This window comes from Caenispirillum bisanense (assembly GCF_039523075.1).
Lineage (GTDB): Bacteria > Pseudomonadota > Alphaproteobacteria > Rhodospirillales > Rhodospirillaceae > Caenispirillum > Caenispirillum bisanense.
In genome coordinates this window covers 1-54,509 of the sequence record NZ_BAAAEP010000010.1, presented here as the reverse complement: position 1 = coordinate 54,509, position 54,509 = coordinate 1, and the positions used below count along the sequence as shown (strand labels likewise).

The following is a 54,509-nucleotide window of genomic DNA, read 5'->3' as shown; positions in this document are numbered from 1 at the left end:
CGCGGCCCGGTCCGCCGCGCCCCTGACCGCCGGCAAATGCGCCGGGCGGAGCGGTTGCCAGTCGCCCGGCGGCGTGCTAGCCCTGTGCCCGAACCCAAGACCCAGGGAGTGTTCCGATGACCGAAGGTAACGGCGCCAACGGCGCCAACGGTGCCCAGTCCGCTCAGCCGCAGGAAGGCCGCATCGGCCTTGCCATCGCCGGCCAGTACATCAAGGACATGTCCTTCGAGGTGCCGGGCGCGCCGGAAATCTTCAGCCAGATGCAGAAGGCGCCGGAGATTCCCATCGCCGTCGACGTGCGCGTGCGCCAGCTGGGCGGCAACCACTTCGAGGTCACCCTGCACTTCGACATCAAGGCCAACGTCGACGGCAAGCCGGGCTTCGTGATGGAACTGGTCTACGGCGCGGTGGTGCAGGCGACGGCGCCGCAGGAACACCTGCAGCCGCTGCTGATGATCGAGGCGCCGCGCCTGATGTTCCCGTTCTGCCGCAACATCATCGCCGACATCACCCGCGACGGCGGCTTCCCGCCGCTGATGCTGCAGCCGATCGACTTCGTGCAGCTGTACCGCGAGCGCGTCCAGGCCGCCCAGCAGCAGGGTTGAGTTTTTTTGTCCCTCAGGCGCCGGGCGCGCGCTCGTCGCGCGCTTGGCTCCCGCGGCATAAGCCGCGCGGCGCGGTCGCGCCGGCCAGCTTGCAGGGCAAGCTGGGGGATGGCCCCGGGAAGGGCGACGGGCATAGGAAAACCGGCGGTGGGGGAAGCCTCGCCGCCGGTTTTTTGCTCAGCGGCCGGCGCGCAGCAGGGCGGTGGCTTCGGCGATGGCGGTCGGGGTGTCGGGGGTGAAGCCCAGGTGGTCGTCCTCGCGGAAGCCCAGTTCGGCCAGCACCTGCCGCGGCTGCGGCTGCACGTTCGACAGGATGACGCGGGTGCCGTGCCCGCGGCAGCGGTGCAGGAACTCCTGCAGGGCGTGGCCGCCGGTGGCGTCGATCAGCGGCACCAGGCGCATGCGCAGGATGAACACCCGCGGCGGCCGCCGCAGCTTGTCGAGCACGTCCCCCAGCTTGGCGGCGGCGCCGAAGAAGAACGGGCCGGAGATCTGGTAGACCTCGATCCCCTCCGGCAGCGGCTCGTAGTCCGGCGTGCGCGGGCGGGTGAAGTCGTCCTCGTCGTCGTCGATGAGGTGGGTGTGGGTCTGCACCTCCACCGCGTTGGCCATGCGGTGCATGAACAGCATGGCCGCCAGCACCACGCCGACCTCGATGGCGACGGTCAGGTCGACCATCACCGTCAGCCCGAAGGTCAGCAGCAGCACCACCCGGTCGCCCATGGGCGCCTTCATGAGGTGGCGGACGTGCTTCACCTCGCTCATGTTCCAGGCCACGATCACGAGCACGGCGGCGAGGCTCGCCAGCGGCACGAAGGCGGCCAGCGGCGCCAGCGCCAGCACGAACACCAGCAGGAACACCGCATGGGCCATGCCGGCCACCGGCGTGCGGGCGCCGGAGCGGACGTTGGTGGCGGTGCGGGCGATGGCGCCGGTGGCGGGCATGCCGCCGAACAGGGCGGAGCCGATGTTGGCCACCCCCTGCGCCACCAGCTCGCAGTTGGAGCGGTGCTTGCGGCCGGTCATGCCGTCGGCCACCACCGCCGACAGCAGGCTTTCGATGCCGGCCAGGAAGGCGATGGTGAAGGCCGACGGGCTCAGGTCCACCAGCCGCTGCCAGGTGATTTCGGGGAACACCGGCGTCGGCAGGGTGGTCGGGATGCCGCCGAAGCGCGAGCCGATGGTATCCACCGGCAGCCCGACGAGGGCCACCGCCAGCGACCCCGCCACCACGGCGATGAGGAAGATCGGCAGCCCCGGCTTGAGCCGCCGGATGACCAGGATCAGCGCCAGCGACCCGAAGGCGACCGCCATGGTGGCGGCGTCGGCGGTGGGCAGCGCCTGGGCATAGGCGGCCACCTTCGACAGGAAGTCGGCCGGCACCGTGTCCATGGTCAGGCCGAGCAGGTCCTTGATCTGGCTGGTGAAGATGATGACGGCGATGCCGGCGGTGAAGCCTGTCACCACCGGGTAGGGCACGTACTTGATGTACGTCCCGATGCGGCCGTAGCCCAGCACCACCAGCATGGCGCCGGCCATGAGGGTGGCGAGCACGAGGCCGTCATAGCCGTGCTCGGCGATGACGTTGAACACCACCACCACGAAGGCGCCGGTCGGGCCGCCGATCTGGTAGCGGCTGCCGCCCAGGGCGGAGATCAGGAAGCCGGCGACGATAGCGGTCACCAGCCCCTTGTCGGGCGTGGTGCCGGAGGCGATGGCCAGCGCCATGGCCAGCGGCAGGGCGACGATGGCGACGGTCAGGCCGGCGATCAGGTCGGCGCGCAGATCGCCGAAGCCGTAGCCCTGGCGCAGGGCCGTAATCAGCTTGGGCACGAACAGATGCCACTCGCGCCGCGGCGCCGCCGCATCCGGGGACGGTGAGGAAGCCAGGGACCGATCGGGCATGCCGGGGAGCCACCGAGGGAGGCGCGGACGGCCGAACCTGCGCCCGCTCGACGGAAAGCTTACGCACCCGCCGGCTTTCGGCGCAAGGCGCTATCCCAAAGGATGATCCGCGGCGGCCCCGGCGCCGCCCCGTCAGCCGGCCGCTGCGTCTTCGCCGGTGCGCAGCAGAAGGTCGTTTATGAGGTCCTGCGCCATGCTCCAGGCCACGGCGCAGCCGCTGCGGTCGCCGAGGCAGGTGCGCAGGGCATAGGCCAGCGCCGCCACGGTCAGCCGGTCGCGGTCGCTGAGGTGGTAGGCGTGACTCGGCGCGAAGAACAGCGGCACCAGCAGGGCCGCCGCCTCGTCATCGTCGGTGGTGGCGCCGACGAGGGTCAGCGCCTCGCGCAACACACTCTCGACGGCGCGGGTTCGCCAGCGGGCCAGGGGCGAGGGCGGAGGACCGGCGGGCGGCAGGGGGTGGGGAGTCATGGGGCGGTCCTCGATCAGCAGATGGGCACAGCGCAGCAACCGCCATGCCAGCCGGCCGCCGCCCGACTCTGCTGCAATCCCCGGCCCTTGGATGGTGAGCAGGAAGGCCGATTCCGCAAGCCGCGGTGCAAAACGCGAAACCGCCGGCGCCCGAGGCAGCCGGCGGTTGCGTCACTGGCACGGCTGCCACCGGCCGGACGGACCGACCTCAGCGGTGACAGGCGCAGGATCGGGACGTGTCGCCCAAGGCGACGACGGATGGAGTTATTCGCCGACGACGCGCAGGAACACCCGTTCCTCGCGCGCTTCGTCCAGTCTCGCCAGGCTGAGGGCGAAGTCCTCGCGGCTTGCCACGTATTCGGCGACAGCCTCGCGCAGGCAGTCCTCGACCGACTGGCCGGCGTCGCGCGCCAGGTCGGACAGGCGGCACATGAGCGCCGCGCCCAGGGTGTCAGAAAACTTCGTCTCGCTCACCACCGCCGCTCCTCAGTCGGTGAAGTCGTTGAAAAAGCTTTCCCTCGTGCGACTCGCCGGTCTTTGGTCCCCGTGCCGGCTTGCGTCTGAGGTGGGAACTCTACATTCTCTGCCACCAATCGCAAACCCCAACTACACCCTATGGTCAAGCCAACCTACTGCCGAAGGCGCAGGACGTGAGGATTACCAACGAGTCGGTTCCCCCCGCTGCGGAGGGCGTGTCGTCTGTCGACAGGCCCCGCGACTCGGGAGGATTGCGAGTCACCCTGGAGGACCGGCTGCCCACCAGCAGTGCCGGCAGCCGCGACTCGGCGCCGGTGCGCCGCCGCACCGGCAAGAAGAAGGAGCCCGTCGCCGCCCGCCCCGCCGCTGCCAAGCCGCGACCGGTGGCGGCGGAGCCTGCCCGCCCGCGACGGCCGCGCCCCGCCGCCGTCGAGCCGGCCGCCGATGACGGCGGCTCCGGCAACGGTGGTGGTGGCGGTGGCAACGGCGGCCGCGGGCCGCGTCGCAACGACGGCCGGCGCGGCAGCGGCCCGCGCCGCCGGCGGCGGTCGTGGGGCTGGGCGCTGGTACGGTGGACGCTGACCCTCGGCGTCTGGGGCATCGTCGCCGGCCTCGCGGTGCTGGCGTGGTTCGCCTACGACCTGCCGCGGGTGGACGACGTCGACGTCATCACCCGCCGCCCCGGCGTCACCGTGGTGGCCGCCGACGGCACCCAACTGGCGAGCTTCGGCGATGTCTACGGCGCCGTGGTGACCGTCCACGACGTGCCGCCCTATCTGGCCCAGGCCATCCTGGCGACCGAGGACCGGCGCTTCTACGGCCACTTCGGCCTCGACGTCATCGGCCTGGCGCGTGCGGCGGTGGTCAACTACCGCGCCGGGCGGGTGGTGCAGGGCGGGTCCACCATCACCCAGCAGGTGGCCAAGAACCTGTTCCTCACCCACGACCGCACGGTGAAGCGCAAGGTGCAGGAAGTGCTGCTGGCGCTGTGGCTGGAGCAGCGGTTCACCAAGGACCAGATCCTCACCATCTACCTCAACCGCGTCTACCTGGGGGCCGGCGTCTATGGCATGGAGGCGGCGGCGCAGCGCTACTTCGGCGTCTCCGCCCGCAACGTCAGCCTGTGGCAGGCGGCCATCCTGGGCGGGCTGATGAAGGCGCCCAGCCGCTACAACCCCGTCGCCAACCCCGACCTGGCGGCGGGCCGGGCGCGCGAGGTGCTCAACAACATGGTGGTGGCCGGCTGGCTGCAGCCGGACCAGGCCCAGCAGGCGGCCCAGGGGCTGGCGGTGGACGGGCTGCGGCGCGGCTCGCCGGGGCGCCACTTCGCCGACTGGGTGATGGACAGCCTGGACGGCTACATCGGCAAGGTCGACAAGGACCTGACCGTCGTCACCACCCTCGACCCCAAGGTGCAGGCGGTGGCCGAGGCCGCCGTCGCCGAGGCGCTGGCCCAGGAAGGGGCGGAGCTGAAGGTCACCCAGGCCGCCGCCGTGGTGCTGGCGCCCGATGGCGGCGTGCGGGCCATGGTCGGCGGCCGCGACTACGGCTCCAGCCAGTTCAACCGCGCCGTCCAGGCCCTGCGGCAGCCGGGTAGCGCCTTCAAGCCCTTCGTCTTCGCCGCCGCCCTGGAACTCGGCCTGACGCCGGAGCAGCTGATCACCGACGGGCCGATCACCGTCGGCACCTGGAGCCCCGCCAACTTCAACGGCCGCTTCCTCGGCCCCATCACCCTGACGGAGGCCATGGCGCGCTCCACCAACACGGTGGCGGTGCGGCTGGCGCAGCAGGCGGGGGTGGAGCGGGTGCGCCGCGCCGCCACCCGCTTCGGCATCACCACCACCATCGCCAAGGATCTGTCCATCGCCCTCGGCACGGCGGAAACCTCGCTGCTCGACCTGACGGGCGCCTATGTGCCCTTCGCCAACGGCGGCTGGGGGGTGGTGCCGCACGGCATTGCCGAGATCCGCACCCGCGACGGCGAGGTCATCTATCGCCGCAGCGGCGGCGGCACCGGCCGGGTGGCGGAGCCGACGGTGGTCAGCGACATGAACCGCATGCTGCGGGCGGTGATCGCCTCGCCGGCCGGCACCGGCACCGCCGCCCGCATCGCCGGCCGCGATGTCGCCGGCAAGACCGGCACCAGCCAGAACAACCGCGATGCCTGGTTCATCGGCTACAGCGCCAATGCCGTCGCCGGGGTGTGGATGGGCAACGACAGCGGCAGCCCCACCGCCAACGTCACCGGCGGCGGCCTGCCGGCGCGTACCTGGAAGCGCATCATGGAGGCGGCGGAAGCCCCCTACGCCCCCCGCCCCCTGCCCTGAGGCCCGGCCGCCTCGGCGGTGGCGGCGGCCTCGACGGGGGCGGCGGAGGCCGGGGCGGCGGCAGCGAGGTCCAGCGGGTAGTCGGCCTCGGCGGTATAGACCGGCCCGGTCCGTCCCAGCTCGCTGGAGAACAGGGTGAACCGCTCCACCCGGAACGGCGGGGCGCGGAACAGGTTATGGTGGGCGATGAAGTCCTGCACCTTGTGCAGCGGCGCCTGCTTCACCGACGCCAGGGTGACGTGGGGCTGGAACTTGCGCCGCTCCGGCTCCATCCCGGCGCTGACCACGGCGCGCTCCACCTTGTCGCGCAGGTGCAGCAGGGCGGGTTCCTTGTCCACCCCCGCCCACAGGGTATGGGCGCGGCTGCCGGCCTCGAACGAGCCGAGCCCGGCCACCGACAGCGGGAAGGCCGGCGCCCGCACCTCGGTCAGGGCGTCGTGGATGTCGTCGCACTGGTCCTCGTCCACCTCGCCGATGAAGCGCAGGGTGATGTGGTAGTTCTCGGGCGGGGTCCAGCGGGCGTTGGGGATGCCGCCGGTCAGCCGCTGCAGGGCGTCGCACAGGTCGGGCGGCAGGTCGAGACCGACGAAGAGGCGGATCATGGGAGCGTCCTTTTCCGGTCTGCAGGCCGGCGGCGGCGGTGATCCCTACAGGAACAGCGTCAGCACGCCGGAATGGGAATAGAGCCGATTATGGCTGATCTCGCCGCTGCCGAAAAAGCCGGTCAGCGGAACCGGGCCCAACTCTTCCGCAATAAGCCGGGCTTCGCGCGGGAACGCGCCGAACAGGGTACCGCCGCGCCCCTGGCAGCCGACATAAACGCCGCCGCGCGGCTGGCGGCCTCGCAGCCGGTCCTTCAGCCGCCGCAGCATCAGGCGCATGTCTTCCTCCACCGTGTCGGCATCGCGGCGCACGAAGCGCAGGCGGTCGCCAGCCCGCAGGATGGAGCCGGTGGCGATCCAGCCGGCCTTGGGGTCGATGGCGACCAGCGGCAGCACCGTGAAGTCGCCGCGGTCCGACCCCTCCACCGGCACGCCCACCCCCACCACGCCGGCCAGCCGGTGCAGCGCCTCGCGCGTGCGGGCGCCGGTCTCGCGGCACAGCAGGTCGAGCGGGCGGGCGCCGTCCAGCCGGGCCACGGCGGTACGGGCGGCCTCGGTCACCGTGTGCCAGGGGCCGAGCGGCCGGCAGCCCTGGCTCACCCCCACCACCGCCGGCACATGGCCGCTGAACAGCACGCCGGACAGGCCGCCGCGGGTGGGCAGCCCGGCCACCTGCAGCGGGGCGGAGGCATCGGCGGCATCGGCGGTCAGGCCGCCGACCAGGAAGCCCTCGGTCTGGTCCACCAGATCGTGGATGACGAAGGGCAGCGCGGCGTTTTCCGGGTCGCCGTGGACAAGGCCGAGCACCGGCGCCACCGGGCCGACCCAGTCCATCACCTCCTCGTCCAGGCTGTCGCCGTCGCGCATAAGGGTGGGCAGCAGCCGCCAGTCGTCGGCCGGCAGGTCGGCGATCATCACCGACAGGGCGGGGCCATCGTGTTCCTCCTCGCCGCAGCCGATGACGCCGGAGCCGACGGCGCCGACCCAGTGCTCGACGCCGGTGAACTCCCGCAGCACGGTCAGGATCACGCCGATGTCCCCGGCCAGCGGCCGGGTGGCGTAGAGGAAGCCCGGCCCGCGTCCTGCCGCCGCCGTCTCCTGCGGCAGGCGCGACAGGCAGTCGGCGATGCACGACCGCCAGTCGCTGCCGCGCCCGAGCGCGTGATGGAACCGCTCCCCCGTCATGCCTCCGCAGCCTCAGCCGCTTGTCTGGCGGGCCCGTTCGACCAGGGCCTCGACGTGCGGCAGGATGTTGTCGACCATAACCTGCACCCCTTCGGCATTGGGGTGCAACCCGTCCGATAGCAGATAGCGGTCCTGCAACGCCACCCCTTCCAGAAAGAAGGGATAAAGCGGCACGTCGAACCGCTCCGCCAGCCGGGGGTAGAGGCCGTCGAAGGCGGCGATGTATTCCGGGCCCAGGTTGCGCGGCGCATACATTCCCGCCAGCAGGGTCGGGATGTTGCGGTCGGCCAGGGATTGCAGGATGGCGGCCAGGTTTTCCTCCGCCTTCTGCGGCGGCAGGCCGCGCAGGGCGTCGTTGGCGCCCAGCTCGACGATCACCGCGTCCGGCGCCTCGCCGTCCAGCAGCCAGCCGAGCCGCGCCAGCCCGCCGGCGGTGGTGTCGCCGGAGACGCCGGCATTCACCACCCGCACCGCATGGCCGCGGTCGCGCAGGGCGGCTTCCAGGCGCACCGGGAAGGCATCGCCCGGCGGCAGGTTGTAGCCGGCGGTCAGGCTGTCGCCCAACGCCAGGATCTTCACGGTTTCGGCATCGGCGGCCTGGGCGCGGGCACCGTCGTTGACAACGGCGAACACGAGGCCAAATGTGCAGAGGGCTCGCAGCAGTGGGAATCGCATGACAAGAACTTCTCCGGCTTCTTCTACGGTTCAGACGGCGTCGTCTCAGCCCCCCTCCCGTTCCACCAACGCGCCGACCATCGATATGCGGTCCGTTCAGGTGACCTTGGAGGGGCCGGCCGGTCCGGTCAACATCCTGCGCGGGCTCGACCTGACGGTTTTCGCCGGCGAGGCGGTGGGCGTCGTCGGCCCGTCGGGCAGCGGCAAGTCGACCATGATGATGGTGATTGCCGGGCTGGAAAGGGCAACCTCGGGCCAGGTGATGGTCGCCGGCCACGACCTGTCGGCGCTGGGCGAGGACAAGCTGGCGCTGTTCCGCCGCGACCAGCTGGGCATCGTGTTCCAGGGCTTCCACCTGGTGCCGACCATGACGGCGCTGGAGAACGTGGCGGTGCCGATGGAATTCGCCGGCCGCAAGGACGCCTTCGAACGCGCCGCCGAGCAGCTGGAGGCGGTGGGCCTCGGCCACCGGCTCGACCACTACCCCGGCCAGCTGTCGGGCGGCGAGCAGCAGCGCGTGGCGCTGGCCCGCGCCTTCGCCGTGCGGCCGCGGGTGCTGCTGGCCGACGAGCCGACCGGCAACCTGGACCAGGACACCGGCGCCCACATCATGGACCTGCTGTTCGACATGGCGAAGCGCCACGGCGCCACCCTGCTGCTGATCACCCACGATCCCCGCCTCGCCGGCCGCTGCGACCGCGTGGTGTCGCTGCGGGACGGCCGCATCGCCGAGGCCCGCGCCGCATGACCACCGACAGCCTCACCGCCGCGAAGGGCCTGCCCGGCAACGCCTACAAGACCGACCACGCCCGCCGCTACGACGATACCATCCGCCGCGTCATCCCCGGCTACGACGCCCTGCACTCCATGACCGGCGTGCTGCTGCGCGATGCCATCCCCGACGACGGCCGCATCCTGGTGGTCGGTGCCGGCACCGGCGCCGAACTGCTGGCCTTGGGCGAGATGGGGCCGCAGTGGCGCTTCACCGCCTGCGACCCGGCGCCGGACATGCTGGCGGTGGCGCGCGAGCGGCTGGCCGGCCATCCGGTGGAGGCCCGCGCCGCCCTGCACGCCTGCATCACCGACGACCTGCCGGCCGGGGAGACCGCCTTCGACGCCGCCACCTGCCTGCTGGTCATGCACTTCCTGCCCGACGACGGCAGCAAGCTCGCCCTGCTGAAGAGCATCGCCGCCCGCCTGAAGCCGGGGGCGCCGCTCATCCTCGCCGACATGCACGAAGACCCGGCCAGCGAGCGCTGGCAGCGCATCCTGCGGGCCTGGGCCGGCTGGCAGAAGACCAACGGCATCGACCCGGTGATGGTTGAGCGCGGCCTGGAGCACGTGCGCCGCAGCGTCCACTTCGTGCCGCGCGCCCGGATGGAGGCGCTGTTCGACGAAGCCGGGTTCGAGCCGTCCATGGACTTCTGGCACGCCTTTCAGTTCGGCGCCTTCCTCACCCGCCGCAAGGCGGAGGCGGCGGCATGAGCGAGGCCACCGCCGGCCGCTCCGCTTCGACCGTCCGCGCCCCGCGCCGCTTCACCGCCCTGCCGGTGGCGTGGCGCTTCGCCCTGCGCGAGCTGCGCGGCGGGCTCAAGGGCTTCCGCATCTTCCTCGCCTGTCTGGCGCTGGGCGTCGCCGCCATCGCCGCCGCCGGCTCCATGAACCGGGCGGTGCAGACGGGGCTGGAGCAGGACGCCCGCATCCTGCTGGGCGGTGACCTGGAAATCGACATCAACTACCGCCCGCCGACGGCCGAACAGCTGGCGGTGATGGAAAGCTTCGGCCGCGTCTCCCGCAGCATCGAGATGCGCGCCATGGGCCGCACCGCCGACGACGGCACGCTGGTGCAGCTGAAGGCGGTGGACGACGCCTATCCGCTTTACGGCGCCCTTGAGCTGGCGCCCGACCGGCCGCTGATGGACACGGTGGCGGAGCGCGACGGCCGCCACGGCGTCGCCGTCGACCCGGCGCTGCTGGTGCGGCTCGATCTGGCGGTGGGCGACGTGCTGCGCCTCGGCGGCATCGACTATGAGATCCGCGCCACCATCGCCCGCGAGCCCGACCGCGCCAACACCCTGTTCGCCTTCGGCCCGCGGGTGATGCTGTCGATCCCGGGGCTGGAGGCCTCCGGCCTCATCCAGCCCGGCGCCCTGGTGGAGTACGAAACCCGCATCGCCACCGACCGCGCCGCCGCCCTGCGCCAGACCCTGGAGCAGCGCTTCCCCGACGCCGGCTGGCAGATCCGCGGGCTCGACCGGGCGGCGCCGGGGCTGGAGCGGTTCCTCGGCAACATCACCCTGTTCCTCACCCTGGTCGGGCTGACCGCCCTGCTGGTGGGCGGCATCGGCGTCGCCAATGCGGTGAAGGCCTTCCTCGACACCCGCATCAACACCATCGCCACCCTGAAGTGCCTGGGGGCGAGCGCCGAGCGCATCTTCCACATCTACCTCATCCAGATCAGCCTGATCGCCGCCCTCGGCATCGTCCTCGGGCTGGCGCTGGGCGGCGCGGTGCCGTTCCTGGCCGCCGGCTTCCTGCGCGACCTGCTGCCGGTGGAGGCGCGCACTGCCCTGTATGCCGGGCCGCTGCTGCAGGCGGCCGGCTTCGGCATCCTCACCGCCCTGGTGTTCGCCCTGTGGCCGCTCAGCCGCGCCCGCCGGGTGCTGGCCGCCGCCCTGTTCCGCACCGTCGTGGCGGTGCCGCGCGGCCGCCCCCACGGCGCCGACCTGGCGGCGCTGCTGGTGCTGGCGGCGGCCTTGGCGGCGCTGACGGTGGTGACGGCGGAAAACCGCGGGCTGGCGGCGTGGTTCGTGGTCGGCTCGGTGGTGACGCTCGGCCTGTTCCGGCTGGCGGCGAGCGGCGTACAGGCGCTGGCCCGGCAGCGGGCGCCGGGCTCGCGCGGCCGCCCCGGCCTGCGGCTGGCGCTCGCCAACCTGCACCGGCCGGGGGCGCCCACCGCCTCGGTCGTGCTGTCCCTCGGCCTCGGGCTGACGGTGCTGGTGGCGGTGGCGCAGATCGAGAGCAACCTGACCCGGCAGATCAACGAAAGCCTGCCGCAGGAAGCGCCGTCGTTCTTCTTCATCGACATCCAGCCCGACCAGATGGAGCCCTTCCGCCGGGTGGTGGAGGGGGTGGAGGGCGCCCGCATCCTGCAAAGCGCCGACATGATCCGCGGCAGCATCGTGCGCCTGAGGGGCGAGCCGGTGAACGAGGCCAGCGTCGACCCCGAAGTGCGCTGGGCGGTGCGCGGCGACCGCGGCCTCAGCAGCGCCGACCGGCCGCCTGCCAACGCCCGCATCGTCGCCGGCCAGTGGTGGCCGGAGGGGTACGACGGCCCGCCGCAGCTCAGCCTCGCCCGCACCATCGCGCAGGGGCTGGGCGTCGGCATCGGCGACACGGTGACGCTGAACGTGCTCGGCCGCGAGATCACCGGCACCATCGCCAACCTGCGCGACGTCGACTGGGGCACGCTGGAGATGAACTTCAGCTTCATCCTGTCGGAGAACACCCTGCGCGGGGCGCCGCGGTCGTTCATCGCCACCGTCGAGGCCCGCGGCGAGGTTGCCGACCGGCTGGAGCGGGCGGTGGCGGCGCAGCTGCCCAACGTGTCCGGCATCCGCGTCGATCAGGCGCTGGAGGCGGTGAACACGGTGATGGGCGCCGCCGGCAACGCGGTGCGGGCGGTGGCGGCGGTGACCCTGCTGGCCGGCGCCCTGGTGCTGGCCGGCGCCATCGCCGCCGGCCACCGCCGCCGCGTCTACGACGCCGTGGTGCTGAAGGTGCTGGGGGCGACCCGCCGCGACGTGCTGCGCGCCTTCCTGATCGAATACGGCATCCTCGGCGCCGCCACCGGCGTCATCGCCGTCGCCGTCGGATCGGTGGTGGGCTGGGCGGTGCTGACCTTCGTCATGCGCGGCGCCACCTGGGCCTGGGCGCCCGGCATGGCGGCCGGCACGGTGGTGCTGTGCATCGCCATCACCCTGGCGGCCGGCTTTGCCGGCACCTGGCGGGCGCTCAGCGTCAAGGCCGCGCCCCTGCTGCGCAACGAATAGCGGCGGCGGAGGCCAGAGCGCAGACAGCAAAAGGGCCGGCCCCGGATGCGGGGGCCGGCCCTTCCTGCGTCAGGCAGCGGGCGGGACAGGCGGCCTCAGCGGCCCTGGCCTTCCTGCGCCACCAGGGCGGCGCGGTCGCGGGCCATGCGCTGGTCCAAGTCGTTCAGCGCCGCCTGATACTGCTGCTCCACCGCCGACAGGTTGTCGAGGTACTGCTGGCGGGCGACGCCCGGCGACACCCCCTGCTTCAGGGCGGCGGCATAGCGGGAGAAGGCGGCATCGCCGGCATCGCGGTATTCCGCCTCCAGCCGGATCTGTTCCTGGGCGCGGGCCGCTTCCAGCTGGTTGAGCGACTGGATGTTGCGGGCCTGCAACGATTCCAGCGTCGCGGCATCGGGCGGCTGCTGGGCCAGGGCATAGGACACCGGAGCCAGGACGCAGCCGGTCAGCACAAGGGCGACGGTCAGGTCGGCAAGGTGACGGCGCAGGGTCATACTGGTCTTCCTCCCTCGGCGGATGGATCGGGGCGCGGGTGCGCTATGGCGTTACACTGGCTGGCAATTTTGCCGGAAAAAAGGCGCCGCGTCCCGAAAATGGAGGCGGCGCCGTGACCATTTGGTGGCGGGACCACCCCGCCGTCAGTCGGTAAGGTCGTCCCACAGTTCCTTCATGCGCTTGAAGAACCCGCTGCTTTCGGGGCTGGTGTCCTTCTCGCCGCCGGCGGCGGCGAACTCGCGCAGAAGCTCCTGCTGGCGCTTGGTCAGGTTGACCGGGGTCTCCACCGCCACCTGGATGAACATGTCGCCGCGCAGCGGGCTGCGCAGCACGCTCATGCCCTTGCCCTTCAGGCGGAACTGCTGCCCGGTCTGGGTGCCGGCGGGGATGGTGACCTTGGCGCGGGTGCCGTCGATGCTCGGCACCTCGATGGCATCGCCCAGCGCCGCCTGGGTCATGGCGATGGGCACCTTGCACAGGATGTTGGCGCCGTCGCGCTGGAACAGCCGGTGCGGCTTGATGGACAGGAAGATGTACAGGTCGCCCGGCGGCGCCCCGCGCATGCCGGCCTCGCCCTCGCCGGCCAGGCGGATGCGGGTGCCGTCCTCGACGCCGGCGGGGATGGTGACCTCCAGCGTCTTTTCCTTGTGCTTGCGGCCGGTGCCGCCGCAGTCGCCGCAGGGGTCCTTGATCGTCCGCCCCTCGCCGCCGCAGGTGGGGCAGGTGCGTTCGATGGTGAAGAAGCCCTGCTGCGCCCGGATGCGCCCGGCGCCGTGGCAGGTGCCGCAGGTGGAGGCGCCGGACCCGGCCTTGGCGCCGGTGCCCGAGCAGGTCTCGCAGCCGACCGAGGTCGGCACGGTGACCGTCGCCTTCTTGCCCTTGAAGGCGTCCTCCAGGGTGATTTCCATGTCGTAGCGCAGGTCGTGCCCGCGCTGGGCGCCGCCGCCGCCACGTCCGCGCCCGCCCATGGCGGCCCCGAACACCTCGTCGAAGATGTCGGCGAAGCCGCCGCCGAAGGCGGAGGAGAAGTCGAAGCCGCCGGCCCCCGCCCCGCCACCGCCGCCCTCGAAGGCGGCATGGCCGAAGCGGTCGTAGGCGGCGCGCTTCTGATCGTCCTTCAGGACGTCATAGGCTTCGTTCAGTTCCTTGAACCTGGCCTCGGCCGAGGCATCGCCCGGATTGCGGTCCGGGTGATACTGCATGGCCAGCTTGCGATAGGCCTTCTTCAGGTCGTCGGCGCTGGCACCCTTGGAGACGCCGAGAACCTCGTAGTAATCCCGCTTGCTCATCGCCGCTGTTCTGTTTTCTGGAATTTCCGAGGCAAAAGGTCGGACGGGCGGCCCGTGGTCCGGTGCCGCCCGCCGATCAGCGAAGGATTACTTGTGGTCCTTCTTTTCGTCGACCTCTTCGAAGTCGGCGTCGACCACCGTCTCGTCCGTCGACCCGGCGGCACCGGCACCGGCCGCGCCGGCACCCGCGGCACCGGCCGCCCCGGCACCGCCGGCGGCGCCGTCCTGCTGGGCCTTGTAGACCGCCTCGCCGAGCTTCATGGACGACTGCATCAGGGCGTTGGTCAGCTCCTTGATCTTCTCGGCATCGCCGGAGTCGAGGACATCCTTCAGCGCCTGCACGTCACGCTCGACCGCCTGCTTGTCGGCGGCGGGGATCTTGTCGCCGTATTCCTGCAGGTTCTTCTCGGTCTGGTGGATCAGGCTGTCGGCCTGGTTGCGGGCTTCGACCGCGGCGCGACGCTTCTTGTCGGCCTCGGCGTTGGATTCCGCTTCCTTCACCATGCGGTCGATGTCGGCATCGGACAGACCGCCGGAGGCCTGGATGCGGATGACCTGTTCCTTGCCGGTCGCCTTGTCCTTGGCCGAGACGTTGACGATGCCGTTGGCGTCGATGTCGAAGGTGACCTCGATCTGCGGCACGCCGCGCGGCGCCGGCGGAATGCCGACCAGGTCGAACTGACCCAGCAGCTTGTTGTCGGCGGCCATCTCGCGCTCGCCCTGGAAGACGCGGATGGTCACCGCCGTCTGGCCGTCCTCGGCGGTGGAGAAGGTCTGCGACTTGCGGGTCGGGATGGTGGTGTTGCGGTCGATCAGGCGGGTGAACACGCCGCCCAGGGTCTCGATGCCGAGGCTCAGCGGGGTGACGTCGAGCAGCAGCACGTCCTTGACGTCGCCCTTCAGCACGCCGCCCTGAATGGCCGCACCCATGGCGACCACTTCATCGGGGTTGACGCCCTTGTGGGGCTCGCGGCCGAAGAATTCCTTCACCGTCTCCTGCACCTTCGGCATGCGGGTCATGCCGCCGACCAGGATCACCTCGTTGATCTCGCTCGCCTTCAGGCCGGCGTCGGACAGCGCCTTGCGGCACGGCTCGATGGTGCGGCGGACCAGATCCTCGACCAGGGCTTCCAGCTTGGCGCGGGTCAGCTTGATGTTGAGGTGCTTCGGGCCGGACTGGTCGGCGGTGATGAACGGCAGGTTCACTTCCGTCTGCATGGAGCTGGACAGCTCGATCTTCGCCTTTTCCGCAGCTTCCTTCAGGCGCTGCAGGGCGAGGCGATCCGAGCGCAGGTCGATGCCCTGCTCCTTCTTGAACTCGTCGGCCAGGTAGTCGATGACCTTCTGGTCGAAGTCTTCACCGCCGAGGAAGGTGTCGCCGTTGGTGGACTTCACCTCGAACACGCCGTCGCCGATTTCCAGGATCGACACGTCGAAGGTGCCGCCGCCCAGGTCGTAGACGGCGATGATGCCGGTCGCCTTCTTGTCCATGCCGTAGGCAAGGGCGGCGGCGGTCGGCTCGTTGATGATGCGCAGCACTTCAAGGCCGGCGATGCGGCCGGCGTCCTTGGTGGCCTGGCGCTGGCTGTCGTTGAAGTAGGCCGGGACGGTGATGACCGCCTGGGTCACCTTCTCGCCCAGGAAGCTCTCGGCCGTTTCCTTCATCTTCTGCAGGATGACGGCGGAAATCTGGCTCGGCGAATACTTCTTGCCGCGCGACTCGACCCAGGCGTCGCCGTTGTCGCCCTCGACGATCTGGTAGGGGACGAGGCCCTTGTCCTTCTGCGCGGTCGGGTCGCTGTAGCGGCGGCCGATCAGGCGCTTGATGGCGAACAGGGTGTTTTCCGGGTTGGTCACGGCCTGACGCTTGGCCGGCTGCCCGACCAGCTGCTCGCCGGATTCGGTGAAGGCGACCATGGACGGGGTGGTGCGCGCGCCTTCGCTGTTTTCGATGACGCGGACGTCCTTGCCCTCCATCACGGCCACGCACGAGTTCGTGGTGCCGAGGTCGATACCAATCACCTTGCTCATGATGTCACCTCTCGTTGCGGCAGGTCTGGCGCGGCCCTCTTCCGGGAAGGCACCGTCGGAGACCCCCATGGGTTTCACGCGAACAGGAACAGTCCGCACCGAAGGATGCCGATGCGGAACGGCCACGTATATAGGCAAAGGCCCTTCCGGCCGCAACAGTCCCGACCACGGGGGGCGCCATCCTACCGCGGTCGCAGGGTGGCTGGACGGAAGCGATAGCGGCCCCGGCGCCCCTGTGCGGCTCCGCCGGCAGGTGATAGCCTGCCGCCGTTTATCTGCTTCTCTGGGGGACCATCATGAAGCGTAGCCTTGCCGGCCTGCTGGCCGGAGCCACCCTGCTGGCCGCCGCTCCGGCCGTCGCGCAGGACCTGGTGTTCGACCTGCACAACCGGTCCAGCGTCGTGCTGCTGGAACTGTACGTGAGCCCGGCGCACCAGAACACCTGGGGCGCGGACATCCTGGGCGTGGACGTGCTGCGTCCGGGCGAGTCGGCCGCCGTCACCATCGCCGACGGCGAGACCACCTGCGTCTACGACATGGGCTTCAAGGGCGAGAACGGCGAGGAACTGGTCGAGGAAGGCATCGACCTCTGCTCGCTGGGCTCCTACACCCTGCAGTAAGCGCGGTTGGTGGTTCATTTCCCCTGTCGCGTGGCGGTATAAGCTGAGGCAGCCATACTGTCCGCGACGGGGGAGACCGCTCATGATCCGCTATACCCTGCAATGCAGCCAGGGCCATGCCTTCGACCAGTGGTTCGACAACATGGCCGACTACGACGCCCGCCACGCCGACGGCAGCCTCAGCTGCCCGGACTGCGGCGACACCGCCATCAGCAAGGCGCTGATGGCGCCCGCCCTGGGCGCCGCCGCCCGCACCCCGGCCATGCCCGCCCTGCCGCCCTGCGCCGGCGGCGGCTGCGGCGGCGGGGTCTGCCCGGCCATGGCGGACTGATCCGGTGGGCGGCCTGCCCAAGGCGCGCGTCATCCTGCGGCTGGATGCCATCCTGTCGGCGCTGACCGGCCTCGCCCTGCTGGGGCTGGCGCCCTTTCTGGCCGGACCGCAGACCCTGGTGCTGTGGCCGCAGGCGGCCGGCATCCTGCTGCTGGCCCTGGCAGCGGCGCTCGCCACCCCGGCGGCGGCGGGGCCGGCGGCGGCGCGCGTGGTGTGCGGCGCCGGCGCCATCGCCAACCTGGGCACCGCCGCCGTGGTGGTGGGCGCCCTCGGCGGGGCCTCGGCGGCCTCCCTCGGCGGGGCGGCGGCGGCCGGGGCGGCGCTGCTGGCGGTGGTGCGCCTCGCGCTCGGGGTGCTGGAAGCCCTTTACTGGGGGCGCCTGAAGGGAGCGGCGGCACCGCCGGCCTGACCATGCTCGACCACATCTCCGTCACCGTCTCCGACATGGCGCGCGCCACGGCATTCTGGGATGCGGTCATGGCCGCCCTCGGACAGCCTTGCGTCGGCCGCAGCGACGACTGGGCCGGCTATGGCCTGCGCGCCGATGCCGACCACCCGCAGCGCTGCTACATGTCCTTGTTCCTGGCCGCCGGCGGGGTGACCGCCGACCGCCGCCACTGGTGCTTCAAGGCGCCGTCGCGGGCGGCGGTGGACGCCTCCCACCCCGCCGGCGTGGCCCATGGCGGGCGCTGCGACGGGCCGCCGGGGCTGCGGCCGCACTACCACCCCGGCTATTACGCCGCCTTCCTGTGCGACCCCGACGGCAACCGCATCGAAGCGGTGTGGCACGGCGGCTGAGGCCCCGCCGCCTGCCCATTGCCGCCGCGCGCCGCCGCCGCTACAACGGGAGCCATGAGCCAGCCCGATCCCGCCGCCGCCGCCGTCTCCCTGATCCTGCCCGACGAAGCCGCCACCGCACGGCTGGCGCAGGCGCTGGCCGCCGTGGCGCGGGCCGGCGACGTCATCGCCCTGCGCGGCGACCTGGGCGCCGGCAAGACCGCCTTCGCCCGCGCCTTCGTCCGCGCCCGCCTGGGCGATCCGGCGGCCGAGGTGCCGTCGCCCACCTTCACCCTGGTGCAGACCTACGACGACGACGCCTGCGACGCCGGCATGTGGCACTTCGACCTCTACCGCCTGGAAAGGCCGGAGGACGCCCTGGAACTGGACCTGGAAGACGCCTTCGCCGACGGCCTGTGCCTGATCGAGTGGCCGGACCGGCTGGGCGGCTACCTGCCGCGCCGGCGGCTTGACCTCACCCTCACCATCCGGCCGGAGGGCGCGGCGCGCGATGCCGTGCTGACCGGGCCGGCGCACCTTGTGGAGGCCGCGCGCCATGCTTGAGACCCTGACCGAGGCGCGGGCGCCGCAGGTGGCGGAGTTCCTGCACCGCAGCGGCCGGCACGACGCGGCGGTGACGCTGCTGGCGGGCGATGCCTCGTTCCGCAAGTACTTCCGCATCGCCACGCCGTCGCACGGCATCGAAGTGCTGATGGACGCGCCGCCGCCGCAGGAAGACATCCGCCCCTTCGTCCGCATCGCCCGCCACCTCTGCGGCCTCGGCCTGTCGGCGCCGCGCATCCTGGCCGAGGACGAAGCCGCCGGCCTGCTGCTGCTGGAAGACCTGGGCGACGACACCTACACCCGCCTGCTCGCCAAGGGGCAGCCGGGGGAGGCCGACCTCTATGCCCTGGCGGTGGACGTGCTGATCGCCCTGCACCGGGCGGCGGCGCCGGCCGCCGGCGTGCCGCCCTACGACCTGCAGCGGCTGCTGACCGAGGCCAGCCTGCTCACCGACTGGTACGTGCCGGCCACCCAGGGCGACGACGCCCTGACTCACGCCGACCGCGCCGGCTGGCTGGCGGCGTGGCGTGATGCGCTGGCGGCGGTGGACGGCGCGGTGCCCGATGCCCTGGTGCTGCGCGACTTCCATGTCGACAACCTGATGCTGCTGCAGGACCGCGACGGCATCGCCGCCTGCGGCCTGCTGGATTTCCAGGACGCGGTGATCGGGCCGGTGACCTACGACCTCATGAGCCTGCTGGAAGACGCCCGCCGCGACATCGACCCCGCCCTGGTCGCCGCCATGACCGACCGCTACCTCGCCGCCTTCCCGGCCCTCGACCGCGCCGGCTTCGCGGCCAGCATGGCGGTGCTGGGGGCGCAGCGGCACGCCAAGGTGATCGGCATCTTCACCCGCCTGTGCCGGCGCGACGGCAAGCCGCAGTACCTGCGCCACATCCCGCGCGTCTGGCGGCTGTTCGAGCGCAGCCTGAGCCATCCGGCGCTGGCGCCGGTGAAGGCCTGGGTCGACACCCACATCCCGCCGGCCCGCCGCACGGTGCCGCAATGACCGCCGGCCCCGGCTCCCGCCCCGGCTCCCCCGTCGCCGCCGCCATGGTGCTGGCGGCCGGGCTCGGCACCCGCATGCGGCCGATCACCGACCACACGCCCAAGTGCCTGGTGCGGGTGGCGGGGCGGACGCTGCTCGACCGGGCGCTCGACCGGGTGGCGGAGGCCGGCGTCGGCCATGCGGTCGTCAACCTGCACCACCACGCCGATCAGGTGCGCGCCCACCTCGCCGCCCGCACCGCGCCGCCGCCGCTGCGGCTGTCGGACGAGAGCGGGCTCTTGCTGGAAACCGGCGGCGGGCTGAAGAAGGCGCTGCCGCTGCTGGGCGACGGCCCGTTCCTGGCCTGCAACAGCGACGTCATCTGCCTGAACGGCCCCGACGCGCCGGCCTTCCGCCGGCTGGCCGATGCCTGGGACGATGCCGCCATGGACGCCCTGCTGCTGCTGGTGCCGACGCCGCAGGCGCACGGCTACGACGGCCCCGGCGACTTCGCTCTCGACCCCGACGGCCGGCTGCGGCGGCGGGGAGAGGCGGCGGCGGCGCCCTTCGTCTATTCCGGCGCCATGGTCTGCCACCCGCGCCTGTTCGCCGGCGCCCCGGACGGCGCCTTTTCCATGAACCTGCTGTTCGACCGCGCGCTGGCCGCCGGCCGCCTGCACGGGCTGGTGCATGATGGTGCGTGGTATCACGTCGGCACGCCCGCGAGCATCGCCGCCACCGAGCGACTGATGGGGGCAGACAGCCCCGCCCCCGCCCGCTAGACTGCCTGCCGCGGCACGCCTGAGGCGGGAGGGGAAGGGGTTGCGCATCGCCGTTCTGTCCGACATTCACGGCAACCTGCACGCCCTTGATGCCGTGCTGGCCGACCTGCGGCTGCAGGCGCCGGACCTGGTGGTCGACCTGGGCGACAGCCTCTCCGGCCCCCTGCGCCCGGCGGAGACGGCCGACCGGCTGGCGGGGCTCGACCCGGTGGCCATCCGCGGCAATCACGAACGCCAGATGCTCACCCTCGGCATTGACGAGATGAATGCCTCCGACTCCCGCACCTGGCCGCGTCTGGCCTCCCGCCACCGCGAGCGGCTGCGCGCCCTGCCGGCGACGCGGTCGGTGGCGGACGGCGCCGTGCTGCTGTGCCACGGCAGCCCCGACGACGACCTTTGTTATCTGATGGAGGAGATCACCGCCGACGGCACGGTGGTGCCGGCGGCGCCCGCCACCGTGGCGGCGCGGCTGGGTGCGGCGGCCGATCATGCCGTGGTGCTGTGCGGCCATACCCACCTGCCGCGCCAGCTGCGGCTGCCCGACGGCGGGCTGGTGGTGAACCCCGGCAGCGTCGGCCTGCCCGCCTACCGCGACGACCGGCCGCGTCCGCATGTGGTGGAGACCGGCAGCCCGCACGCCCGCTATGCCCTGGTGGAGCAGGACGGCGCCGGCGGCTGGCGGGCTCGCTTCCGCACCATCGCCTACGACTGGCAGCGTTCCGCCGGCGAGGCCCGCGCCGCCGGCCGCCCCGACTGGGCGCACGCCCTCGCCACCGGCCGCGCCCCCGCCGCCTGAGCCTCCTGCCGAGAGCCGTCATGACCGCCGCCGTCGCTGCTGCCGCCACCGTCCGCACCATTGCCCCGCACCGTCCGTTCCTCGACGTGCTGGCGGCCGGCATCCTGGCCGATACCGGCGGCGACCCGCTGGCGCTGGCGGAAGGCACCGTGCTGCTGCCCACCCGCCGCGCCTGCCGGGCCTTGCGCGAGGCGTTCCTGCGGCGGTCCGGCGGGCGGCCGATGCTGCTGCCGCGCCTGCTGACCTTCGGCAATCTGGACGAGGACGAGACCCTGTTCGCCGCTTTCCAGCGCGACGGCTCCGCCCCCGACCTCGACCTGCCGCCGCCCATCGAGCCCATGCAGCGGCTGCTGGCGCTGACCCGGCTGGTGATGGCCATGCCGCTGCCCGGCACCGACGAGAAGACGCCGCCGGAACAGGCCGCCCGGCTGGCGGTGGAACTGGGCCGGCTGCTCGACCAGGTGCAGACCGAGCGGCTGTCGTTCGACGGCCTCGCCACCCTGGTGCCGGAGGAATACGCCGAGCACTGGCAGATCACCCTGCAGTTCCTCACCGTGCTGACCCGCTTCTGGCCGGAGTATCTGGCCGATGCCGGGCGCCTCGACCGGGTGGAGTGGCGCAACCGCCTGCAGCAGATGCAGGGGGAGGCGTGGACGCAGGCGCCGCCCAAGGGCTGGGTCATCGCCGTCGAGACCGCCCGGCCGACGCCCGCCGCCGGTGACCTGCTGGCCTGCATCGCCCGCCTGCCGCGCGGGGCGGTGGTGCTGCCGGGGCTCGACCTCGGCTTGGACGATGCGACGTGGGAGGCGCTGGAACAGAGCCACCCGCAGCACGGCCTCAAGCTGCTGCTGGCGCGCTTCGGCATCGACCGCATGACGGTTACTGAATACCACCCGGAGGTGATGCCCGCCGCCCCGGTGCCGCCCGACCGCCTGCGGCTGGTGTCGGAGGCCATGCGCCCGGCCGCCACCACCGATGCCTGGCGCGACATGGCGCCGCTGGCGCCGCAGGCGGTGGCGGGCGTCACCCGGCTGGATTGCCCGACCCCGCGCGAGGAAGCGACGGCCATCGCCCTGATGATGCGCGAGGCGCTGGCGAGCCCCGACAAGACCGTCATGCTGGTCACCCCCGACCGCGACATTGGCCGCCGCGTGGCGGCGGAGCTGAAGCGGTGGGAGGTGGAGATGGACGACTCCGCCGGCCGCCCCCTGCGCGGCACGCCGCCCGGCGTCTACCTGCGGCTGCTGGCCGATGCGGTGGCTTCCGACCTCGCGCCGCTGCCGCTGCTGGCGCTGCTCAAGCATCCGCTCAGCGGCGGCGGCGAGAGCCTGCGGTGGTTCCGCGACAAGGTGCGGCGGCTGGAACGGCTGGTGCTGCGCGGCCCGCGCCCGGCGCCGGGCATCGCCGGCCTGAAGGCGGTGCTGGTGCAATACGACGGCACGCCGCACGAGGAAACGGCGCAGCGGCTGTCGCGCTGGCTCGACCGGCTGGCCGCCACCCTGCGCCCGTTCACCGACCTGATGGCGGCCGAGGCGGTGGCGGTGCGCGACATCGCCGATGCCCATATGCGGGTGGCCGAAGCCCTGGCCGCCACCGACGAGGAAAGCGGGCCGCAGCGCCTGTGGGCCGGCGCGGCCGGCGCGGCGGCGGCGGAATTGGCGGTGGACCTCGCCAACCACGGCGCCATCCTGCCACCGGTGCGGCCGTCGTCGTGGCCGGCGCTGTTCGAATCGCTGGCGACCGGCGTGCAGGTGCGCCCCGACTACAGCCTGCACCCGCGCCTTGCCATCCTCGGTCTGATCGAAGCCCGCTTCATGCAGGCCGATCTGGTGATCCTCGCCGGCCTGAACGAGGGCACCTGGCCGGAAGACCCCGGCCATGACCCGTGGATGAGCCGCCCCATGCGCGACCGCTTCGGCCTGCCGCGCCCGGAATGGCGCACCGGCCTGTCGGCGCACGACTTCGCCCAGGCCTTCTGCGCGCCGGAAGTGGTCATCACCCGGGCGGAGCGGGTGGAGGGGGCGCCGACGGTGCCGTCGCGCTGGCTGCTGCGGCTGGAGACGGTGATGCGGGCCGGCGGCCTCGACCCCGCCGAATGGCAGGCGCGCGGCCTGCACTGGCTTGACTGGGCCCAGGGCATCGACCGCCCGGCGCGCATCGAGCCGGCACCGCGCCCGGCGCCGCGCCCGCCGGTGGCGGCGCGGCCGCGGCGGCTGTCGGTCACCAAGATCGAGAAGTGGATGCGCGACCCCTACGCCATCTATGCCGAGCACGTCCTGGGCCTGCGCGCCCTCGACCCGCTGGATGCCGACCCCGGCGCCGCCGATTACGGCTCGCTGGTCCACAAGGCGCTGGAAACCTTCATCCTGCGCCACCCCGACGCGCTGCCGGCCGATCCGCTGGAGGCCCTGCTCGCCATCGGCCGCGAGGTGTTTGAGGCGCACATGGCGCAGCCCGGCGTCTGGGCCTTCTGGTGGCCGCGGTTCGAGAGCGTGGCGCGCTGGTTCGTGGCGCAGGAAGCGGCGCGGCGGCCCCACCTCCACACCCCCTTCGTGGAGTGCAAGGGCAGCTTCACCTTCGACGCCCCCGGCGGCCCCTTCACCCTGACCGCCACCGCCGACCGCATCGACCTGCTGCACGACGGCAGTCTGGCGATCCTCGACTACAAGACCGGCATGCCGCCGTCGCCCAAGGAAGTGGCGGCGGGCTATGCCCCGCAGCTGCCGCTGGAAGCGGTGATCGCCGAGCGCGGCGGCTTCGAGGGCGTGCCGGCGCGGCCGGTGTCGGCGCTCACCTACTGGCGGCTGAAGGGCGGCGATGCCGGCGGCGAGGACCGCCCCGCCCACAAGGACAAGACCCCCCACGATCTGGCGGCGGAGGCGCTGGCCGGGCTGCAGGCGCTGGTGCGGGTGTTCGACGATGCCGACACCCCTTACGAGGCGCGGCCGCACCCCGACTTCGCGCCCGCCTACAGCGACTATCTGCATCTCGCCCGCGTCAAGGAATGGGCTTCGGGCGGCGGAGACGGCGAATGACCTTGTCCACCTCCACGCCCCCCTCCACGCCCGCCGCCTTCGACCCGGAAATCCCGCAGCGCCGGGCCGCCCGCGCCGATGCGTCGGTGTGGGTGGGGGCCTCGGCCGGCACCGGCAAGACCAAGGTGCTGACCGACCGCGTGCTGACCCTGCTGCTGGCCGGCACGGCGCCGGACAAGATCCTCTGCCTCACCTTCACCAAGGCGGCGGCGGCGGAGATGTCCACCCGCCTTGCCAACCGGCTGGCGCTGTGGACCACCCTGTCCGACGCCGACCTGACGGCGCAGCTGACCAAGCTGCTCGGCGCCGCTCCGGCGGCCGGGCAGGTGCGGCTGGCGCGACGGCTGTTCGCCCGCGTGCTGGACGTGCCGGGCGGCATGAAGATCCAGACCATCCACAGCTTCTGTCAGGCGCTGCTGCGGCGGTTTCCGCTGGAGGCCGGCGTCGCCCCCCACTTCGAGGTGATGGACGACCGCGATGCCGCCGAGGCCATGGCCGAAGCGCAGGAGTTCGTGCTGTCGCGCGCCCGCGCCGGCGTCGACTGGGAGCTGGCGGAGGCGCTGGCGGCGCTCACCCGGCTGGTCCACGAGATGAAGTTCCCCGACCTGCTGGCCGAACTGGCCACCCAGCGCGGCCGCATCCGCCGCATGCTGGAGCGCCACGGCGGCCTTTCCGGCGCGGTGGCGGCGGTGTGCGGGACGCTGGGCGTGGCGCCGGGGGAACGGCCGGTCGACGTCATCACCCGCGCCTGCGCCGACGACGCCTTCGATGCCGCCGGCCTGCGCCTGTGCATCGCCGCCCTGCAGGCGGGCAGCGCCAAGGATTGCGAGAAGGCCGACGTGATGGCGGCCTTCCTGGCCGGCGACGGCGCGGCGCGGGCGGTGGCCTGGACCGACTGGTGCGGCGTCTTCCTCACCGCCAAGGGCGAGGTGCGCAAGACCCTGGCGACCAAGGCCGCCCTCAAGGCCAACCCCATGGCCGAGGACATCCTGGCGGCGGAGGCGGAACGCCTGTGCGCCCTGGCCGCCCGCATCCGCGCCTGCGCCGTCGCCGCCGCCACGGCGGCGCTGCTGCACATCGCCAGCGCCGTGCTCGGCCGGTACGAAGGGTGGAAGCGGTCGCGCGCCCGCATGGACTACGACGACCTGATCCAGACCGCCCGCCGCCTGCTGGAAGACGAAGGCCGCGCCGCCTGGGTGCTCTACAAGCTGGACGCCGGCCTCGACCACCTGCTGATCGACGAGGCGCAGGACACCAACCCCGACCAGTGGGCGGTGGTCGGCGCCATCACCCGCGAGTTCTTCTCCGGCGTCGGCGCCCGCGAAGGGGTGACGCGGACAGTGTTCGCGGTCGGCGACCGCAAGCAGTCCATCTACAGCTTCCAGGGCGCCGACCCCGATGCCTTCGAGCACATGCGGGCGCTGTTCGCCGACCATGTGCCGGCCGCCGGCGCCACCTGGGACGAGGTGCCGCTGGAGTTCAGCTTCCGCTCCGCCCCGGCGGTGCTGGAGGCGGTGGATGCGGTGTTCACCTCCTCCGCCGCCCAGGACGGCGTCGTGCTGCCCGGCGAGGCGGTGCGCCACATCCCCTTCCGCCGCGGGCAGGGCGGCATGGTGGAGGTATGGCCGCCGGTGCTGCCCACCGATCTGGCCGAGCCGGACGCCTGGAAACCGCCCATCGAGCGCATCACCGGCGACAGCGCCCAGACCCGCCTCGCCCGGCTGGTGGCGCGGCGCATCGACGCCATGGTGCGCGGCGGCGAGCGGCTGGACAGCGCCGACCGCCCCATCCGCCCCGGCGACATCATGGTGCTGGTGCGTCGCCGCGGTCCCTTCGTCGAGGATCTGGTGCGGTCGCTGAAGGAACTGAACGTCGAGGTGGCGGGCGTCGACCGCATGGTGCTGACCGAGCAGATGGCGGTCATGGACCTGATGGCGCTCGGCCAGTTCCTGCTGCTGCCCGACGACGACCTGACGCTCGCCTGCGTGCTGAAGGGGCCGCTCGTCGGCCTGAGCGAGGAGCAGCTGTTCGATCTGGCGCACGGCCGCAAGGGCCGGCTGTGGGCGGCGCTGTCGGAGCGGGCCGGCGCCGACGATGCCTTCGGCCGCGCCTACGACGCCCTGGCCGACCTGCTGCGGCGGGCCGACTTCCTGCGTCCGCACGAGCTTTATGCCCATGTGCTGTCCGGCCCGCTGGAAGGGCGGCGCAAGCTGCTCGGCCGCCTGGGGTGGGAGGCGGAAGACCCCATCGACGAGTTCCTGTCGATGACACTCGCCTTCGAACGCACCCACGCCCCCAGCCTGCAGGGCTTCCTGCACTGGTTCGAGACCGGCGCCACCGAGATCAAGCGCGACCTGGAAAGCGGCGACCGCGACGCCGTGCGGGTGATGACCGTCCACGGCTCCAAGGGCCTGCAGGCGCCCGTGGTGTTCCTGCCCGACTGCATGCAGATGCCGGCCACCGGCCCGACCCTGCTGTGGCACGGCGACGGCGAGGACAAGCTGCTGCTGTGGCCCCCCAACTCCGAGGCGGCGGAGGAGGTCTGCCAGGGCCTCAAGGACGCCGCCAAGCTGGCGCGTGAGCGGGAATACCGCCGCCTGCTCTACGTCGCCATGACGCGGGCGGAGGACCGGCTGATCGTCTGCGGCTGGGAAACCCGCAAGGCCCGTCCCGCCGGCTGCTGGTACGATCTCATCACCGCTGCGGTGAAGCCTCTGGCGACGGAGGCGGAGGACGCCTTCCTGGCCGCCGCCGGCGAAACCGACGGCGCCGCCGTGCTGCGCCTCGTCTCGCCGCAGAAGGCGCCGCCCGACCGCGTCCGCCCGGCCCGCGCCGAGGAAGAGGCGCGCGAGCCGCTGCCCGCCTGGATGCGCGCCGCGCCGGGGGCGGAGCCGCGTCCGCCGCGTCCGCTGGCCCCCTCCGCCCCGGTGCAGGAGGAACCGCCGGTGCGCTCGCCGGTGGGGGCGGAGGCGCAGCGGGAGCGGGTGCGGTTCCAGCGCGGCCGCCTCATCCACCGCCTGCTGCAAAGCCTGCCCGACCTGCCGGAAACGGCCCGACCGGCGGCGGCGGAGCGGTTCCTCGCCCGCCCGGCCTGGGACCTGCCGCCGGAAGACCGCGCCGCCATCGCCGCCGAAACCCTGGCGGTGCTGGAAGAAGCCGATTTCGCGCCGCTGTTCGGCCCCGGCTCGCGGGCGGAGGTGCCCATCGTCGGGCTGGTCGGGCGGCATGTGGTGTCGGGTCAGGTCGACCGGCTGGTGGTCACCGACGACGCCGTGCTGGTGGTCGACTACAAGACCAACCGCCCGCCCCCCACCGCCGTCGCCGACGTGGCCGACGCCTACCTGCGGCAGATGGCCGCGTACAGGGGGGCGCTAAAGGACCTGTACCCCGGCCGGCCGGTGCGCTGTGCTCTGCTCTGGACCGACGGCCCGCGCCTCATGGAGCTGCCGCCGGACCGCCTGGACATGCTGATCGAGGAGATGGCCCGATGACCCGCCGCGACCTGCCCGCCGTGCAGATCCGCGACGCCGAGCCCTTCCACGAAGCCGACTGGCGCGCCCTGTGGGCGGACTACGTCGCCTTCTACAAGGCCGACGTACCGGAACGGGTGACCGCCTACACCTGGAACCGCATCCTCGATCCCGCTTCGCCGGTCAACTGCCTGATGGCGGTGGATACCGCCAGCGAACGGGTGATCGGCTTCGCGGTCACCGTGCTGCACGACGGCACCTGGTCGGAAAAGCCGGTGTGCTACCTGGAAGACCTGTTCGTCGCCCCGGCGGCGCGGGGCAAGGGCGTGGCGCGGCGGCTGATCGAGACGCTGGCCTGCCGTGGCCGCTCGCGCGGGTGGCATCGCCTCTACTGGCAGACCCATGCCGACAACACCGCCGCCCGCGGCCTGTACGACAAGCTGGGGCGGCTGACCAGCTTCGTCCGCTACGACCTCGATCTCTGAGCGGCCCCCGCGCGGGCGGGCGGCACCGGCGGGCGCCATGCTTGACGCCTTTGCCGCCGCTTCCTAGAGTCCATGCGACAAGGGCGGCAGGACCGACGACCTGCTGCACGCAACGAAAGGAAACCCCTTTATGAAGCAGGTCACCGACGACTCGTTCGACGCCGAGGTCCTGAAGTCCTCCACCCCCGTGCTGCTGGACTTCTGGGCCGAATGGTGCGGTCCGTGCCGTCAGATCGCCCCGGCGCTGGAAGAGATCTCGACCGAAATGGGCGAGCGCCTCGTGGTCGCCAAGATCAACATCGACGAGAATCCCATGACGCCGTCCAAGTACGGCGTGCGCGGCATTCCGACCCTGATGGTGTTCAAGGACGGCCAGGTCGCCGCCACCAAGATCGGCGCCCTGCCCAAGAGCAAGCTGGTCGAGTGGGTTGAGTCGGTGATCTGACCGCCCGCGCGGATCGCCTGCACTGACCGAGCCCGACCCCCGCCCGAGACGCTCCGGCGGGGGTCGGTCTGTCGGGAGACGCCGCCTGTCGGGAGATGCCGCCCCATGGCCCTGCGTGTCGAAAGCCTGACCGGCGATGCCGCCCGCGCCCTGTTCGACGATCTGGCGGCGCTGCGCATCGCCGTGTTCCGCGAGTACCCCTATCTCTACGCCGGCAGCCCGGAGTACGAACGGCAGTACCTGGCGCCCTATGCCGCCTCGGCCGGCGGGGTGATCATCGCCGCCTTCGACGGCGCCCGCGTGATCGGCGCCGCCACCGCCCTGCCGCTGACGGACGATACCGACAACGTCGCCGCCCCCTTCCGGGCCGCGGGCATCGACCCGGCGCGGGTGTTCTACCTGGGGGAAAGCGTGCTGCTGCCGGAGTATCGCGGCCGGGGCCTCGGCCATGCCTTCTTCGACGGGCGCGAGGCGCGGGCGCGGGAGCTTGGCTTCGCCATCACCGCCTTCTGCGCCGTCCGGCGGCCGCCCGACCATCCGCGCCGGCCGGCCGACTACCGCCCGCACGATGCCTTCTGGCGCAAGCGCGGCTACGTGCCCCGCCCGGACATGATCGCCACCTTCTCCTGGCAGGACATCGACGAGCCGGCGGAGACGGAAAAGCCCATGGTGATGTGGCTGCGCGGCTGAGCCTCCGCCCTCTGCACCGCCGCGACCGCCTCAAGCGTTATGGCGGCCGGAGTTGGGAGGAGACGACACCATGACCGCACGCCCCGCCGCCCTGCTGCTGCTTGCCGCCCTGCTGGCCGCCGCCGCCGCCCCGCCGTCCGCCGTTGCCGAGGACGAGGCGCCCGACGCCCTGCCGACGGAGGATGCCGCCATCGGCGCCCTCATCGGCCGCACCGTCCACACGGTCGACGGGCAGGAAATCGGCATCCTGTCGGACGTGCTGGCCGACGGCGAAGGCACGCCGCAGGTGGCGGTCATCGACGCCGACAGCTTCTTTGCCGTCGACGGCGGTCAGCTGGGGCTGCCGTGGCGGGAACTGCGCCAGCGCGACGGGCGGCTGGTGGCGCCGCTGGACAGCGCGACGGCCGAACGGGCCCTGGAAGGGGCGCCGGTCAGGTCGCCGACACCTCCCGATAATAGAAGATGAGGTCGAGCGGCGGCGGCGGTGCCGCGCCCTCGCACTGGCTCAGCATGTCGTGGACCTGGCCGCGGTGGTGGGTCTGGTGATTGAAGACGTGCGCCAGCACCACCTGCAACGGCTGCTCGAAGACGTCGCCGGCGAGGTTGGTGTAGCGCAGCGGCTGCATCACCCGGCGGTCGTCCCACGCCTCGGTGACGGCGATGATGTGGGCGTCGAAGTCTTCCCGCGCCGCATACAGGTGCTCCAGGTTGGCGTAGAGCACCTCGTCCAGCCGGCGGGCGCCGTAGTCGACGCCTTCGATACGGCCGAACCAGATGCGGTCGGCCACCAGCAGGTGATTGAGCGTGGCGACGATGGAGCCGAAGAAGCTCGGCCGCTGCCGCACCGCCTCGCCCGTCGGCAGGGCGAGGCAGGCGTCGTAGAGGCGGCGGTTGGCCCAGGCGTTGTAGCGGGCGAACAGGCGGTAGTGATCGGCGATCATGCGTTCTTCCCCTGCACCGGAGCGGCGGCCGGCGCCGGGCGCCCCGGCAGGCGCAGGCGGCCGCGGGTCAGCACCAGCACGTTGCCGGCCAGTACCAGGATCATGCCCGCCACCGCCGCCGCCGGCCAGTGGTATCCCTCCACCAGGGTGGAGAGGCCAAGGGCGATCACCGGGAACAGCACGGTGGCGTAGGAGGCCCGCGCCGGCCCGATGCGGCCGAGCAGCGTCAGGTAGAAGCCGAAGGCCAGCACCGATCCGAACAGGGCGAGGTAGCCGAGCGCCACGGCATACTCCAGCCGCCCGTCCCAGCCCCACGACACGCCGGGCGCCAGGGTGACATAGGCGGCGGTGACGAGGCCGCCGTAGAGCATGCCGTAGGCATTGGTCTGCAGCACCGGCAGGCCGGCCTTCTGGTTGCGCGACGAGATCATCATGCCGCAGCTGGCGGCGACGGTGCCGACCAGCGCCAGCCCGACGCCCAGCGCCGCCTCGCTGTGCAGGTCGACGCCCTGCAGCTCCGGCCAGAACACCAGCGCGATGCCGGCCAGGCCGATGGCGGCGCCCAGCGCCACCCGCCCCTCGATGCGATGGCCGAGGAAGACGGCGCCGAGCAGCAGGTTGAACACGATCACCGACGAGAAGGCGACGGCCAGCAGCCCGCTGGTCACCCACTGCGCCGCCCAGTAGAAGGGGATGTAGTTGAGGCAGAACAGGCCGAGGCCCTGCGCCGCCATGAAGGCGTGCTGGCCGCGGCTGAACCGCATGGGCAGCCGGCGCACGCCGCACCACGCCATCAGCAGCGCCGCCGCCAGCAGGAAGCGCAGCGCCACCGACACCTCGGGCGACACCACCCCGACCTGATACTTGAGCGCGATCCAGGTGGTGCCCCAGATGAGGACGACGGCGGCATAAAGGGCGTGGTTGACCATGGCGGCGGGTTCCGGCGCGGCGGGGATCAGAAGCGGTCGACGTCTCCGCGGCTCAGGCCGATGTCGGCCAGGGCGCGGTCGTCCAGCGCGTGAAGCAGGTGCCGCGTGCGGGCGGCCTCGCGGCGGGCCTCGATGCGGTCGAACAGGGCGATGATACGGCCCTCCAGCCGCTTGCCCAGGGCCATAACCGCAGGTGCGGACGAGGACACGGCGGCGGCGGTCTCGCAGCGCCCGTGGCGCAGCGTAGCGAGGGTGGTCATGACGATGTCTCCTGTACGGGGCGAAGCGGCATCAGCGTCGTCGCCCTGCCTTCATCCCTACGCCTGCCGGCTGCACTGCACAAACGAGAATTCTTGCGCTTCGAATTAGGCGGGCTTATGCGTAGCCCATGCAGAGACTGCCGCCGCTCAACGCCCTGCGGGTTTTCGAGGCCGCCGCCCGCCACCTGTCCTTCACCAAGGCGGCGGAGGAACTGCACGTCACCCAGGCGGCGGTGAGCCAGCAGGTGCGGACGCTGGAGGAGCAGCTGGGCCTGCGCCTGTTCCGCCGCCTCAACCGTGCCTTGCTGCTGACCGACGAGGGCCAGCGCTATGCCGTCGCCATCCGCGGCGCGCTGGAGCAGATCGCCGAGGCGACCGCCCGCCTGCGCCCGGCGGCGGTCGATGACGGCAGCCTGACCGTCTCGGTCATGCCGAGCTTCGCCCACAAGTGGCTGATGCCGCGCCTCGGCCGCTTCCTCGACCGCCACCCGGACATCTCCTTGCGCATCCACACCAGCTTCGACCTGGTCGGCTTCGGCAGCGAGGGCATCCATTGCGCCGTCCGCCACGGCCCCGGCCGCTACGACGGCCTGTTCACCGAGCTTCTGTTCGCCGAGCAGCTGACGCCCGTCTGCGCTCCCGCCATCGCTGCCCGCCTGCGCACCCCCGCCGACCTGCTGCGCGAGGCGCTGCTGCATGACTACGGCACCGACTGGCTGGAATGGCTGGCGGCGGCCGGCGTGACGGAGGCGCCGCCGCCGCGCGGGGTGGAGTTCCTCGACAGCGCCATGGCCATGCAGGCGGCGGTGGACGGGCGCGGCGTGGTGCTCGGCCGCACCGGGCTGATCCGCGACGACCTGGAAAGCGGCCGGCTGGTGGCGCCGTTTCCGCTGCGCACGCCCTATGATTTCGCCCACTGGTTCGTCTGCCCCGAAGGCCACGAGAACCGCCCGACCATCCGCGCCCTGCGCCTGTGGCTGCAGGAGGAAGCGGCCGCCTTCCGCGACGGCACCGAGGCGGCCCCCCTGCGCACCCTGCGCCTGCGGCCGTTCATCGACCCGGCCGGCGGCGGAAAATGAACGCCGTTTCCTCTGGCATCGGGGTGCCGGCGGGCGTATGACCTGCGTCGTTCCGTCTCCAGCGCCCGAGAGGCCGCCCATGTCGCGCATCGCCGCCGCCGCCCTGACCGCCGCCGCCATCCTTGCCGGCACCGCCGCCGCAACCGCCCCGGCCGTGGCGCAGGACTCGCTGACGCGCGGGCAGGTGCGGTCCATGCTGGTGACGGCGCTGCAGCTGGAACTGCTGGCGCGGGAGTGCGACTTCTTCATGACCTCGCCTCAGCGGGTGGCGGTGGCCAAGATCCGCGACACCGCCGCCACCGCCCTGGAGCTGCGCAGCGACGAGGTCGCCAGCCTGCGCGGCGAACTGGACGACCGCCTGCGCCAGCAGCGCGATCAGGTCTGCCTGCAGGACGAGCCGGTGTTCCGCCAGACCCTGGACGCCCTCACCACGCCGCGGTAAGGCCGGCGCCGCCGCGGTGGGCGCCACTGCGTCGTGAGGGAAGATTTTCTCTTGAAATTCAACCCTGGCGACGTACTCTGGCAGCAAAGAAAGCAAGGAGGACGACGCCCGTGGTGAGGCGATCCGCCGAAGGTCCGTGGCTGCTGTGCCAGGACTGCGGCCACCTGTTCCAGGAAAGCCTGTGGTCACGCCTGCTCGGCTGGCGACGCAAGTGCCTCAACTGCGGCAGCCTCCGGGTGATCGAGACGGTCAACTGACGGCAGCGCCGCCTTGGCCGTCGCCTACAGGGCGTCGCGCAGCCGCCGCCACGCCATCGCCAGCACCAGCGCCGGGGTGCGGAACAGGGTTCCGCCGGGGAAGGGGATGGTCGGCAGCCGGCCGATGAGGTCGAAGCGTTCCGCCTGTCCCGCCACCGTTTCCGCCATCAGCCGCCCCGCCAGCGTCGTCAGGCCGACGCCGTGGCCGGAAAACCCCTGGGCATAGAGCACGTTGGGCGCCAGCCGGCCGAAATCGGGCAGGCGGTTGACGGTGATGTCGACATAGCCGCCCCAGGCGTAATCCACCGCCACATCGCTCAGCTGCGGGAAGTAGTGGACCATGGTCCGCCGCATGGCGGCGCCGACGTTGCGCGGGTCGATGCGGGAATAGCTCACCTTGCCGCCGAACAGCATGCGGTGGTCGGCGGAGCGGCGGAAGTAGTTGAGCACGAACAGGATGTCGGCCACCGCCTCGTTGTGGGGGATGAGGCTGGCGGCGCGGTCCTCGCCCAGCGGCTCGGTGGCGATGATGTAGGTGCCGACCGGCATGATGGTGCGGCCGAGGCGGCGCTCCGTCTCCCAGATGTAGGCGTTGCCGGCCAGGATCACCCAGTCGGCCTTCACCCGGCCCTGCGGCGTGACCACCGTCGCCGGCCGGCCTTCCTCCCACCGCACCATGGGCGTCGCCTCGTGGATGACCACGCCGGCCCGTTCCGCCGCCGCCGCCAGCCCGAGGGTGTAGTTGAGCGGGTGGATGTGGCCGCCGCGCGGGTCGTAGAGGCCGCAGATGTAGCGGTCCGACGCCACCCGCCGCCGCACCGCCGCCGCATCCAGGTACTCCAGCCCGCCGTAGCCGTAGCGGCCCCATTCCTCGGCCAGCTCCTCCAGCTCGCGGCAATGGCGCGGCTTGATGCCGACGTGGATGTGGCCGGGCTGGTAGTCGCAGGCGATGGAATGGGCGGCGATGCGCTCCTTCACCGAGTCGATGGCCTCGACGCTCATGTCCCACAGGGTCTTGGCGTCGGACGGGCTGACGTGCCTTTCCACCTTGCTCATGTCGGTGGCATAGCCGGCGATCAGCTGCCCGCCGGACCGGCCGGAGGCACCCCAGCCGAGGCGCTGGCCCTCGATCAGCACCACCCGGTAGCCGCGTTCGGCCAGATGCAGGGCGGCGGCGCAGCCGGTCATGCCGCCGCCGACGACGCAGACGTCCGCCGTCACCTCCCCCGCCAGCGGCGGATGCTCGGGCACCGGCAGGGCCGAGGCGGCGTAATAGGACGGAGCATGGGGCGGCAGCATGGGAAGCCTCTGCGCGGCGGTGCGACTCGGAGTGGAAACGGGGACGACTTCGGTATGCCTGCGACCCCGCCGCTGTCAAGCCAGGTGTAAAACATCGCAGGGCTGAGGCACACGCATCCGACTGCGCCAGTAGGATGATTTTCAACGCCCAGTGCCTTGGAAAATCGCGCCTTCCCGGCCCATTCCGACGGCTTGCGACAAATTCCGGCTTTTCGGCCGGGCGCGGATGTGTTCAAAATAATCACCACAGACGCCCGCTGCCGGCGGGACAGACGTCGCAACCGGCCCGCGTGCCCCTTCTGCCAGGAGCCACCATGACCGCCATGTCGGCCTTCAACCGCACCACCGAGCAGTGGAAGCAGATCGACACTGCCCACCACATGCACCCCTTCACCGACTTCAAGTCGCTGGCTGCCGAAGGGGGCTCGCGGCTGATCGTCAAGGCCGAAGGCCCTTACCTGTGGGACAGCGAGGGCGAGAAGATCCTCGACGGCATGGCCGGGCTGTGGTGCGTCAACGTCGGCTACGGCCGCAAGGAACTGGCCGAGGCCGCCTACCAGCAGATGCTGGACCTGCCCTACTACAACACCTTCTTCAAGACCACCACCATGCCCGCCACCGAACTGGCGCGGAAGCTGGTGGAACTGGCGCCGCCGGGCATGAACCACGTGTTCTTCGCCGGCTCCGGCTCGGAAGCCAACGACACCAACGTCCGCATGGTGCGGCGCTACTGGGCGCTGGAGGGCCAGCCGGAGCGGCAGGTCATCATCGGCCGCAAGAACGGCTATCACGGCTCCACGGTCGCCGCCCTGTCGCTTGGCGGCATGTCGGCCATGCACAGCCAGTCGGGCCTGCTGCCGGGCTTCGCCCATATCGACCCGCCGCACCAGTTCCAGCTCGGTTTCGGCATGGACGAGGACGAGTTCGGCATCACCGCCGCCGGCTGGCTTGAAGACAAGATCAGGGAAATCGGCCCCGACAAGGTGGCCGCCTTCATCGCCGAGCCCATCCAGGGCGCCGGCGGGCTGATCTATCCGCCGCGCACCTACTGGGCCGAGATCCAGCGCATCTGCGACAAGTACGGCATCCTGCTGATCGCCGACGAGGTGATCTGCGGCTTCGGGCGCACCGGCACCTGGTTCGGCTCGTTCACCTTCGACATCAGGCCCGACCTGATGACCATCGCCAAGGGCCTGTCGTCGGGCTACCAGCCCATCGGCGGCGTGCTGGTCGGCGACCGGGTGGCCAATACCCTGATCGAGAAGGGCGGCGAGTTCTATCACGGCTACACCTACTCCGGTCATCCGGTGGCCTGCGCCGTGGCGCTCGCCAACCTGAAGATCCTGGAGGACGAAGGGCTGGTGGACCGCGTCGGCACCGACATCGGCCCCTACTTCCAGCGCCGCCTGCGCGAGCTGTCGGACCACCCCATCGTCGGCGAGGTGCGCGGCATCGGCCTGATCGGCGGCATCGAGCTGATCAAGGACAAGGCCCGCCACGACTTCTTCCCCAACTCCGGCCGGGTCGGCACCATCTGCCGCGACCACAGCTTCCGCAACGGGCTGATCATGCGCGCGGTCTACGATACCATGGTGCTGGCGCCGCCGCTGATCATCACCCACGACCATGTGGACGAGATGATGGGCAAGATCCGCACGGTGCTGGACCTGACGGCGCGCGACGTGGGGGTGATGTAAACTCCCCGCCGCCACACCTACATGAAGATGCAGCCCGGGCCGCACGGCCGGCGGTCCGGGCGCAAAAAACACCATAATCGGCCGGTAGAACAGGACATACGGTAAGGCTCCGCATGCCGCACAAGACGGCAGCACACAACAGGCCACACCGGGAGGACGCTTTGCGAACTGGGAGAACCACGACCTATGCTGAGCACGACCCGCCTGATGGCGGCCGGCGTCTGCCTGGCCGCGCTCACCCTCGCCGGCGCCGGCGGTGCGGGGGCTGAGGAACCCAAGGTCCTCAACGTCTACAACTGGTCGGACTACATCGGCGAAGACACGCTGAAACGGTTCACCGCCGAAACCGGCATCACCGTCCAGTACGACGTCTACGACAGCAACGAGATGCTGGAGGCCAAGCTGTTCTCCGGCTCGTCGGGCTATGACGTGGTGGTGCCGACCTCGCCGTTCATGGCCCGCCAGGTGCAGGCCGGCATCCTGATGCCGCTGGACAAGGCGAAGATCCCCAACTGGGGCAAGCAGGACCCCGACCTGCTGACGGTGCTGCAGAACGCCGACCCCGACAACGCCCACGCCGCCATCTACCTGTGGGGCACCAACGGCCTCGGCTTCAACGTCGACAAGGTGAAGGCGGCACTCGGCGACGACGTGCCGCTCGACAGCTATGACCTGCTGTTCAAGCCGGAATATGCGTCGAAGCTGGCCGGCTGCGGCATCTATGTGTTCGACAGCGCCTTCGAGGTGCTGCCCATCGCCCTCGCCTACCTCGGCCTCGACCCCAATTCGGAGAGCGCCGAGGACTACAAGAAGGCGGAGGAGCTGATGATGTCCATCCGCCCCTACATCCGCAAGTTCCACAGTTCGGAATACATCAACGCCCTGGCCAACGGCGACACCTGCCTGGCGCTCGGCTATTCCGGCGACGTGTTCATCGCCCAGGGCCGGGCGGAGGAAAGCGGCAACGGCGTCACCATCGACTATGTCATCCCCAAGGAAGGCACCGCGGTGTGGTTCGACACCCTGGTGATCCCCAAGGATGCGCCGCACCCCGGCAACGCCCATGCCTTCATCGACTTCATCCTGCGCCCGGACGTCATTGCCGGCGTCTCCAACTACGTCTGGTACGCCAACGGCGTGCCGGACAGCCTGCCGCTGGTGGACGAGGCGGTGCGCACCAACCCGGCCATCAACCCGCCCGACGCCATCATGGACAAGCTTTATGCCGTGAAGCCGGCGTCGCAGGCGCTGGACCGGCTGCGCACCCGCACCTTCGCCCGCATCAAGACGGGGGTGTGAGGCGCGCCGCCGCCGCCGGCTCCGGGGCCGTTCCCAGGCCCCGCGAAGCCGTGTCCGTGCCCTGCAATCATGTCACTTGCGGCGGGTTGGAAATGCTGCAATGACTGCCGGTTGCCAGCCGGCGACGGGGCGTGCCGCCACCCGCCGCCGCTGGCGGTCCAGCACTGTGGAACCGACCGGCCCAGAACCGGTCCAGGACCCGAACCGAGGAGGCTTTTGACGATGCGAGTGTTCACCCGATCCCTCGTCGCCGGTATGGCCGTTGCCACCGGTCTGGCCGGGGGCGCCGTGGCCCAGGAAGCGAAGGTCCTGAACGTCTACAACTGGTCGGACTACATCGCCGAGGACACGATCGCCAACTTCGAGAAGGAAACGGGGATCAAGGTCAACTACGACGTCTACGACAGCAACGAGATGCTGGAGGCCAAGCTGCTGGCCGGCAACTCGGGCTATGACGTCATCATGCCCACCTCCACCTTCCTCGCCCGCTTCGTGAAGGGCAACATCGTCCAGCCGCTGGACAAGTCGAAGATCCCGAACTTCGCCAACCTGGACCCGGGCCTGCTCGCCGGCCTCGCCAACAACGATCCGGGCAACGCCCACGCCGGCATCTACCAGTGGGGCACCAACGGCCTCGGCTACATCCCGGAAAAGGTGACGGCGGCGCTGGGCGCCGATGCGCCGGTCAATTCGTGGGATCTGCTGTTCAAGCCCGAGAACGCCGCCAAGCTGGCCTCCTGCGGCATCTACGTGCTCGACAGCCCGTCGGAAATCTTCCCGATCACCATGGCCTACCTGGGCTATGCGCCCGACACCGAGGACGCCGAGGCCTACAAGAAGGCCGAAGAGCTGTGGGCCGGCATCCGCCCCTACATCACCAAGTTCCACAGCTCGGAATACATCAACGCCCTGGCCAACGGCGATGCCTGCGTCGCCATGGGCTTCTCGGGCGACGTGTTCATCGCCGCCTCGCGCGCCGAGGAAGCGGGCAAGCCCTTCACCGTGGAATACGCCATCCCCAAGGAAGGCACACTGATGTGGTTCGACACGCTGGCCATCCCGGCCGACGCGCCGCACCCGGAAAACGCCCATGCGTTCATCAACTACATCCTCCAGCCGGAGGTGGTGGGCGCCATCACCAACTATGTGTCCTACGCCAACGCCGTGCCGGCGTCGAAGGACGTGGTTGACCCGGAAATCTGGAACAACCCGGCCATCTTCCCGACCGACGAGGTGAAGCAGAAGCTGTTCGTCGACAAGCCGGCCAGCCAGAAGCTGGACCGCCTGCGCACCCGGTCGTGGAACAAGATCAAGACCGGCAAGTAAGGCCCACGAACACGGGGCGCTCCGGCATCGGCCGGGGCGCCCCGTCCGGTTGCAGACCCGAGTTCGAGAGCACAGACACATCATGACGACTTTGGCGGCGGCAACCCGCACCCACACGAAGCCGATCATCGAGATCCAGGACGTGGTCAAGAAGTTCGGCGACTTCACCGCCGTGAACGGCGTCACCCTGACCATCCACCAGGGCGAGCTGTTCTCCCTGCTCGGCGGGTCCGGCTGCGGCAAGAGCACGCTTTTGCGCATGATCGCCGGGTTCGAGGAGCCCACCTCCGGGCGCATCCTGATCGACGGTCAGGACGTGGTGGGCCTGCCGCCCTACGAGCGGCCGGTCAACATGATGTTCCAGTCCTACGCCCTGTTCCCGCACATGACGGTGGAGCAGAACATCGCCTTCGGCCTCAAGCAGGACGGCCTGCCGAAAGCCGAGATCAAGGCGCGGGTGGAGGAAATGCTGCGCATGGTGGAGCTGTCGCGCTTCGCCAAGCGCAAGCCGCACCAGCTGTCCGGCGGTCAGCGCCAGCGCGTGGCGCTAGCCCGCTCGCTCGCCAAGCGGCCGAAGGTGCTGCTGCTGGACGAACCGCTGTCGGCGCTCGACAAGAAGCTGCGCGAGCGCACCCAGCTGGAGCTGGTGGACATCCAGGACAAGCTGGGCGTCACCTTCATCATGGTCACACACGACCAGGAAGAGGCGATGACCATGTCCACCCGCGTCGCCGTCATGGACGCCGGCGAGATCGTGCAGGTGGACCACCCGCACGCCATGTACGAATACCCCAACAGCCGCTTCGTGGCGGAGTTCTTCGGCAGCGTGAACATGTTCGAAGGCACGCTGGTGGAGGACGAGCCCGACTACGTGGTCATCGAAAGCCCCGAAATCCCGAGCCGCATCTACGTCGGCCACGGCATTTCCGGCCGGCAGGGGTCGGTGGTGTGGGTGGCCGTTCGGCCCGAGAAGGTGATGCTGTCCAAGTCGCAGCCGACCCAGCCGGACAACCTCGCCAAGGGCCGGGTGAGCGACATCGTCTATCTCGGCGGCATCTCCACCTACATGGTCACGCTGACCACCGGCAAGGTGGTGCGGGTGACGGTGCCCAACGTCACCCGCCAGGCCGAGGCCGAGATCACCTGGGAAGACGAGGTGTGGATCTACTGGCGCCCCGAAAGCGCCGTGGTGGTGCAGCAATGACCGGCGCGGTGGACGAGGCGGCGCGCCAGGGCACCGGCGACGGCGGCGTGGCCGACGCCGTGCCGCCCACCGCCGGCCACGCCCGCGCCGGCGGCCTCGGCCGCTGGGTGAGCGAGCGCCTGCGTCGCGGCGGCCGCACGCTGGTCATCGGCATCCCCTTCCTGTGGCTGATGCTGTTCTTCCTGCTGCCCTTCGCCATCGTCGCCAAGATCAGCTTCGCCGAATACCAGCTCGGCATTCCGCCCTACACGCCGCTGGTGGAGTGGGTGGACGACACCTACCTGCAGATCACGCTGGCCATCGGCAACTACCAGTTCCTGCTGGAAGACCCGCTCTACATCGAGGCCTACCTCGGCTCGCTGAAGATGGCGGCGGTGTCGACGCTGCTGACGCTGCTGATCGGCTATCCCATGGCCTACGGCATCGCCCGCGCCCAGCCGTCCACCCGCAACGTGCTGCTGCTGCTGGTGATCCTGCCGTTCTGGACGTCGTTCCTGATCCGCGTCTACGCCTGGATCGGCATCCTGAAGAGCAACGGCCTGCTCAACAACTTCCTCATGTGGCTCGGCGTCATCAACGAGCCGCTGCCGCTGCTCTACAACGAGTTCTCGGTCTACCTCGGCATCACCTACAGCTACCTGCCGTTCATGATCCTGCCGCTCTACGCCAACCTGGAGAAGCTGGACCGCACCCTGCTGGAAGCGGCGGCGGACCTTGGCTGCCGGCCGTGGAAGACCTTCCTCACCGTCACCCTGCCGCTGTCCATGCCGGGCATCGTTGCGGGGTCGCTGCTGGTGTTCATCCCGGCGGTGGGCGAGTTCGTCATCCCCGACCTGCTGGGCGGGCCGGAGACGCTGATGATCGGCCGCGTGCTGTGGTCGGAATTCTTCAACAACCGCGACTGGCCGGTGGCCTCCGCCGTCGCCATTGCCATGCTGGTGTTCCTGGTGGTGCCGATCATGATCTTCCAGCACTACCAGGCCAAGGGCGAGAAGAGGTAACGGCCATGAAGAACCGCTCCTTCTTTCTGCTCACCTGCCTCGGCTTCGGCTTCGCCTTCCTGTACGTGCCGATCCTGCTGCTCATCATCTACTCGTTCAACGAGAACCGGCTGGTGACGGTGTGGTCGGGCTTCTCCACCCAGTGGTACGGCGAGCTGCTGCGCGACAAGAACATCCTTGATGCCGCCTGGGTCAGCCTGCGGGTGGCCTTCTTCTCGGCCACCTTCGCCACCGCCCTTGGCACCATCGCCGGCATGGTGATGGCCCGCTTCGGGCGGTTCCGCGGCCGCACCATGTTCTCGGGCATGCTGTCGGCGCCGCTGGTGATGCCGGAAGTCATCACCGGCCTGTCGCTGCTGCTGATGTTCGTGGCGCTGGAAAGCCTGTTCGGCGTGCCGCAGGGGCGCGGCGTATCCACCATCACCATCGCCCACGCCACCTTCACCATGGCCTTCGTGGCGGTGATCGTGCAGTCGCGCCTGTCGCAGATGGACGAAAGCATCGAGGAAGCGGCGCTCGATCTGGGCGCCCGTCCGGCCAAGGTGTTCTTCGCCATCACCCTGCCGATCATCTCGCCGGCCATCATCGCCGGCTGGCTGCTGGCCTTCACCATGTCGCTGGACGACCTGGTGATCGCCTCCTTCACCTCCGGCCCCTCGTCGACCACGCTGCCGATGGTGGTGTTCTCGTCGGTGCGTCTGGGCGTCAGCCCGAAGATCAATGCGCTGGCGACGCTGCTGGTGCTGGTGGCGGCCGTCACCATCCTGATCGCCGCCTACTTCATGCGCCGGCAGGAAAGCATGCGCGCCCGCGAGGCCGCCGCCGCCACCGCCGACGGCTGACCGCCCGCGGCCCCGCCGCCCGTTGCACGGCCGCCGGCGTTCCCCCCCGGCGGGCGGCCCCCCCCCGCCCCCCCCCCCCCCCCCCCCCCGCCGCGTCTTCGGGTCAGCCGACCAGCGGCGCCACCCGCCGCAGGTCGGCGACGAAGGTGGCGTAGCGTTCCTCCCGCCGGGCCGGATCGCGCTCGCGCAGCAGGGCGGAGGGGTGCAGGGTGGCCATCACCTCGGCGCCGCCGTCGCCGAAGGGCATCACCTCGCCGCGCTGCTCGGTCACGCGGAACTGCGGCCCGAGCAGCGCCTGCGCCGCCGTCGCCCCCATGGGCACCACCACCCGCGGCCGCACCGCCGCCAGTTCCTGCCGCAGCCACGGGGCGCAGGCGCGCACCTCGCGGATGCCGGGCTTGCGGTGCAGGCGGCGCTTGCCGCGCGGCTCCCATTTGAAGTGCTTCACCGCATTGGTGACGTAGACGCGGCTGCGGTCGATGCCCGCCTCGGCCAGGGCGCGGTCGAGCAGCTGCCCGGCCGGGCCGACGAAGGGCAGGCCGGCGAGGTCTTCCTGATCGCCCGGCTGCTCCCCCACCATCATCAGCCGCGCCTCCGCCGGGCCGACGCCGAACACCGTGCCGGTGCCGCTTTCGTACAAGGGGCAGCCGCGACAGCCGGCGGCGGCGGCGCGCAGGGTGTCGAGGTCGCGGCGGCCGGCCTCGTCCTCCGGCGGCGGCAGGAAGGGCTCGGCGGTGGGATAGGCGGCTCTGGCGGGCATGGCGGCGGCTCTCCTCGGCTGGCGAGGAAGCAACGCTTGCGGCGGCGGAGGGAGGCGGGAGGTCAGGAAGCGCAATCGCCGCCGGAGGAGGCTCCGGCGGCGACGCATGGGTGCCCTGGCTCACGCTGCCGTCCCACCCGGTCATGGTCCGGGCTGGAATGCTCCCGACGGCTGCCCCGGCCTTGCGGCCGACCTCTCGGCGATAGCGCGAGGGGGCGCTGTATGGGCGAACTTTTGTAGTTTAATGACCAAATTGTCAAGATTTGGTTGCGACGCCCCGACGGCACGCGCTCTATTGTTGCGCTGCGGAAGCATGGTGCGGTGCATGGGACTGCACCCGGGCGGCAGCCCCGCCGTCCCCCCAGGCGTCGTCTGCACAGTCGGACGAGCCACGGAGGATCGCATGTCCCGCCAAGTCACCTATCCCGCCGCCGTCATCTCCAGCGGCTCCAACCCCGAGGCGCCGGTGACCGTGCGGCTGCCGGATTTCCCCGCCATCACCGCCGTCGGCAACACCCAGGGCGACGCCCTGTCGGAGGCGCAGGTTCGATTGCAGACCATGATCAACGACATGGCGGCGCGCGGCGAGGACATCCCGCAGCCGACCCACCACGTCGTCACCGGCCAGCCGAGCAGCAGCGTCACCGTCACCATCCCCGAGTCGCGGCCCTGAGGCCGGCGGCGGCTCAGGCCGGCAGCACCTGATAGACGGTGGTCAGCCGCTCCGCCCGGTCCTCCAGGTCGAGGCTGGTGGGCACGGCGTAGCTCGCCAGCCGCAGCAGGCCCGAGGTCGGCAGGTAGGAGCGGCCGGGGTCGGCGATGACCACGAAGGCGCCGCGGGCGGCGCAGCGGCGCAGCCACGGCATCATCAGGTCGGTCATCGGCTTCTCGTAGCAGACGTCGCCGGCCGCCACCACCTGCCACGGGCAGTCGGCCAGGGCGAGCACGTCGTCCTGGCGCACGCTGACGACGGCGCCGTTGGCCTCGGCATTGAGGGCGATGGCGGTGCGCGCCACCGGGTCGATCTCCGCCGCCTCGGTCGGGCCGGCACCGGCGGCGGCCAGCGCCACGGCGGTGAGGCCGCTGCCGGCGGCGACGTCGAGCACCGTGCGGCGGCGCCAGACCTCGGGGTTGTCCAGCAGCCAGCGGGTCATCGCCTGGCCGCCGGGCCAGGCGAAGGCCCAGTAGGGCGGCGGCAGGTCGTGACGGTCGAGGAAATCCTGCGTCGCCTGCCACAGCGGCGTCACCTCGGTCGCCAGATGCAGGCGCACCTCGGGCACCAGGGGCGGGACGGCAAGGGTGGTGTGGGCGCGGATGAAGGCGGCGTGGTCAACGGCCTCCGCCGCGCGCCCGGTCATGCGGCGGGCGCCTGCAGCACGCGACCGGCCACGATGGCGGCCAGCATCATCAGTCCGAACACCCGGTTGGACTTGAACTTGGCGAGGCAGTCGGCGCCGTCGTCGATGTCCACGTCCACCGCCTGCCACAGCAGATGCAGGCAGGCCGCCAGCGCCAGCGGATAGAACACCCAGCCGACGCCCGCCAGCCACCCGGCCAGCACCAGCAGCACCGCCGCCAGGCCATAGACCACGAACAGGAACGGCACCGTGCGCGCCCCCAGCGCCAGGGCGGAGGACTTGACGCCGATCAGCACGTCGTCCTCCTTGTCCTGGTGGGCGTAGATGGTGTCGTAGCCGAGGGTCCAGAACAGGCCGGCGACATAGAGCAGCACCGCCGCCGGGTGCAGCCCGCCGGTCACCGCCGCCCAGCCGAGCAGGGCACCCCAGTTGAAGGTCAGGCCCAGCCACACCTGCGGCCAGTAGGTGACGCGCTTCATGAAAGGATAGGCACCGACCAGCAGCAGCGACCCGACGCCGAGCGCCACCGCGAAGCCGTTCAGCTGCACCAGCACCAGCAGGCCGGTGAGCAGTTGCAGGGCCAGGAACAGCAGCGCCTGTGTCACGCTGACGGCGCCCGACGGGATGGGGCGGCCGGCGGTGCGGGCGACGCGGCCGTCGAAGTCGCGGTCGGCGATGTCGTTGACGGTGCAGCCGGCGCCGCGCATCACCAGGGCCCCGACCGCGAACAGCGCCATCAGCCACAGGTCCGGCAGGCCGCCGGCGGGGGCGGCCAGGGCGATGCTCCACAGGCAGGGCAGCAGCAGCAGCCAGGTGCCGATGGGCCGGTCGAGCCGCATCAGCTTCAGGTACGGACGCGCCTGCGCGGGGGCCAGCCGGTCGATCCAGCCGCCCACCGGCATGTCGCCGACGAGAGGTTTGCCATTCGTCATGCGGGTAGTCATATCTAATCGCCCTGTCCTGCTCAAGCGGCGCGCTGCCGCCGCCGCCCTCCGAAGGTGTCCGCCGTCATGACCGTGCCCGACCGCCCCAAGTACCGCCTGCACGTCGACGCGCCGCTGGCGGCCGGGCAGACGGTGGCGCTGACGCAGGCGCAGGCCCATTACCTGGCCACTGTCATGCGCGCCAAGGCCGGCGACGCGGTGGCCCTGTTCAACGGCCGCGACGGCGAGTGGCGGGCGGTGGTCGCCGATCTCGGCCGCAAGGGCGGGACGCTTGAGGTCGGCGCCCGGCTGCGCGACCAGACGGCGGAGGGCGACCTGTGGCTGCTGTTCGCGCCGCTGAAGAAGGACGCCACCGACATGGTGGTGGAAAAGGCGACCGAACTGGGCGTCGCCCGCCTGCTGCCGGTGATGACCGACAACACCGCCGCCAGCCGCCTCAACACCGACCGCGCCCGCGCCAACGCCATCGAGGCGGCGGAACAGTGCGAGCGCCTGACCGTGCCGGCGGTGGACGAGCCGGCGCCGCTCGCCCGCCTGCTGGCCGGCTGGGATGCGGCGCGGCCGTTGCTGGTCGCCGACGAGACCGGCCGGGGGGAGCCACTTGCCGCCGCCGCCGCCCGACTCGAAGGGGCCGCTTTGGCGGTATTGATCGGGCCGGAGGGCGGTTTTTCCCACTCGGAACTTGACGCTCTGAGGCGGCTGCCTTTTGTTGTTCCGGTTGGCCTCGGCCCTCGCATCCTGCGGGCCGAGACGGCGGCCCTGGCGGCCCTTGCCTGCATTCAGGCGGTGGCCGGCGACTGGCGTTCCGGCGGCCCCGCCTTCCGCTGAGCCGCGGCCGCTGCCGCTGCCGGCCGTTCACAGTCCTATCTCCTGCTCGGAGCACCGCCCCCATGTCCGGACCCTCGAAGCCGAACCTTCAGCCCATCCACGGTCGCGACGATCTGGTGGGGTGGCTGGAAAGCGGCAACAAGCCGCGCGCCGAGTGGCGCCTGGGGACCGAGCACGAGAAGTTCGCCTATCGCCTGTCGGACAAGGCGCCGCTGCCCTACGCCGACCCTGCCGGCGGCCCCGGCATCCGCGACATGCTGAAGGGGCTGGAGGCCTACGGCTGGCAGCCGGTGGAGGAGAACGGCGCCGTCATCGCCATGACCCGCGACGACGGTGGCTCCATCTCGCTGGAGCCGGGCGGCCAGCTGGAACTGTCCGGCGCGCCGCTGGAAACCGTCCACCAGACCTGCACCGAGGTCACCACCCACCGCAAGCAGGTGCGCGAGGTGGCGGAAAGGCTGGGCGTCGGCCTCATCGGCCTGGGCTTTGCGCCCACCTGGCGGCGCGAGGACATGCACTGGATGCCCAAGGGCCGCTACGCCATCATGCGCGAGTACATGCCCAAGGTCGGCACCATGGGGCTCGACATGATGCTGCGCACCTGCACCGTGCAGGTGAACATGGACTACGCCTCCGAAGCCGACATGGTGAAGAAGTTCCGTGTCGCCACCGCCCTGCAGCCGCTGGCGACGGCGCTGTGGGCCAATTCGCCGTTCAAGGAAGGGCAGCTGAACGGCTATCGCAGCTATCGCGCCCACGTCTGGACCGACACCGACAACAACCGCGCCGGCCTGCCCGAGTTCGCCTTCGAGGACGGATTCGGCTTTGAACGCTACGTCGACTACCTGCTCGACGTGCCCATGTACTTCGTCGCCCGCGACGGCCGCTACATCAACGTCGCCGGCCGCTCCTTCCGCGACTTCCTGGAGGGCAAGCTGCCGGAACTGCCGGGCGAGACGCCGACGCTGGGCGACTGGGCCGACCATGCCTCCACCGCCTTCCCCGACGTGCGGTTGAAGAAGTACATGGAGATGCGAGGCTCCGACGGCGGGCCGTGGAGCCGCCTGTGCGCCCTGCCGGCCTTCTGGGGCGGCCTGCTCTATGACGACGACGCCCTGGACGAAGCCTGGCATCTGGTCAAGGACTGGACGCCGGAAGAGCGCCGCGCCTTGCATTCCCAGGTGCCGGTGACCGCCCTGAAGACGCCGTTCCGCGGCGGCACGGTGCAGGATCTGGCGCTGGAGGCCCTGCGCATCGCCCGCGCCGGCCTCGGCCGACGGGCTCGCCTGTCGGCAGATGGCATGGACGAAAGCGGCTTCCTGGAGCCGTTGCAGCGAATCGCCGACACCGGCATGACCCCCGCCGACGAACTGATCGAAGCCTTCTCCAGCCGCTGGAACGGTAGCCTGGAGCCGCTGTGGGCAGCCTACGCATACTAGTGGATACAGCCTTGACGCGAAAGGCGAACAGCTCTTTCTCTTCTGCGCGTAATGCATGGCGGCTGGCTGCGGCTGGTGCTGGAAACCCCCATACCAAATGGTATAAATTGACCGTAACGCCCCTCCTTCCGATGTAGTCGGATTGCATCAGGGCGAGGCGATTTATTTCCCGGGGGAAGAAAGGCAACAGCATGCTCTCCAGCCTTCGCATCCGGACGCGCCTCTACGCCGGGTTCCTTGCCGTGCTCACCCTGCTTGCGGTGGTGGCGGCGGCATCGATCTGGGTGTTCGGGACCGTCAGCGGGTCGTTCGAGCGGTTCGCCGTAACCGCCCAGGGCGCGGTGTCGAGCGTGCAGCTGGATCGCGTCACCGGGCTGTTCGACCGCCGGGTCGCCGATTATGTGCGCGATCCGACCGACGAGGCCTTCCGCGCCGTCGGCGAGAGCCGCCGCGAGGTGGCCGCCGCCATCGCCGACTTCCAGGCCGCCGCCGTATCCCCCGAGGCCGCCGGCCATGCCGAGGCCATCGCCGGCGCCTTCAAGGCCTACCTCTCCACCCTCGATCCGGCCATGCAGCTGGTGGCGCGGCGGGTGGACATCTCCACCGGCGTGCTCGGCTCCACCGCCTCCGCCCTGGTGGAGGAAGCCCGCCTGCACGCCGCCGATTCGAGCGACGCCGGCGCCGCCGAGGACGTGGAAACCGCCGGCACCCTGGTGCAGCACACCCTGCAGGCGCAGATGGCGGTGACCGCCTACCTGCTGAAGCCGAGCGAGGACAGCTTCGCCCTGATCTGGGAAGAGCTGTTCAAGGTCGACGAGGCCATCGCCGCCCTGCCGGAGGCGGAAACCGCCGCCCTGCTGTACGAGAAGTATCTTGAGGGCGTGAACGAACTGTCGGGCGTCATTGGCGAGCTGCAGGCGGCCCAGGAACAGCTGGAACGCCACGGCGGCGTCATCTCCGCCCGCACCGATCAGGTGAAGCTGTCGGCGCTGGCGGCCGAAACCGCCATCAAGCAGGAAACCGACCGCCGCCTGGGCGCCGCCAATTCCTGGGTGATGGGCCTTACCATCGTCAGCCTGCTGCTGGGCGCCGCCGCCGCCTTCTTCATCGGCCGGTCCATCGCCACGCCGGTGACCGCCATGACCGCCGCCATGCGCCGCCTTGCCGCCGGCGAGCTGACGGTGGAAGTGCCGGCCGAGCGCAACAAGGACGAGATCGGCGAAATGGCCGCCGCCGTGCGGGTGTTCCGCGACAACGCCCGCGCGGTCGAGCGCCTGCAGGCCGAACAGGCGGAAAACCGCCGCCTGGAGGAAGAAAAGCGCCGCCAGGCCATGCTCGGCATGGCCGACGAGCTGGAGCACAGCGTCGCCGGCGCCATCGGCGCCATCACCTCCTCCGCCTCGCAGATGCAGTCGACGGCCGAGGTGATGACCGCCACCGCCCACGACACCAACCGGCAGGCGGCCACGGTCGCCACCGCCACCATGCAGGCCACCGCCAATGTGGAGACGGTGGCGGCGGCGGCGGAGGAACTGTCGGCCTCCATCCTGGAAATCAGCCGTCAGGTCACCCAGTCGGCGGCCATCGCCCGGTCGGCGGTGGGTCAGGCGGCGCAGGCCAACGATCAGGTCGCCGGCCTGCTGGAAGCCACCCGCCGCATCGGCGAAGTGGTCAGCATGATCACCGACATCGCCGAACAGACCAACCTGCTGGCGCTCAATGCCACCATCGAGGCGGCGCGGGCCGGCGAATCGGGCAAGGGCTTTGCCGTCGTCGCCAACGAGGTGAAGAACCTCGCCAACCAGACCGGCCGCGCCACGGAAGAGATCGGCCAGCAGATCGCCGCCGTGCAGTCGGCGACGCAAAGCGCCGTCGGCGCCATCAAGAGCGTCACCACCACCATCGACCAGATCAACGAGATCGCCTCCGCCATCGCCTCGGCGGTGGAGGAACAGGGCGCCGCCACCCAGGAAATCGCCCGCAACACCCAGGAAGCCGCCCGCGGCACCCATGAGGTGTCGTCGACCATCGGCAGCGTCACCCACGCCGCCGGCGAAACCGGCGACGCCGCCGGCCAGGTGCTGCAGTCGGCCACCCAGCTGCACAGCCGGGCGGAAGAACTGCAGGCCGCCGTCAGCCGCTTCCTGCAGCGGGTGCGCGCCGGTTAGGGCGGGCGGCGGTCACACGCCTGACTTGCCTCGGCCCCTCGTGCGTCGACCGGCGCGCGAGGGGCTTCGACCAATGGGGATGCCGCCGCCGGACCAGCACCCGCCGGACGGGAGATGTGCCGCCGCCGGCCGCTGCCGGCCTTGACAACCCGGCGGCGGACGGGGCTGGATAGCATGGGTGCGTACCCCTTTCAGATAGGGAAGGGGCGGCTGCCGCGGGTCTTCCGGCGGCGCAAATGGCGGTGCGGGGGATGATGACGAGACGGGCGGCGCGCGTGCTGATGGTCGAGGACACCCTCTCCATCGCCCGCATGACGGAAGCCTTCCTGGTTCAGGCCGGCTATCAGGTCGACCACGTGGAAACCGGCCAGGGCTGCCTCGCGGCCCTGGAACAGGGGCTGCCCGATGCGGTGCTGCTGGACGTGCGGCTGCCCGACATCTCGGGGCTGGAGGTGCTGGCCCACATCCGCCGGCAGGAACTGCCGGTGGTGGTCATCGTCGCCACCGCCTACGGCTCCATCGGCATGGCGGTGGAGGCCATGCAGGCGGGCGCCGACGACTTCCTGGTCAAGCCCTTCAACGCCGACCGCCTGAAGGTCACCCTGGCCAACGCGCTGGAGCGGCTGGCCCTGAAGTCGCAGGTGCAGGCCCTGCGGGAGGATTTCGGCCGCGCCACCTTCCACGGCTTCATCGGCTCGTCGCTGGCCATGCAGTCGGTCTACCGCATCATCCAGGCCGCCGGGCCGACCGGCGCCACCGTCTTCGTCACCGGCGAGAGCGGCACCGGCAAGGAACTGGCGGCCGAGGCCCTGCACCGCCAGAGCCGGCGCGCCAACGGCCCCTTCGTCGCCATCAACTGCGGCGCCATACCCCACGGGCTGATCGAGAGCGAGGTGTTCGGCCACGTGAAGGGCGCCTTCACCGGCGCCGTGGCGGCCCGTGACGGCGCCGCCCGCCGGGCCGACGGCGGCACCCTGTTCCTGGACGAAATCTGCGAAATGGAACCGGCGCTGCAAACCAAGCTCTTGCGCTTCCTGCAGACGGGTACCTATATGCGGGTCGGCGGTGAGACGCTGGAGAAGGTTGACGTGCGCATCGTCTGCGCCACCAACCGCGATCCGATGAAAGAGGTCGAGGAAGGCCGCTTCCGCGAAGACCTCTATTACCGCCTCCACGTAATTCCCCTGCATCTGCCGGCATTGCGTGATCGCGAGGGCGATGTCCTCGAAATTGCGCGTGCGCTGCTTGCCAGGTTCTCGCAGCAGGAGGGCAAGTCCTTCCAGGGCTTCACGCCCGAAGCGGAAGACCTGCTGCTGCGCTACCCCTGGCCGGGCAACGTGCGTCAGTTGCAGAACGTGGTGCTCAACGCCGTCGTGCTGAACGACGGCCCGCTGGTGGCAGCCGAAATGCTGCCGCCGCCGGTCAACAGCCGCGGCTCGCTGCCGGGGCAGGTCAACCGGGCCACCCTGCCGCCGCTGCGGCTGGCAGAGCCGGCGCCGTCGGACATCAAGCCCCTGTGGCAGGTGGAGAAGGAGGCCATCGAGGCCGCCATCGACGCCTTCGAGGGCAACATTCCCCGCGCCGCGGCCGCGCTGGGCATTTCCGCCTCCACCATCTACCGCAAGAAGGCGGCGTGGGAGGCGGGAGAGGGCGAATCGCTGGGCGCCTGACGGCCCCTGCGTCCGCGCCGTAACAAAAGCGTCGCCGGCCGTGCCGGTGAACGCACCATGACTGGTGCTGGACTTGCGTCCGCGCCGGTTACCACTCCGGGTCACCTGCCGAACGGCAGGGGCACCTGCGGCGTTTGTGCCGCATTGTATCGGCCGAAGGGCCTGATTCCAGCCTGTCCAAACGGAAAGTCGTCGCGACGGCCCTTGCCGTCACAGATTTCGACGTCTAACTTTAACAGTACCGTGATGGATGAGCGCAGGGGGTTCAGGCTAACTGCCGGATCATGTTGGCGTCTCCATCCAGGGATGGCTAGACCAACAATAAAAACGAAGGGAACGAGTACATGCAGACCATCGAACACACCGGGGCTCCGCTCCGTCCGCATCACCTGGCCGCCGGCGCCCGTCGCCTTGGCGCTGCCAAGCCGGTCTCCGACCGGCCGCTGCCGGGCGAAGGCATGAAGACCGGCACCTCGCTGTCGCCGGAAGACATCCGCCGCATCGTCGCCGACATGGTCGGCTGACGCGGCGCAGGGCATAGCCCCGCCTGCCACCCGCCGCCTTGGGCCGGGAGCCGCCGACGCACCACGCGCCGGCCGTTCTCCCCGCCCGCAGGCGGCGTTCGTGTGTCCGGGCCTCCTCCCTTCCGTCGAACGGGCCGCGCCGCAGGGCGTTGACCCTGTAAGGAAATCACGACGGAGGAGCGCCCATGACCATCACCGTCCGCGACGAAAAGCGCCTGCTGACGGCCGACGAATTCGCCGCTGTCGAGCAGACCCACTACCCCAACATCTGCGACCTCGGCCAGAAGGACCTGACCGAAACGGCCCGCCGCCTGCGCGACATGCGCGCCAAGGCCCGCGACACCGCCCGCCAGCAGCGGCGCGAGATGCGCGGCAAGGCCGCCCCGCGCGGCACCAAGGCGGCCGCCGACAACACCGGCACCACCCGCAAGGAGCAGGTCTTCGCCGGCGCCCTCAAGCGGGTCAACCGCGAGATCAGCCGCTACCGCCGCATGAAGGGCGACGAGGACCAGCAGGCGATCATGGAGCGGGCGCTCGACCAGAAGCGCGCCGCCCGCAAGCCGCATCACCCGAGCGCCGGCCGCACCGCCAACCACGGCATGTCGGCCACCCCGGACGACGGCACCCAGCCGAAGGTCAGTCCGAGCCCGCCGGGCGGCTGAGCCGGCGGCGTCCGGCCAGCACCATGGCGATGGCGCCGCAGGCCATCACCACCGGCACCACCGCCAGCCCGGTATGGGTGCCGCCCACCCAGTGCGCCGCCAGCCCGCCCACCATGCCGGTGCCCATCTGCAGGCATCCCATCAGGGCGGCGGCGGCGCCGGCGGTGCGGGGGAAGTGCTCCATGGCCCCGGCGGAGCAGCCGGGCATCAGCAGCGACACCCCGAACGACCACAGCGCCATTGTCGCCACCAGCCCCGCCAGGGTGGGGCCGAGGGTCAGCAGCAGGGCGGCGCCGAGCAGCCCGGCCAGCAGGTTGAGGCCGCCGCCCCACAGCATCAGCCGCGCCGCCGGCAGGCGCCGCAGCAGGCGTCCGGCCAGCGCCGCGCCGACGAAGTAGCTGGCGGCCGGCGCCGCCATGGCCGGGCCGATCAGCCCCGGCGTCAGGCCGAGGTCGTGGTCGAGCACGAAGGGCGCCACCGTCACGAAGGTATAGATGCCGCCGATGGACAGCGCCCCGCCCAGCGCCGGCGACAGGAACCGCAGGTCGGTCAGCAGCATGCCGTAGGTGCCGACCACATGGCGCAGCGGCAGGGCGCCGCCGCCGGCGTGGCTGTTGGTCTCGCGCAGCCGCAGCACGGAGAAGGCGAGCAGCGCCACGGCATAGACCGCCATCAGCACGAACACCCACCGCCACGGCGCCAGTTCCAGCACCACGCCGCCGGCCAGCGGGCCGAGGGCCGGCGCCACGCTCACCACCATCCCCACCACCGACAGGATGCGCGCCGCCGCCTGCCCGCTGAAGCGGTCGCGCACCATGGCGCGGGCAATGGCGATGCCGACCGACGCCCCCAGCCCCTGCACCAGCCGCCCGGCCGCCAGCACCGCCACCGACGGCGCCAGGAAGGCGGCCAGGGTGCCGGCCAGATAGAGCAGCAGGAAGCCGACCATGGCCGGGCGGCGGCCGTAGCGGTCCGACAGCGGCCCGCACACCAGCTGCCCGGCGGAGAACCCGGCAAGATAGAGCGCCATGGTGGGGGCGATCACCGCCTCCGGCACCTGGAAGGCGGCGGCGATGGCCGGCATGGCGGGGCCGTAGACCGACAGCGACAGCGGCCCGACGGCGGCCAGCACCGCCGCCATCAGGGCCATGCGGGTTTCCGGGGTCATTCGCAGCCGTCCGCCAGATTGGCGCGGATGGCATCCAGCCCGCGCAGCACCGTCGCCACCTCGCCCGGCGACAGGCCGGCGACGGCGCGGGCGCGGATGCGGGCCGCCACCTCCTCCAGCCGCGCCAGCATGGGGCCGGCGGCGGCGGTGGGGTGGACGGCCTTGGCGCGGCGGTCCTGCGGGTGCGGCCGGCGCTCCACCATGCCGGCCTTCTCCAGCTGGTCGAGGAAGCTGACCAGGGTCATGGGCTCGACGCCCATGCGCTCGGCGATCACCGCCTGGCGGCTGCCGGCATAGGCGACGACGTAGGCCAGGGCACGCGCCTGCGCCACCGTCAGGGGCAGGGCGGCGGCCTCCAGTTCGTGCTCGAAGGCACGGCGCAACAGGCGGGCGACGTCACCGGCCAGGAAGCCGATGGACGCTTTCGGGGTCAGGATGGACATGCCCCGATAGTAAGTTCGCCTTACGGTTTATCGCAAGCCCGCCGGGCCTGCGCCAGCCTCAACGCAGGTATTCCTTGTATCCCATGTCGTGCTTGGCGATGTGGTCGATCAGCCAGCGGCGCAGGAACTCGATCACTTCGTTGAGGTTGAGCAGGTCCGGCTCGCGGCGGAACAGGTCGGCGATCTCGCGCGCCACCCGCTCCAGCTCGCGGTGCATCTTCTTGTGGCCGTCGGCCAGCGGGTACTGGGTGGCGGCGAAGATGTCCTCCTCGCGCTTGAAGTGCCGCTCCACGTACTGCACCAGCTGATCCATGCACTGCGACAGCTGGGCATTGCTCACCTTGGGCGCCCGCCGCATGTCGTAGAGCTGGTTGGTGATGTTCACCAGCGTCTGGTGATCGAAGTCGATGGTCGGGTGACCGATCATCCAGTCGTTGTTCCACTCGATCAGCGGCATGGCCGGACCCTGTTCCATGATCATTGTTGGTTGTGCGGACCGGCAGAATTCGCGTAACCCTGCCGCCGGTTCAGCGGACCAATAGGACGGAGCAGGAGAGACGGTCAAGTAGATCCGCCGTCGATAGGCCAAGAGTCATGGCCGCTTCGGCCGGCAGGACCAGCAGGGCATGGGAAAAGTCGGTCGCCCGTTGCAGCCGCCCCAGGCTGAGCGGCGGCAGCGCCTGCCACCGCCACGCCACCGCCGCCGGATCCAGGCGGGCGGCGGCGCGGTCGGGATCGTTGCCCGCCGCCGGGCCGAAGGCGAGCACGGCGACGCCGGCACCGATGGCGGCAGCCACGGCAGCGGCCTCGGGCAGCGCCCGTTCGGCGGCGGCGCGGCCGTCCCACAGGGCGAGCACCGGCGGCCGCTCCGCCAG

Annotated in this window: 56 protein-coding genes (1 of these 56 running past the window's edge); 36 read left to right on the top strand and 20 right to left on the bottom strand. The window is 71.2% G+C overall.

The window, feature by feature from the left end:
* Positions 1-26: the end of an FxsA family protein gene (locus tag ABD056_RS06815; protein ID WP_343865668.1), read on the top strand. The gene continues 511 nt to the left of window position 1, outside the view; 26 of the gene's 537 nt are visible here — the last part of the coding sequence; its start codon lies off the left edge, out of view; it ends in the stop codon at positions 24-26.
* A gap of 90 nt (positions 27-116) precedes the next feature.
* A complete protein-coding gene (secB, locus tag ABD056_RS06810; protein ID WP_343865666.1) occupies positions 117-605 on the top strand; it encodes a protein-export chaperone SecB in 489 nt (162 codons plus the stop codon).
* A 177-nt stretch (positions 606-782) separates the two neighbouring features.
* Here the strand turns inward: secB and ABD056_RS06805 are convergent, their stop codons facing one another.
* From ABD056_RS06805 to ABD056_RS06795, 3 genes are all read right to left on the bottom strand, one after another.
* Positions 783-2,438: a SulP family inorganic anion transporter gene (locus ABD056_RS06805; protein WP_343865665.1), complete on the bottom strand. Its 1,656-nt coding sequence runs from the start codon at positions 2,436-2,438 to the stop codon at positions 783-785.
* A gap of 204 nt (positions 2,439-2,642) precedes the next feature.
* Entirely contained in the window at positions 2,643-2,978 is a 336-nt protein-coding gene (locus ABD056_RS06800; protein WP_343865663.1) for a hypothetical protein, read from the bottom strand.
* A gap of 264 nt (positions 2,979-3,242) precedes the next feature.
* Positions 3,243-3,452 carry a ribbon-helix-helix protein, CopG family gene (locus ABD056_RS06795; RefSeq protein WP_343865661.1) on the bottom strand — a complete coding sequence of 70 codons (210 nt, stop codon included), beginning with the start codon at positions 3,450-3,452 and terminating at the stop codon, positions 3,243-3,245.
* A gap of 254 nt (positions 3,453-3,706) precedes the next feature.
* Between ABD056_RS06795 and ABD056_RS06790 the strand changes: the two genes are divergently transcribed.
* Positions 3,707-5,782, top strand: coding sequence for a transglycosylase domain-containing protein (locus ABD056_RS06790; RefSeq protein WP_343865659.1), 2,076 nt, complete (start codon positions 3,707-3,709; stop codon positions 5,780-5,782).
* Here the strand turns inward: ABD056_RS06790 and thpR are convergent.
* From thpR to ABD056_RS06775, 3 genes are read right to left on the bottom strand one after another with little or no spacing between them, the layout of a single operon-like run.
* Positions 5,758-6,384: an RNA 2',3'-cyclic phosphodiesterase gene (gene thpR, locus ABD056_RS06785; RefSeq protein WP_343865658.1), complete on the bottom strand. Its 627-nt coding sequence runs from the start codon at positions 6,382-6,384 to the stop codon at positions 5,758-5,760. The two genes, ABD056_RS06790 and thpR, sit on opposite strands and share 25 nt — an antisense overlap.
* A gap of 45 nt (positions 6,385-6,429) precedes the next feature.
* Positions 6,430-7,569 (bottom strand): FIST signal transduction protein, encoded by a 1,140-nt coding sequence (locus ABD056_RS06780; protein ID WP_343865656.1) that lies wholly within the window; start codon positions 7,567-7,569, stop codon positions 6,430-6,432.
* Positions 7,570-7,581: 12 nt separating this feature from the next.
* Complete coding sequence (locus ABD056_RS06775) at positions 7,582-8,202, bottom strand: arylesterase (protein WP_343865654.1); 621 nt, start codon at positions 8,200-8,202, stop codon at positions 7,582-7,584.
* Positions 8,203-8,329: 127 nt separating this feature from the next.
* Here ABD056_RS06775 and ABD056_RS06770 point away from each other — a divergent pair, with 127 nt between their 5' ends.
* From ABD056_RS06770 to ABD056_RS06760, 3 genes are read left to right on the top strand one after another with little or no spacing between them, the layout of a single operon-like run.
* Entirely contained in the window at positions 8,330-8,992 is a 663-nt protein-coding gene (locus ABD056_RS06770) for an ABC transporter ATP-binding protein (protein ID WP_425545014.1), read from the top strand.
* A complete protein-coding gene (locus ABD056_RS06765) occupies positions 8,989-9,729 on the top strand; it encodes a class I SAM-dependent methyltransferase (protein ID WP_343865650.1) in 741 nt (246 codons plus the stop codon). Before ABD056_RS06770 ends, ABD056_RS06765 begins: the two co-directional genes overlap by 4 nt.
* Positions 9,726-12,296 carry an ABC transporter permease gene (locus tag ABD056_RS06760; protein WP_343865648.1) on the top strand — a complete coding sequence of 857 codons (2,571 nt, stop codon included), beginning with the start codon at positions 9,726-9,728 and terminating at the stop codon, positions 12,294-12,296. The genes ABD056_RS06765 and ABD056_RS06760 overlap by 4 nt, the downstream gene beginning before the upstream one ends.
* Before the next feature lie 95 nt (positions 12,297-12,391).
* On the opposite strand, the gene ABD056_RS06755 is transcribed toward ABD056_RS06760, so the two are convergent.
* The 3 genes from ABD056_RS06755 to dnaK form a co-directional block, all read right to left on the bottom strand.
* A complete protein-coding gene (locus ABD056_RS06755; protein WP_343865647.1) occupies positions 12,392-12,790 on the bottom strand; it encodes a hypothetical protein in 399 nt (132 codons plus the stop codon).
* A 144-nt stretch (positions 12,791-12,934) separates the two neighbouring features.
* A complete protein-coding gene (gene dnaJ, locus ABD056_RS06750; RefSeq protein WP_343865645.1) occupies positions 12,935-14,080 on the bottom strand; it encodes a molecular chaperone DnaJ in 1,146 nt (381 codons plus the stop codon).
* Between the two features lie 87 nt (positions 14,081-14,167).
* Positions 14,168-16,111, bottom strand: coding sequence for a molecular chaperone DnaK (gene dnaK / locus ABD056_RS06745; RefSeq protein ID WP_343865643.1), 1,944 nt, complete (start codon positions 16,109-16,111; stop codon positions 14,168-14,170).
* A 296-nt stretch (positions 16,112-16,407) separates the two neighbouring features.
* Here dnaK and ABD056_RS06740 point away from each other — a divergent pair, with 296 nt between their 5' ends.
* The 14 genes from ABD056_RS06740 (at position 16,408) to ABD056_RS06675 (ending at position 29,560) form a co-directional block, all read left to right on the top strand.
* A complete protein-coding gene (locus ABD056_RS06740; RefSeq protein WP_343865641.1) occupies positions 16,408-16,731 on the top strand; it encodes a hypothetical protein in 324 nt (107 codons plus the stop codon).
* Between the two features lie 82 nt (positions 16,732-16,813).
* Positions 16,814-17,062 (top strand): DUF1178 family protein, encoded by a 249-nt coding sequence (locus tag ABD056_RS06735; RefSeq protein WP_343865639.1) that lies wholly within the window; start codon positions 16,814-16,816, stop codon positions 17,060-17,062.
* Between the two features lie 4 nt (positions 17,063-17,066).
* Complete coding sequence (locus tag ABD056_RS06730) at positions 17,067-17,471, top strand: hypothetical protein (protein WP_343865638.1); 405 nt, start codon at positions 17,067-17,069, stop codon at positions 17,469-17,471.
* A 2-nt stretch (positions 17,472-17,473) separates the two neighbouring features.
* Positions 17,474-17,860, top strand: a complete 387-nt coding sequence (locus ABD056_RS06725) for a VOC family protein (protein ID WP_343865637.1) — start codon at positions 17,474-17,476, stop codon at positions 17,858-17,860.
* Positions 17,861-17,914: 54 nt separating this feature from the next.
* Entirely contained in the window at positions 17,915-18,403 is a 489-nt protein-coding gene (tsaE, locus tag ABD056_RS06720) for a tRNA (adenosine(37)-N6)-threonylcarbamoyltransferase complex ATPase subunit type 1 TsaE (protein ID WP_343865636.1), read from the top strand.
* Positions 18,396-19,412, top strand: a complete 1,017-nt coding sequence (locus ABD056_RS06715; RefSeq protein ID WP_343865635.1) for an aminoglycoside phosphotransferase family protein — start codon at positions 18,396-18,398, stop codon at positions 19,410-19,412. The genes tsaE and ABD056_RS06715 overlap by 8 nt, the downstream gene beginning before the upstream one ends.
* Positions 19,409-20,173, top strand: coding sequence for a nucleotidyltransferase family protein (locus ABD056_RS06710; protein WP_343865633.1), 765 nt, complete (start codon positions 19,409-19,411; stop codon positions 20,171-20,173). The genes ABD056_RS06715 and ABD056_RS06710 overlap by 4 nt, the downstream gene beginning before the upstream one ends.
* A 40-nt stretch (positions 20,174-20,213) precedes the next feature.
* Positions 20,214-20,969, top strand: a complete 756-nt coding sequence (locus ABD056_RS06705; RefSeq protein WP_343865631.1) for a metallophosphoesterase family protein — start codon at positions 20,214-20,216, stop codon at positions 20,967-20,969.
* Positions 20,970-20,989: 20 nt separating this feature from the next.
* The gene (addB, locus tag ABD056_RS06700; RefSeq protein ID WP_343865629.1) at positions 20,990-24,004 is read left to right on the top strand and encodes a double-strand break repair protein AddB; all 3,015 of its coding nucleotides are present in this window, start codon (positions 20,990-20,992) and stop codon (positions 24,002-24,004) included.
* Positions 24,001-27,495 carry a double-strand break repair helicase AddA gene (gene addA, locus ABD056_RS06695; protein WP_343865627.1) on the top strand — a complete coding sequence of 1,165 codons (3,495 nt, stop codon included), beginning with the start codon at positions 24,001-24,003 and terminating at the stop codon, positions 27,493-27,495. Before addB ends, addA begins: the two co-directional genes overlap by 4 nt.
* A complete protein-coding gene (locus ABD056_RS06690; RefSeq protein WP_343865625.1) occupies positions 27,492-27,959 on the top strand; it encodes a GNAT family N-acetyltransferase in 468 nt (155 codons plus the stop codon). Before addA ends, ABD056_RS06690 begins: the two co-directional genes overlap by 4 nt.
* A gap of 130 nt (positions 27,960-28,089) precedes the next feature.
* On the top strand, positions 28,090-28,404 hold the full coding sequence (gene trxA / locus ABD056_RS06685; RefSeq protein ID WP_343865623.1) for a thioredoxin TrxA: 315 nt from the start codon (positions 28,090-28,092) through the stop codon (positions 28,402-28,404).
* A gap of 105 nt (positions 28,405-28,509) precedes the next feature.
* A complete protein-coding gene (locus tag ABD056_RS06680; protein WP_343865621.1) occupies positions 28,510-29,094 on the top strand; it encodes a GNAT family N-acetyltransferase in 585 nt (194 codons plus the stop codon).
* Positions 29,095-29,164: 70 nt separating this feature from the next.
* Positions 29,165-29,560, top strand: a complete 396-nt coding sequence (locus tag ABD056_RS06675) for a PRC-barrel domain-containing protein (protein WP_343865620.1) — start codon at positions 29,165-29,167, stop codon at positions 29,558-29,560.
* Here the strand turns inward: ABD056_RS06675 and ABD056_RS06670 are convergent.
* The 3 genes from ABD056_RS06670 to ABD056_RS06660 are packed head-to-tail and all read right to left on the bottom strand — an operon-like array spanning position 29,526 to position 31,224.
* Positions 29,526-30,035, bottom strand: coding sequence for a DinB family protein (locus ABD056_RS06670; protein WP_343865618.1), 510 nt, complete (start codon positions 30,033-30,035; stop codon positions 29,526-29,528). The genes ABD056_RS06675 and ABD056_RS06670 overlap by 35 nt on opposite strands.
* The gene (locus tag ABD056_RS06665; protein WP_343865617.1) at positions 30,032-30,964 is read right to left on the bottom strand and encodes a DMT family transporter; all 933 of its coding nucleotides are present in this window, start codon (positions 30,962-30,964) and stop codon (positions 30,032-30,034) included. The genes ABD056_RS06670 and ABD056_RS06665 overlap by 4 nt, the downstream gene beginning before the upstream one ends.
* A gap of 26 nt (positions 30,965-30,990) precedes the next feature.
* Positions 30,991-31,224: a DUF1127 domain-containing protein gene (locus tag ABD056_RS06660; protein ID WP_343865615.1), complete on the bottom strand. Its 234-nt coding sequence runs from the start codon at positions 31,222-31,224 to the stop codon at positions 30,991-30,993.
* Positions 31,225-31,352: 128 nt separating this feature from the next.
* Between ABD056_RS06660 and ABD056_RS06655 the strand changes: the two genes are divergently transcribed.
* The 3 genes from ABD056_RS06655 (at position 31,353) to ABD056_RS06645 (ending at position 33,002) form a co-directional block, all read left to right on the top strand.
* Complete coding sequence (locus tag ABD056_RS06655; RefSeq protein WP_343865613.1) at positions 31,353-32,303, top strand: transcriptional regulator GcvA; 951 nt, start codon at positions 31,353-31,355, stop codon at positions 32,301-32,303.
* Between the two features lie 79 nt (positions 32,304-32,382).
* Positions 32,383-32,745: a hypothetical protein gene (locus ABD056_RS06650; protein ID WP_343865611.1), complete on the top strand. Its 363-nt coding sequence runs from the start codon at positions 32,383-32,385 to the stop codon at positions 32,743-32,745.
* Between the two features lie 110 nt (positions 32,746-32,855).
* A complete protein-coding gene (locus ABD056_RS06645) occupies positions 32,856-33,002 on the top strand; it encodes a hypothetical protein (protein WP_343865609.1) in 147 nt (48 codons plus the stop codon).
* Positions 33,003-33,026: 24 nt separating this feature from the next.
* On the opposite strand, the gene ABD056_RS06640 is transcribed toward ABD056_RS06645, so the two are convergent.
* Positions 33,027-34,301 (bottom strand): NAD(P)/FAD-dependent oxidoreductase, encoded by a 1,275-nt coding sequence (locus ABD056_RS06640; RefSeq protein WP_343865607.1) that lies wholly within the window; start codon positions 34,299-34,301, stop codon positions 33,027-33,029.
* Positions 34,302-34,615: 314 nt separating this feature from the next.
* On the opposite strand from ABD056_RS06640, the gene ABD056_RS06635 reads away from it, so the two are divergent.
* The 6 genes from ABD056_RS06635 (at position 34,616) to ABD056_RS06610 (ending at position 41,670) form a co-directional block, all read left to right on the top strand.
* Positions 34,616-35,998, top strand: a complete 1,383-nt coding sequence (locus ABD056_RS06635) for an aspartate aminotransferase family protein (RefSeq protein WP_425545013.1) — start codon at positions 34,616-34,618, stop codon at positions 35,996-35,998.
* 186 nt (positions 35,999-36,184) lie between these two features.
* Complete coding sequence (locus tag ABD056_RS06630; RefSeq protein ID WP_343865605.1) at positions 36,185-37,297, top strand: polyamine ABC transporter substrate-binding protein; 1,113 nt, start codon at positions 36,185-36,187, stop codon at positions 37,295-37,297.
* A 222-nt stretch (positions 37,298-37,519) separates the two neighbouring features.
* Positions 37,520-38,623, top strand: coding sequence for a polyamine ABC transporter substrate-binding protein (locus ABD056_RS06625; protein WP_343865603.1), 1,104 nt, complete (start codon positions 37,520-37,522; stop codon positions 38,621-38,623).
* A gap of 82 nt (positions 38,624-38,705) precedes the next feature.
* Positions 38,706-39,827 carry an ABC transporter ATP-binding protein gene (locus ABD056_RS06620; protein ID WP_343865601.1) on the top strand — a complete coding sequence of 374 codons (1,122 nt, stop codon included), beginning with the start codon at positions 38,706-38,708 and terminating at the stop codon, positions 39,825-39,827.
* Positions 39,824-40,828 carry an ABC transporter permease subunit gene (locus ABD056_RS06615; RefSeq protein WP_343865599.1) on the top strand — a complete coding sequence of 335 codons (1,005 nt, stop codon included), beginning with the start codon at positions 39,824-39,826 and terminating at the stop codon, positions 40,826-40,828. The genes ABD056_RS06620 and ABD056_RS06615 overlap by 4 nt, the downstream gene beginning before the upstream one ends.
* Before the next feature lie 5 nt (positions 40,829-40,833).
* Positions 40,834-41,670, top strand: coding sequence for an ABC transporter permease subunit (locus ABD056_RS06610; RefSeq protein ID WP_343865597.1), 837 nt, complete (start codon positions 40,834-40,836; stop codon positions 41,668-41,670).
* Between the two features lie 103 nt (positions 41,671-41,773).
* Here ABD056_RS06610 and ABD056_RS06605 read toward each other — a convergent pair whose 3' ends face one another.
* Positions 41,774-42,430: a UdgX family uracil-DNA binding protein gene (locus tag ABD056_RS06605; protein WP_343865595.1), complete on the bottom strand. Its 657-nt coding sequence runs from the start codon at positions 42,428-42,430 to the stop codon at positions 41,774-41,776.
* Between the two features lie 403 nt (positions 42,431-42,833).
* Between ABD056_RS06605 and ABD056_RS06600 the strand changes: the two genes are divergently transcribed.
* Positions 42,834-43,103 (top strand): type II toxin-antitoxin system HicB family antitoxin, encoded by a 270-nt coding sequence (locus tag ABD056_RS06600; RefSeq protein WP_343865594.1) that lies wholly within the window; start codon positions 42,834-42,836, stop codon positions 43,101-43,103.
* A 13-nt stretch (positions 43,104-43,116) separates the two neighbouring features.
* Here ABD056_RS06600 and ABD056_RS06595 read toward each other — a convergent pair whose 3' ends face one another.
* Together ABD056_RS06595 and ubiA are read right to left on the bottom strand one after the other, a co-directional pair.
* Complete coding sequence (locus ABD056_RS06595) at positions 43,117-43,788, bottom strand: class I SAM-dependent methyltransferase (RefSeq protein WP_343865592.1); 672 nt, start codon at positions 43,786-43,788, stop codon at positions 43,117-43,119.
* A complete protein-coding gene (ubiA, locus tag ABD056_RS06590; protein ID WP_343865590.1) occupies positions 43,785-44,720 on the bottom strand; it encodes a 4-hydroxybenzoate octaprenyltransferase in 936 nt (311 codons plus the stop codon). Before ubiA ends, ABD056_RS06595 begins: the two co-directional genes overlap by 4 nt.
* Positions 44,721-44,798: 78 nt before the next feature.
* Here ubiA and ABD056_RS06585 point away from each other — a divergent pair, with 78 nt between their 5' ends.
* The 6 genes from ABD056_RS06585 to ABD056_RS06560 all read left to right on the top strand — a co-directional run bounded on the left by ABD056_RS06585 (position 44,799) and on the right by ABD056_RS06560 (position 52,023).
* Positions 44,799-45,560: a 16S rRNA (uracil(1498)-N(3))-methyltransferase gene (locus ABD056_RS06585; protein WP_343865588.1), complete on the top strand. Its 762-nt coding sequence runs from the start codon at positions 44,799-44,801 to the stop codon at positions 45,558-45,560.
* Positions 45,561-45,622: 62 nt separating this feature from the next.
* Positions 45,623-46,999: a glutamate--cysteine ligase gene (locus ABD056_RS06580; RefSeq protein WP_343865586.1), complete on the top strand. Its 1,377-nt coding sequence runs from the start codon at positions 45,623-45,625 to the stop codon at positions 46,997-46,999.
* 191 nt (positions 47,000-47,190) lie between these two features.
* Positions 47,191-49,167, top strand: a complete 1,977-nt coding sequence (locus tag ABD056_RS06575) for a methyl-accepting chemotaxis protein (RefSeq protein ID WP_343865584.1) — start codon at positions 47,191-47,193, stop codon at positions 49,165-49,167.
* 254 nt (positions 49,168-49,421) lie between these two features.
* A complete protein-coding gene (locus ABD056_RS06570) occupies positions 49,422-50,837 on the top strand; it encodes a sigma-54-dependent transcriptional regulator (RefSeq protein WP_343865734.1) in 1,416 nt (471 codons plus the stop codon).
* 344 nt (positions 50,838-51,181) lie between these two features.
* Positions 51,182-51,361: a hypothetical protein gene (locus tag ABD056_RS06565; RefSeq protein ID WP_343865582.1), complete on the top strand. Its 180-nt coding sequence runs from the start codon at positions 51,182-51,184 to the stop codon at positions 51,359-51,361.
* A 185-nt stretch (positions 51,362-51,546) separates the two neighbouring features.
* Positions 51,547-52,023 (top strand): hypothetical protein, encoded by a 477-nt coding sequence (locus ABD056_RS06560; protein ID WP_343865580.1) that lies wholly within the window; start codon positions 51,547-51,549, stop codon positions 52,021-52,023.
* Here the strand turns inward: ABD056_RS06560 and ABD056_RS06555 are convergent.
* From ABD056_RS06555 to ABD056_RS06540, 4 genes are all read right to left on the bottom strand, one after another.
* Entirely contained in the window at positions 51,998-53,191 is a 1,194-nt protein-coding gene (locus tag ABD056_RS06555) for a multidrug effflux MFS transporter (protein ID WP_343865578.1), read from the bottom strand. The genes ABD056_RS06560 and ABD056_RS06555 overlap by 26 nt on opposite strands.
* Positions 53,188-53,634 carry a MarR family winged helix-turn-helix transcriptional regulator gene (locus ABD056_RS06550; protein ID WP_343865576.1) on the bottom strand — a complete coding sequence of 149 codons (447 nt, stop codon included), beginning with the start codon at positions 53,632-53,634 and terminating at the stop codon, positions 53,188-53,190. The genes ABD056_RS06555 and ABD056_RS06550 overlap by 4 nt, the downstream gene beginning before the upstream one ends.
* 58 nt (positions 53,635-53,692) lie before the next feature.
* Positions 53,693-54,109, bottom strand: coding sequence for a bacteriohemerythrin (locus ABD056_RS06545; protein ID WP_343865574.1), 417 nt, complete (start codon positions 54,107-54,109; stop codon positions 53,693-53,695).
* A 52-nt stretch (positions 54,110-54,161) separates the two neighbouring features.
* On the bottom strand, positions 54,162-54,509 hold a 348-nt coding region (locus tag ABD056_RS06540; protein ID WP_343865572.1), incomplete at its 5' end, for a hypothetical protein.

Excerpts from the sequence above, each read along its gene's own strand:
- secB (WP_343865666.1), top strand. The coding sequence starts at position 117 with ATGACCGAAGGTAACGGCGCCAACGGCGCCAACGGTGCCCAGTCCGCT.
- ABD056_RS06800 (WP_343865663.1), bottom strand. The coding sequence starts at position 2,978 with ATGACTCCCCACCCCCTGCCGCCCGCCGGTCCTCCGCCCTCGCCCCTG.
- thpR (WP_343865658.1), bottom strand. The coding sequence starts at position 6,384 with ATGATCCGCCTCTTCGTCGGTCTCGACCTGCCGCCCGACCTGTGCGAC.
- ABD056_RS06780 (WP_343865656.1), bottom strand. The coding sequence starts at position 7,569 with ATGACGGGGGAGCGGTTCCATCACGCGCTCGGGCGCGGCAGCGACTGG.
- ABD056_RS06770 (WP_425545014.1), top strand. The coding sequence starts at position 8,330 with ATGCGGTCCGTTCAGGTGACCTTGGAGGGGCCGGCCGGTCCGGTCAAC.
- ABD056_RS06765 (WP_343865650.1), top strand. The coding sequence starts at position 8,989 with ATGACCACCGACAGCCTCACCGCCGCGAAGGGCCTGCCCGGCAACGCC.
- ABD056_RS06760 (WP_343865648.1), top strand. The coding sequence starts at position 9,726 with ATGAGCGAGGCCACCGCCGGCCGCTCCGCTTCGACCGTCCGCGCCCCG.
- ABD056_RS06755 (WP_343865647.1), bottom strand. The coding sequence starts at position 12,790 with ATGACCCTGCGCCGTCACCTTGCCGACCTGACCGTCGCCCTTGTGCTG.
- dnaJ (WP_343865645.1), bottom strand. The coding sequence starts at position 14,080 with ATGAGCAAGCGGGATTACTACGAGGTTCTCGGCGTCTCCAAGGGTGCC.
- dnaK (WP_343865643.1), bottom strand. The coding sequence starts at position 16,111 with ATGAGCAAGGTGATTGGTATCGACCTCGGCACCACGAACTCGTGCGTG.
- ABD056_RS06740 (WP_343865641.1), top strand. The coding sequence starts at position 16,408 with ATGAAGCGTAGCCTTGCCGGCCTGCTGGCCGGAGCCACCCTGCTGGCC.
- ABD056_RS06735 (WP_343865639.1), top strand. The coding sequence starts at position 16,814 with ATGATCCGCTATACCCTGCAATGCAGCCAGGGCCATGCCTTCGACCAG.
- ABD056_RS06725 (WP_343865637.1), top strand. The coding sequence starts at position 17,474 with ATGCTCGACCACATCTCCGTCACCGTCTCCGACATGGCGCGCGCCACG.
- tsaE (WP_343865636.1), top strand. The coding sequence starts at position 17,915 with ATGAGCCAGCCCGATCCCGCCGCCGCCGCCGTCTCCCTGATCCTGCCC.
- ABD056_RS06715 (WP_343865635.1), top strand. The coding sequence starts at position 18,396 with ATGCTTGAGACCCTGACCGAGGCGCGGGCGCCGCAGGTGGCGGAGTTC.
- ABD056_RS06710 (WP_343865633.1), top strand. The coding sequence starts at position 19,409 with ATGACCGCCGGCCCCGGCTCCCGCCCCGGCTCCCCCGTCGCCGCCGCC.
- addB (WP_343865629.1), top strand. The coding sequence starts at position 20,990 with ATGACCGCCGCCGTCGCTGCTGCCGCCACCGTCCGCACCATTGCCCCG.
- addA (WP_343865627.1), top strand. The coding sequence starts at position 24,001 with ATGACCTTGTCCACCTCCACGCCCCCCTCCACGCCCGCCGCCTTCGAC.
- ABD056_RS06690 (WP_343865625.1), top strand. The coding sequence starts at position 27,492 with ATGACCCGCCGCGACCTGCCCGCCGTGCAGATCCGCGACGCCGAGCCC.
- trxA (WP_343865623.1), top strand. The coding sequence starts at position 28,090 with ATGAAGCAGGTCACCGACGACTCGTTCGACGCCGAGGTCCTGAAGTCC.
- ABD056_RS06680 (WP_343865621.1), top strand. The coding sequence starts at position 28,510 with ATGGCCCTGCGTGTCGAAAGCCTGACCGGCGATGCCGCCCGCGCCCTG.
- ABD056_RS06675 (WP_343865620.1), top strand. The coding sequence starts at position 29,165 with ATGACCGCACGCCCCGCCGCCCTGCTGCTGCTTGCCGCCCTGCTGGCC.
- ABD056_RS06670 (WP_343865618.1), bottom strand. The coding sequence starts at position 30,035 with ATGATCGCCGATCACTACCGCCTGTTCGCCCGCTACAACGCCTGGGCC.
- ABD056_RS06665 (WP_343865617.1), bottom strand. The coding sequence starts at position 30,964 with ATGGTCAACCACGCCCTTTATGCCGCCGTCGTCCTCATCTGGGGCACC.
- ABD056_RS06660 (WP_343865615.1), bottom strand. The coding sequence starts at position 31,224 with ATGACCACCCTCGCTACGCTGCGCCACGGGCGCTGCGAGACCGCCGCC.
- ABD056_RS06655 (WP_343865613.1), top strand. The coding sequence starts at position 31,353 with ATGCAGAGACTGCCGCCGCTCAACGCCCTGCGGGTTTTCGAGGCCGCC.
- ABD056_RS06650 (WP_343865611.1), top strand. The coding sequence starts at position 32,383 with ATGTCGCGCATCGCCGCCGCCGCCCTGACCGCCGCCGCCATCCTTGCC.
- ABD056_RS06640 (WP_343865607.1), bottom strand. The coding sequence starts at position 34,301 with ATGCTGCCGCCCCATGCTCCGTCCTATTACGCCGCCTCGGCCCTGCCG.
- ABD056_RS06635 (WP_425545013.1), top strand. The coding sequence starts at position 34,616 with ATGACCGCCATGTCGGCCTTCAACCGCACCACCGAGCAGTGGAAGCAG.
- ABD056_RS06630 (WP_343865605.1), top strand. The coding sequence starts at position 36,185 with ATGCTGAGCACGACCCGCCTGATGGCGGCCGGCGTCTGCCTGGCCGCG.
- ABD056_RS06625 (WP_343865603.1), top strand. The coding sequence starts at position 37,520 with ATGCGAGTGTTCACCCGATCCCTCGTCGCCGGTATGGCCGTTGCCACC.
- ABD056_RS06620 (WP_343865601.1), top strand. The coding sequence starts at position 38,706 with ATGACGACTTTGGCGGCGGCAACCCGCACCCACACGAAGCCGATCATC.
- ABD056_RS06615 (WP_343865599.1), top strand. The coding sequence starts at position 39,824 with ATGACCGGCGCGGTGGACGAGGCGGCGCGCCAGGGCACCGGCGACGGC.
- ABD056_RS06610 (WP_343865597.1), top strand. The coding sequence starts at position 40,834 with ATGAAGAACCGCTCCTTCTTTCTGCTCACCTGCCTCGGCTTCGGCTTC.
- ABD056_RS06605 (WP_343865595.1), bottom strand. The coding sequence starts at position 42,430 with ATGCCCGCCAGAGCCGCCTATCCCACCGCCGAGCCCTTCCTGCCGCCG.
- ABD056_RS06600 (WP_343865594.1), top strand. The coding sequence starts at position 42,834 with ATGTCCCGCCAAGTCACCTATCCCGCCGCCGTCATCTCCAGCGGCTCC.
- ABD056_RS06595 (WP_343865592.1), bottom strand. The coding sequence starts at position 43,788 with ATGACCGGGCGCGCGGCGGAGGCCGTTGACCACGCCGCCTTCATCCGC.
- ubiA (WP_343865590.1), bottom strand. The coding sequence starts at position 44,720 with ATGACGAATGGCAAACCTCTCGTCGGCGACATGCCGGTGGGCGGCTGG.
- ABD056_RS06585 (WP_343865588.1), top strand. The coding sequence starts at position 44,799 with ATGACCGTGCCCGACCGCCCCAAGTACCGCCTGCACGTCGACGCGCCG.
- ABD056_RS06580 (WP_343865586.1), top strand. The coding sequence starts at position 45,623 with ATGTCCGGACCCTCGAAGCCGAACCTTCAGCCCATCCACGGTCGCGAC.
- ABD056_RS06575 (WP_343865584.1), top strand. The coding sequence starts at position 47,191 with ATGCTCTCCAGCCTTCGCATCCGGACGCGCCTCTACGCCGGGTTCCTT.
- ABD056_RS06570 (WP_343865734.1), top strand. The coding sequence starts at position 49,422 with ATGACGAGACGGGCGGCGCGCGTGCTGATGGTCGAGGACACCCTCTCC.
- ABD056_RS06565 (WP_343865582.1), top strand. The coding sequence starts at position 51,182 with ATGCAGACCATCGAACACACCGGGGCTCCGCTCCGTCCGCATCACCTG.
- ABD056_RS06560 (WP_343865580.1), top strand. The coding sequence starts at position 51,547 with ATGACCATCACCGTCCGCGACGAAAAGCGCCTGCTGACGGCCGACGAA.
- ABD056_RS06555 (WP_343865578.1), bottom strand. The coding sequence starts at position 53,191 with ATGACCCCGGAAACCCGCATGGCCCTGATGGCGGCGGTGCTGGCCGCC.
- ABD056_RS06550 (WP_343865576.1), bottom strand. The coding sequence starts at position 53,634 with ATGTCCATCCTGACCCCGAAAGCGTCCATCGGCTTCCTGGCCGGTGAC.
- ABD056_RS06545 (WP_343865574.1), bottom strand. The coding sequence starts at position 54,109 with ATGGAACAGGGTCCGGCCATGCCGCTGATCGAGTGGAACAACGACTGG.